Below are 54,749 nucleotides of genomic sequence, written 5' to 3'. Positions count from 1 at the left end.
GTGCGAACGAGGCGGTACGCGTACGGCTTCGAGCCGCGTGGGGCGGGTTTGCGGCCGATGCTCTGCGCGGCGGTGACGAGGGCGGCCACACGGGGGTTGGTGCGCAGTTTCTGTAGACGGTGGCGCGGGATCCCGAGCTGTTCGGCGGCGGCGAAGATGCCTGCCCCGCCCTGTACGGCCCTCAGCAGGAGCCGGAGCGCGAACGGGCTGGTCGGAGCGGCCGAACCGGTCAATCCGTGAGCGTGAGCCAGAGCCTGCGCGGTGGCCATGGCCGCGTTGAAATGCGGATCGGTGCCCTGCCACACGCTGAGCATGCGCTCGGAGATCCCGGCGGCGAGGGCGCAGGCGGCGGGCGGGAGACCCATGGCCGCGGCGCGAACCGCCTCCGCGCGACGTTGGGCGTTCTCCGCGCGGAGGTCGCCGGTGGTGCCGAGTGCTTCGCCGAGCGATCTGTCCGCTTCGTCGCCCGCGTTGAGATCGTCGATGGCGCTCCCGGCCCACGCCAGGTGGTGGCTCGTGTCATCTCCGTGATGGGTGTTCACTCGTGTGACTTTCGATTCGAGGCTGAGGGCTGAGGGTCAGAGCTGCGGGGCTGCGCGGCGGCCGGGCGAGGGCCGTGTGCGCTGATGGTGCCCGGAATAGTGGAATCCGGCAACAGCCGGTGTGTCTTCTTCCGAGCCGGCTGGTGGTGGTCGTGGATGTCCGGTCGCCGTCGAGAGTCTTCTTGCCGTCGAGAGCCTCCCCGAACCGCGCTCTGTGATATCCCGATGACAGTCGGTGCGCGCGACCCTACCGTCATGGGGTATGCCATCCATCGATCCGCTCATCGCGTCGTACTACACGGAGTACGACGAAGCCTCCCGCCTCCATGCGACGGCCGTGGGCGCGGAAGCCGGGAGCGGGTTTCCGCCATGCGGCGCACGGCGGTCGCCGGGGGGAAGGGGAATCGGAACGTCACCGTCCCTCCCCCTTGGGGAGGGGAAACGTTTCTGTTCCGTACTGCTTAGGATGTGTTTCCGGCCGCGCCCCCCACCGCGTGGCGGCGCGACGCGACCCCTCCCGGCTGCCCCGCAGTCGACGCGAAAGCCAAGGGCGAACAGCACATGCGCGTACTTCTGGTCGAGGACGAACCGGACCTCAGGGGCCTCGTGGTGGCCGGTCTCAAGGCCGCCGGGTACGCCGTGGACGCCGCCGGCGACTGGCCGGATGCCGACGTCATGCTCGACCTCGCCGACTACGACTGTGTCGTCCTCGACCGGATGCTGCCCTCAGGGGACTCCTTGTACGACCTGGAGCGGCGCCGCCGCGCGGGGTGGTCCGCGCCCGTGCTGTGCCTCACCGCGCTCAATGCCCTTCCCGACCGGGTGGACGGCTTCCGTTCCGGCGCCGACGACTACCTTCCGAAGCCCTTCGTCATGGAGGAACTCGTGGTGCGGGTCGGCAGCCTCGCCCGCCGGGCGGCCCATCGGCTGCCCGTGCACCTTGCCCCCGCGGACATCGAGATGGACGCGGCCCGCCGCGACGGCGTCCTGCTCACCCTCACCCACAAGGAATACGCCGTCCTGCGCCACCTGCTCGTCCACCGCGAAACCGTGGTCACCCGCACCGCACTGGTCGAGCACTGCTGGGACGAGATGGCCGATCCGGTCTCCCAACGTCGTCGACGCCGTCATGGCGGGGCTGCGGCGCAAACTCGGGCCGCCCTCGCCGATCCGGACCGTACGCGGCCACGGCTTCATCCTCGGATCCGCGGACCCGGACCTGCCGTGACGGCCATCGACCCGAACCGTCCCGCCCGCGGTCGGCGCGCCCCCGAACGAGGCCGCAACGGGGGTCGCAAGGGAGCCGACGCGAGCCACGACACGGGCACCGACAAGGCCACCGTCACGACCCGAGGCGCCGCCCGAGGCGCCGCCCGAGGCGCCGCCCGAGGCGCCGCCCGAGGCGCCGCCCGAGGCGCCGCCCGAGGCGCCGCCCGAGGCGCCGCCCGAGGCGCCGCCCGAGGCGCCGCCCGAGGCGCCGCCAAGGGCACGCGTGTCCGTCGTTCGCCCGCCCGGACGCGGTTGCGGCGCCTGCAGTTCCGGCTGACCCTCGCCTACACCCTGGTCACCCTGGCGGGCGTGAGCGTGCTGTCCTGGATGGTGATCCGTACCGACGAGCGCTCCTGGCGCGCCGCGGAGTACGACGCATCGTCCAGCGTGACCTGGACGTCTCCGCCCCCGGATCGGGCGACTACCGCTACCGGTCCTGCTGACCGACGGGCCCCGCCACCCCTCCACGTGCGGGGCCCGTCACCCGCGCCCGGCCCCGCGCCGGTGCCCGCCCCCCGGCCGGGAAGGGCGTTCGCTCAGACGGGCGGGGGCGTCGAGCGGGCGTAGCGCTCCGCGAGCCGCCGCAGGTGGGTGACCAGCTCCGGGGGCTCGGTGACCTCGAAGTCGAAGTCGAGCAGGCTCAGGTGGACGGCCAGGGTCCCCACCGTGTCGGCGCCGGTGACCAGGGTGCAGCTGTCCGCGTCGATCGCCTCCACCGTGCCCACCGCCGGGTTGATCCGCTCGATCACCGCCGCCGCCGGCGCGTGGACGGTCACGCGCGCGTGGTGGCGCCAGGCGGCGCCCGACACGCGTCCGGAGACGTACGCCGCGAAGTCGCCACCGGGTACCTCGCGCGGGGCGAAACGCGGCCCGGTCGGGGTGCGGGGCCGGATCCGGTCGACCCTGAACGTCCGCCAGTCCTCCCGCTCGACGTCCCACGCCACGAGGTACCAGCGACGCCCCCAGTTCACCGCCCGGTGCGGCTCCACGACACGCCGGGTCGGCGACCCGGCGTGGTCCAGGTAGTCGAAGCGCAGCCGTTCCCGGTCGCGACAGGCGGACACCAGGGTGGTCAGCACGTCCGCGGAGACCGTCGGGGCCGGCCGGTCGGCCGGCACGGCCACGGTGTACGCCTGGAGTGTCCGCACCCGTCGACGCAGCCGCGACGGCAGCACCTGTTCGAGCTTGGCCAGCGCCCGGAGCGAGGTCTCCTCGGTGCCGGGGACGGCGCCCTGCGTGGCGGTGCGCACCGCGATCGTCACCGCGACCGCCTCCTCGTCGTCCAGGAGCAGCGGCGGCATCGCAGCCCCGGCGCCCAGCCGGTACCCGCCGGCGGCCCCGCGCGTGGCGTCCACGGGGTAGCCGAGTTCCCGGAGGCGGTCGATGTCGTTGCGGACGGTACGCCCGCTCACCCCCAGGCGCTCGGCCAGTTCGGAGCCCGGCCAGGCGCGCGGGGTTTGCAGCAGGGAGAGCAGACGCAGCAGACGTGCGGAAGTGTCGAGCATGAAACCCAAGCCTGAGGTCTTTATAGGAACGAAGCGTGCCTATATCGAGAATACTGTCCTACCCATGGAGACCAGCAGCAACACCGACGCCCGGATCCGCCCCTTCCGCATCGACGTCGCGCAGGAGGAACTCGACGACCTGCGCACCCGGTTGGCGCGTACGCGCTGGGGCAGCGAGATCCCCGGCACCGGCTGGAGCCGGGGCGTGCCGACCGCGTACCTCAGGGAACTGGCCGCCTACTGGGCCGACGGCTTCGACTGGCGGAAGGCGGAGGCGGAACTCAACCGGTTCCCGCAGTTCACCACCGAGATCGAGGGCCAGAACATCCACTTCCTGCACGTCCGTTCCCAGAACCCGGCGGCCGTTCCGCTGCTCCTGGTACACGACTGGCCCTGCTCGTTCGTGCAGTTCGTCGACGTCATCGAGCCGCTGACACGGGACTTCCACGTCGTCGTCACCTCCACGCCCGGCACCGGTTTCTCCGGCCCGCTCGGCGAGGCCGGCTGGAACACCGGCCGCATCGCGGGTGCATTCGTCGAGCTGATGGCGCGGCTCGGCTACGACGCCTACGGCACCCAGGGGACGGGCGGGGGCGCCTGGATCGCCCTGGAGATGGGGCGTCAGGCGCCCGATCGGGTCATCGGCGTCCACGTCAACGGCCTGGTCACCTTCCCCTCGGGGGCCCCGGGCGAATGCGACGGGCTGACCGGGCCCGAGCAAGAGCGACTGGCACGACTGGAGAACTTCCAGCAGGACGGCATGGGCTTCAACGCCATCCAGTCCACCCGCCCGCAGACCCTCGCCCACGGACTGCACGACTCACCGGTCGGTCAACTGGCCTGGATCGCCGAGAAGTTCAAGGAGTGGACGGACCCGGACGCCGAGCTTCCCGAGGACGCCGTGGGCCGAGACCGACTGCTGACCAACATCAGCGTCTACTGGTTCACCGGTACGGCGGGCTCCTCCGCGAACCTGTACTACGAGTCGGCCCACGACCCGAGCGCCTGGGCCCCGAAGTCGCGCGGCACCGTCCCGACCGGTGTCGCCGTCGTCCTGGACACCGACATCGCCATCAGGCGCTTCGCCGAGCGGGACCACCGCGTCACCCACTGGACCGAGCTGGAGCAGGGAGGCAACTTCCTCGCGCTGGAGCAGCCGGAGGCCTTCGTGAGCGATGTCCGCGCCTTCTTCGACACGCTCGACGCCTGAGGCCTGAGGCCTGAGGCCTGACGCCTGCCGATTTCCGGCGCCGGGTTCGGGCTGCGGGCCGTCGGCCACTCACCGGTCAGTGCTTGTCGCCGTTCCCGGCGGGCAGCGGGCGCTTGTAGTAGCGCCAGGGGAACCAGCCCTCGCCGACCGCGGTCCATCCCTCGGCCTCCAGCCGCCGGTGGCGTCCGCCGGACACCACCGGCACCCGGCAGTGCTCCCAGGGCCGGCCGGAGGCCTCGACCTCGTGGAAGAAGGCGCCGTAGCCGACCAGGTGCCACCCGTCGCGCCCGGCGTCGGCGAGCGCGGCCATCTCGTTGAACGCGGTCAGGGGGGTGAGGATCCGTCGCTCCGGAGCGTCGGGGCCGCCGGACGATCCGGAAGGGGCGGCGTCCTTCCCCTTGCTCGCGAACCGCTGTTGCGCGGCCTGGCGGCTCACTCCCAGGACCCGGCCGACGGTGTCCCAGCTGTGGCCTGCCGCCCTGGCGCCCTGGACGGCCTCGCGCAGCAGCCGGCCCGCCTCCTCGGCGCCGACGCGCGAGGCGTCGACCAGGCGCAGGTAGCCCGCGGCGTCGTGTTCGAGGGAGTCGGCCAGGTCGTCGGAGACGCCCAGTACGGCCGCGGCGATGCCCTCGCGGATCCTGGCGGCCTCCTGCGGGCCGAGCAGGTGCTCGCCGCTCAACGCTGCTGCCCGGGGCGGTGGTCGAGCGCGTCCAGTACGTCCTCGTCGCGGCGCGCGCGGTCGGCCGCGGCTCGTGCCGCCGCCGCCGACCGGGCGAAGCATCCGGCCGTGACGGCGACCAGGGCGAGGTCCAGCGCGATCAGGGCGATGGTCGCGGGGGTGCTGAGCTTGTCGGCGAACATCGCCGTGAGCGCGGGCACGACCGTGACCAGCGGCAGAAGGACGGTCAGCGCCGAAGTGGCGCCGTTGGGTGCGGTGTTCGTCTTGAGGTTCGGCATGTGTCAAGGAAACCTTGACGCGGGAGCCTTGTCAAGGATTCATTGACGTCGTCACTGATCGCCGGGTTCGGCGAAGGGGCCTTCGTCGACGAATCGGCGCAGGTGGGCGGCGAACGAGCGGGCCTCCTCCGGTGGCCAGGAGTCGAGGGACGCCTCGATGCGTGAGGCCAGGCGCTGCCGCGTGATCTCCACCGCGCGGGCGCCCCGGGGGGTGAGTGTGAGCAGGACGGCCCGCCGGTCGGTCGGATCCTGTTCGCGCCGTACGAGGCCCGCGGCCTCCAGTCGTGAGGCTCGTCGGCTCACGCCGGAACGGTCCAGTCCCACGTCGGCGGCCAGGTCGGCCGCGCTGCGGGGGCCCGTTCTGGCCAGCCCGCTGAGTACCGGGTAGGTGACCTCGTCGACGGCCTCGCCCAGGTCCTCGGTGAGGGCGCGGTGCAGGTTGGCCCGGAGCGTGCGCTTGAGCAGGTCGCCCAGGGCGTCGGCGATCTCGTGTCCCGTCTCGTTGTTCACGCCTCAAGAATAGCGTGCGTCGCGCACGCAGTCTGTGTATGCTCTGAAGCGTGCGCAGCGCACGCATTCTCTGGTTCGCATCACCCTGCACGGAGGGCAACCATGAGCCACACCACCATCGCCGCCGCCCTCGACGACCTCCTGTTCACCCCCGGACTCGACCTCCGGGAAGCCGTCGACCGGCACTTCGCCCCCGACTACCGTCAGCGCACGGACGGCACGTGGGACGAGCGTGACGGGTTCATCGCCCACATCGCCCACCTGCGCACGGTGATAGCGGAGGGCAGCATCGAGGTGCACGAGGAACTGACCGACGGACGGCTGTACGCAGATCGTCACACCGTCGACGTCGTCAAGAAGGATGGTTCCGCCGTCCGCACCGAGGTCTACCTCTTCGGCGAGTTCGCCGCGGACGGCCGATTCCGCCGCATCGAGGAGACCACGCTCATGCTGTCCGGCAGTGAGACGGACCGGAACCTCGGAAGCGCACGCTGACGACGACGGGCCCCCCCCCCCCCCCCCCCCCCCCCCCCCCCCCCCCGCCCCGGCGACGTGCGCGTCGCCGGGCCGCGGGTCCCGTCAGGTCAGCCGGAGAACCGGCCGCAGAGCCAGTTGCCCGGCTCCGCCGGATCGTCGCTGATCCAGAACTGGCGCCACAGCAGCGCGAACTCCTCACGGCTGAGGTGGCCGTCGCCGTTCAGGTCGATCAGTTCGAAGACACCCGTCACGTCCACGGGCTGCCCGTTCCACGTCTCCACGAGCCTGCGATGTTCCTCGGGGGAGATGCGGCCGTCGCCGTTGGCGTCCACGGCGTCGAAGACGGTGTCCGCGGTCGCGGTGACGTCCGCGACCATGGCGGGCAGCCTGTCGACGAGGGCGAGCAGCTCACCCATGTCGATCGCGCCGTCCCCGTTGGCGTCCCCGGTTTTCAGCAGCGCCGCCCACCACCCCATCAGCAGGGCCTCCACCCGTGCGCGGACCTCCGTGCCGGGCCCCACCCCCGGCAGGCGGCTCCACCGGGCCACGAGCGCGGTGAAGTCCTCCTCGCGCAGGAAGCCGTCGCCGTCCGCGTCGAACGCCGCGAACATCCCCTTGAGCTTGAGCTCTTGAAACGCGCTGGCCATGAGCGGTCTCCCTCGACGCCGAACCGAACCACGAACGTCTCCGACCCGTCGGGGCCGGCGGACAGCGCGTAACTCTAGGCCGGGGCGCGCCCCCGGCCCCACGAGCACATGTGCGCGAACGGTCACCCGCCGACGGTCCCTCCGCAGGGCCGGCAGGCCTCCGGCCCGCGGTGGCCACGGGCGCACCGACCCGGCGTTAGGTCCGCGTCACGCCGGCCGTCAGCCGCCTGCGGCAACGTTCCGTCCGGGCGTCGGGCCGGACCCGCGCCTCGATCCGAACGGACCGGACGCTGACAGGGAGACGGCCAGGGACACAAGGGCGGGACGGAACGGCGGACGGTGGACGGTGCGGGGGCGGCCGGGACGGCGCCTGGCGACGGTGCCGGCCGTGATGGTCCTCGCCGGAGTGCGGCTGACGAAGCCGGCCGGGGCCCGCCGGGCGGCGAGCGCGGCCGGGCGCCGCAGCGGCCCGGAACGCAGCAGCGTCAGGTACGCCTCGGAGAGCGCGGCGCCCGGGTCGACGCCCAGTTCCCCGGCCAGCCGGCGCTGCGTACGCCGGTACCCCCAACGAGATGGTCCGCACCTCGTCGAGCCTGTCGCACGGCACGTGGAGCGACAACATGGTCCCGCCGGACCGCGTCTACCCGATGTCCAACGGCACCTGGCAGTCGGAGTCGAACGGCTTCATGACCGGGACGCAGGGGTCGGCGGTCTACAACATGTACGAGGTCGGCAACGTCGCCATCCACTGGAACAACCCCTACTCGGGGAGCAACAAGTACGCCTGTGACGTCCCGTCGGGCTTCACCTGCCGTCAGGACGGCGGCGGTGGCGACAACGCCGCCGTCACCTTCACCGTGAGCAAGGGCTGAGGACGACCGTGAACCGACGCACCGCAGCGCTGGCGTGCGCCGCCGCACTGACCCTGATCGCCGCCGGTTCGGCCTCCGCCGCCCCCCCGCCGCCGCGGCCAACCCCACGCCGGGGCAGACGTACGTGATGGCGCCCCAGGAGCGGCCCGACGAGTGGCTCGGCGACGTCGACTACTTCGGCTCCGTCGTGTGCAAGGCCGGCCGGCTCTGTACGGCAACCGGCACGACGACGCCGTATGGCAGGTCGGCGGCAACAACGACGGCACCCTCTCGCTCCTGAACAGGGACGCGGAGCAGTTCGGACAGAGCCTCCAGGGCGTGGGCAACGGGATCCTCGTCTCACAGGGCCAGGGGGACAGCTTCCACTGGTACACGGTCGCCGGCCCCGGCGGTTCCGTCGCACTGCGCAACAAGGTGACGGGCCGCTACCTGAAGGCCACCGCCGCCGGAGCGGTCGTCTCGGCCACCAACGCCTACTGGTGGTACATGGTCAACACGCGCCCCTGAGGCCCCGGTGCGGGTGGGCCGGCCCGTACGGGTCGACCCACCCGCACCGTGATCAGAAACAGGGGAAGGGACTGTCCGTCCTCACCCGGCCCCGGAACCCGACCCTGATCCCGTCCCGGATCCGGTTCGCCCGATCAGTAGGCGACCCACTCGCTGCGATCCGGCCACCAGCCGAACCTCGGCCGGCCCTCCAGCGCGCTCGTGCGGAAGGGCCGACCGCCGTCGTCCACCCGCACCGTGCCGCGCCGGTCACCGCTGCTCCAACCCACCTCCAGGTACCAGCTCGCCTGATGCCCCTCCGTGTGGATGTCGAGGTTGAACACCTGTGGGTCGTGCGACGAGACCTTGAACGGGAAGCCCTTGGCGGGCACGGTGGATCCGCCGTCCTGACCGTCCTTCGCCCTGGTCACGGGCCGGGCGTCGTCCAGGTCGATGTCGAAGGTCTGCGGGGTGATGCCGCTGCCGCAGCCGTCGCCCATGGAGAAGGCCCGCCACGCGAGGGGCGCGCCGCGCTCGACCACCCGCACGTCGATCCCGGTGATGACCACCGCCTCCTCCGCGCGACCCTTCGCGGTCAGCTGGAGCCGCATCGCTCCGGCGTCCACGGCCCCGAGCGCCCGGGCCCAACCCCGGGTGTCCTGCGGGGCGCTGGGCGGCGGGACCTGACCCTCCGGCTGATCGAGCAGGTAGTTCTCCCCGCAGGGCGCGTCCCAGTTGTACGAGCTGACCCCGACGCTCGGTGGCTGCACGGCCGCGCCGTCGCCGGAGGGCGGTGTCCCCCCGGGCGTGCTCGACCCTTCCCGGCCGGGCGCGGGCGCGCTCGCCCCGGCGCCGGGGGAGGCACCGCCGGCCGCGGTGGCCGAACCGCTCGCCGTGGGACCGGCCGAGGCGGAGGCGCTCGTTCCGGGCCCGGCTCCGGGGGCGGACGGCGAGGCCCGACCCGACGAGGGCGTCACCGGCGCGGAGGGGCCCGAGGGGGTCGGCTCGTCCGCGGCATAGCGGGTCACGGCGTACGCGGCCGGTACGGCGAGCACCGCGACGGTCCCGGCCGCCAGGGCGATCCGCACACCACGGCGCCGGACCGCGGAGCCGACGGCCGCGGACCGCGAGACGTCGCGACCGCGCCGGGACCATCGCGTGGCGCCGGCGCCGGAAGCCCCGGGAGTGGCGGCCGGCGTCGCACCGGACTCCGGATCCGGATCCCCCTCGGATTCCGCTTCCGGTGCCGTCAACGGCAACGCGTCGCCCTTCGGGGCGTCCTCGGGCGCGGGCGTGGGCGTGGGGAAGTGCGGACCGGTTGCGCCGGCCCCCTCATCGGGTGCCGTACTCGGGGTGCCCTCCGCCTTGGGGAGGTCCACCGAACGGGTCCCTTCGATCCCTCCGACCGCTCCAACCTCTGCGGTCCCTGCGCTTCCCCCGGCCGATTCGGCCTCGTCCGAGGTGCCGGTCGTGACCGGTGGCCGCTCGGCCGGTTCGTGGGCCGCCGGCCGCGGACGCCGCCGCGCGTCGTCGGCGATGATCCAGCGCCGGTGCGCCTCCACCAACTCGTCGCGGGTCGCCCCGCACTGCTTGGCGAACCGCTCGATCGTCCCGAACTCGGTGGGAACGGCATCTCCGTTGCAGTACCGGTGCACCGTCGACGTACTCACGTGCAGCCGCCCGGCGAGCGCTCCGTAGCTCAGCCCCGAACGCTTCTTGAGCCCGCTCAACAGTCCGGCCAGGCCATCCGATCCCGTGGTCACTCGGGTCCCCCGCTCCCTCTGTCTTTCCAACCAGGCGTTCCAGGGACAGGTCATCCGCCCAGCTCACAGGCCGTTCCACGTCCCAACGTCCCCCATTGTCCCGTGTATCTGGCACATGATCGGCACAGCCCCGCAACCTTGGGACAGCGCCACCGGAACCGGAGCCGCCATGCCAAGACGTTTCGGCGCGACCGACGTGGTCGCCGTCGCCGTACTGATCGCCTGTATCTCGGTCCTGACCGTGGTCCTGGGCCGTCACTGAGTCCGCCTCACATCCCACACCAAAAGGACGACCGCATCATGCGCACCACCCGTACCCGTCGCACCGCCCTGACCGCCTGCACCGCCGCGCTGCTCGCAGCCACGACCCTGACCGCGTGTCAAGGCAATGACGCACTGACCAAGGAGCCGTCTCCCGCCGGCGCGGCCTCCGTCGTGCAGCCCTCGGGCGGCACCACCGACAGTGGCAAGGCGCAGCCCGCCGCCCACACTCCCACCGGGGGCACCGCCCCGAACGCCAAGGGCGGCGCCGGGGACGGCAACAGCAAGGCGAGCGGCGGCAAGGGCGGCGCCGAGGCCGGTTTCGTGGCCTGCGCGGCCGGTTCCACGAAGATCGTGGCCACCAAGGTGGAACGCCCCGTCAACCACATGCTGCTCACGGTCACCAACACCGGAAAGCGCGCCTGCGACGTCTACATGGCGCCACTGCTGCGTTTCGACGAGGAACAGGCCGCGACGCAGATCGTCGAGGACAGCAAGCCGCAGGCCGTCGCGACCCTCGCCCCGGGCGAGTCCGCGTACGCGGGGGTGACCCTCAGCAGCGCGACCGGTGAGGCGGCCCACGGCTACAAGCCCAAGAAGCTCACCCTCCACTTCGCTGCCCGCAGCGGGTCCGGTTCGGTCGGTGCCCCGGTCAAGGTGACGCTCCCGGCGGGCACGTACAAGGACGACAGCGCTGCCGTCACCTATTGGCTCTCCTCGATGCAGGACGCGCTGACGTACTGAACAACCGGCTCGCCCCGCCGGCCCGAAGCGCCCCGCTCCGAAGCGACGACACCGCCCCGGGGCGGGCCCGGGGCGGTGCGGGGGTGGGCGAGGAGATCAGATGCCGATGTTGGCCAGATTGACACCGAGGGTGCGCAGGGTCGCCGCCAGTGAGGGGTGCTTCACCTCGAACCGTTCGGCGGCCAGGTGCAGGGACTCGGCCATGCCCGGGTCCTCGGCCGCCTCATCCGCCTCCAGGCGGTCCAGCAGCGCCTCCAGGTGCGCGCGCTCGTGCGTCGGGAGCGCGGCTCCCGTCGTCCGGAGCTCCGCACGCAGTGCCTCCAGGTGTTCCCTCGTCGCGTGGTTGGGCACCGTGTCTCCTCCGTCGCTCGCCGCCTCACCCGGGGTCCGTCCCCCGAAGGCGGATACCGACCGCCTGCCCGCCCCCGCGTTCCGCACGCCTCCCCGCGCCGTCGGATGATCCGTTCGGTCGTACCCGACGTGGGCCGCCGCGGGGCCGGCGCCTCTGTCCCGCCGACTCAGCGGAGCTCGACGGTCACGCCGAAGGCCCGTAGCCGGTCGACGACCTCCTCGGCGTACGACACGTCGGCCGCCGGCCCGGCGCCCGCCAAGGCGCGGCGGGCCGCGGGGAAGTGGTGCCACACCAGGGTGAAGGGCGGGACGGCTCCGTACCCGCCGGACAGACAGTCGAACAGCGAGTTCCAGCACCGACCGTAGTAGCCTCCGGGGCCGTTGACGGCCTCCCCGAGCGCGCAGTGCAGGGCGTACCGGCCGGTCACGAGCCGGCCGTCGAGGTGGTGACGGCCGCCCTTCCGGTCCGGGCCCGCGTGCTTCTCCGTGAGCCACAGCCATTCGGCGAGCAACTCGTCCGGGAAGCGCGTCCAATGGTGGGGCTCGGTGGGTCGCCCCTCACGCCAGAACGCCCACACGGCCTCCAGCGCCGGCAGGGGCTTGTCCTCGACCCGTCCGGCGACCTCGACGTCCAGGAGACCGGAGCCGAAGGCGGAAGGCTTCGCCCCGATGACCCGCAGGTGGGCGTCGCGGCCGGTCATCACCCGGCCCGTCCGGTCGACGGCGAGGATGTCCGTCGGAGTGGAGCGGTCGCCCCCGGCCAGGAGCGGTGCGTCGGGGTCGACGCCGAGGAGCCGGAGCACGGCCTGTTCCGGAGCCTTGCGGGTGGCGAAGAGCCGCGGCGCCGCCGCGCAGGAGCCGTAGGGGTCCTCGCCTTCGGCGTCGGACAGTTCGAATCCGAACTGCCGGCGCAGTTCGTCCGGCGGTCGGCCGAAAGACCAGTCGGGCGTCCGGACCGTGGCCTCCACGGTGATGTCGACGCGTGAGGGGTCCTCCGAGCCGGGCCGATGGGCCACGACCACGGCGTCGGACAGTCCGTAGGTCCAACCGTCCACGGGCAGGCCCCTGAGGGTCACCTCGATCCGCAGATCGCCGACTCGGCCGCGGTCCGCGCCGGCGACGGCGGCGCGCAGCCGCCCCGACGGTGCGCACGAGAAGAGCGTCAACTCCTCCCGGGGCGCGGTGGGCGGCGGCAGTTCGGCGAACAACCCTTCCACCTCGGCGCACTTCGCCAACAACGCGTACCCGAGGCTGTAGGGGGCGTCCCACCCGTCCTCCCCGTGGTCCCGCTCCTCCACCAGGACATAGCGCAGCGGTACGTCGCGTCGCTGGTTCCACCGCTCGTGCCAGGGGTTGTTCATCGCGACCATCCAACAGCAACCGGCCCGGCGCCTCACCCGGGTTTCTCCCCGCGCCCCGCCGGCGCCCGCCCCGCGCGCGGGGCGCGGGGGCGCAGCTCCGGAACTACCATGGACGGATACAGCCGAAACAACCCGGTTGGCCCGGATCTCGTCTCTCGGCCGCGTGCAGAACCGTACGCATACCCAGGGTGATCGATGACAATGAAGCGAACCGCCCGGATGAAGCGAACCGCTGAAGGGCGCGTCGGCGCCAGGGTCCCCGCGATCGCCGCCGCTGCCGCCTGCGCCGTGTGCCTGCTGCCCGGGGGCGTGGCCGCCGGCGAGGCCGACCAGGCAGGGTCTCCCACGAAAGCGGTGTGTCCGACCTCGCTGCCGGACAGTTTCTGGCGCGCCCCCGTGGACAAGCTCCCCGTGCACCCGAACTCCGCCCGATACGTCTCCTCGATCGGCTCCTCGGTACCGCTTCACCCGGACTTCGGGTCGGGCCTCAGCGACGGCGAACCCTTCGGCATCCCCATCACCGTCTCGGACGAGAAGCTGCCGGAAACGAAGGTCACCCTGGACTACGCCGACGAGAGCGACAAGACCGGGTACCGCATCCCGCAGGACGCCAGGATCGAGAACGGTCCGGCGAGCGAGGGGGACCGCCACGTCGTCGTGTGGGACCGCGACCTGTGCAAGTCCTACGAGCTGTGGAACGCGAAGCAGGAGGGCGACAACGCCTGGCACGCCGGAGGGGGCGCCGTCTTCGACCTGACGACCAACGAACTCCGGCCCGACGGCTGGACGTCCGCCGATGCCGCCGGCCTCGCCATCCTTCCCGGACTGGCGCGCCACGAGGAGGCGGCGTCCGGGCACATCGACCACGCGATCCGTGTCACCGTGCCGCGCTCGGACCAGAGTCACGTCTGGCCCGCGAGGCACCAGGCGGGCTCCGCGGCTGACGCGTCGCTGCCACCCATGGGGTTGCGGCTGCGGCTGAAGGACTCGGTGGACACCTCGGCGATGGGCCCGCAGGCCAAGGCCGTGGCCGAGGCGCTCAAGAAGTACGGCGCCATCGTCGCGGACAACGGCTCGGCCTGGTTCATCACCGGTGAGGAGAACCCCGGTTGGGACAATGCCCAACTCGACGCGCTCAAGGCCATCAAGGGGTCGGACTTCGAGGCGGTCGACGCATCGGGACTGCAACAGTCGCCGGACTCGGGAGCCGTGGAGACCAAGTGACCCCCCGGCCGGGTGGGGGCCGGCGCGGGCCGGACCCGGCCGGGAACCCGCAGGGGCGGGCCCCCGGGCGGGTGACTCACGTCTACGTCCGGGCGACGGCCTCCAACGGGCTCAGCGCGGCCGCCCGGCGGGCCGGACCGGCGGCCGCGACCGTGCCGATCGCGAGGGAGACCAGGCACACGAGGAGCAGCGTCCCCCACGGCAGGGCCATGGAGTAGTCCGCGATCGCGCCGTTCGCCAGCGCGCCGACCGCCCGGGCTCCGAAGAGCCCGCCCGCCAGGCCCAGGAGGGTGCCGAACGCGGCGACCGTCACGGACTCCAGGCGGATCATGCGGCGGATCCCGCCGCGATCCATGCCGAGGGCGCGCAACACGCCGATCTCGCGGGTGCGTTCCGCGACCGACACGGCCAGGGTGTTCACGATGCCGAGCGAGGAGATCACGGCGCCGAGTGCGAGCAGCCCGTACATGAGGGTCAGCAGGTCGCCCATGGCCCCGGCGGCCTCGTGGACGAGTTCGTCGCGGTCCTGGACCTTCACGAGCGGGCTGTTGCCGGTGGCGGTGCGCAGCCCGTCGGCGGTGGCCGGGGCAGCGCCGCCCGCGCCGGCACGCACGAGGATCCGCTGGACGGAGTCCGGCAGGTGGCTGTGCCGACCCACTTCGACGCGCGCGCCCAGCACGTCGTGGGCGACGGGGTTGTCCCGGTAGACACCGACGACGGTGTACTGCCCGGGATCCTGGTCGCGACCGATGCGCGCGGTCAGCGCGCTGCCCGCGCTCAAGCCCTGTTCGCGGGCGACGGAGGCGGACACGGCGAGCCGGCCGGGACCGAGGTCCTTCAGGGATCCGCTGACGAAGTCGAGTTCCATGACGTCGTGCACGGTCTCGGGGTCGACGCCGGCGATCTCGCGTACCTGGCCGCCCGTGAACAGCGTGGAGTCCGTGACGGCGCTCGCCGTCTCGACGCCGGAGGTGCCGGCCACCCGCTGCACGGCGGCCGGATCGATGCCGCTCATGGTGGACCGGGCACTGATGACGTAGTCGGCGCCGAGACCGGCCGCGGCCTGCCGGTCGAGGGCCTGCGACGTGGAGTCGCCGATGACGGCGAGCCCGGCGACCAGGGCCGTGCTGACCATCAGCGCGGAAGCGGTGGCCGCGGTGCGGCGCGGGTCGCGCAGAGCGTTCTCCCGGGCGAGCCGGCCGGCGATCCCGAGGCGGTCGGTCAGGCGTCCGCTCAGCCGGATCACGGGACCCGCGAGGAGCGGCGCCAGGACGATCAGGGCGACCACGACGACGGCGCAACCGAACATGGCGTTCCGCAGGTTCTCCTCGGAGGCGTCCTTCGCCCCGGTGAGCGACACCAGCAGCCCCGCGCCGAGCGCCAGCAGGAGCACTCCCGCCACCCCGCGGACCCTGGACGCCGTCGCGGTGGGCGGTTGGTCCGCCGAACGCAGCGCCTCGATGGGCGCGATCCTCGCGGCCCTGCGGGACGGCAGCCACGCGGCGAGGACGGTGACGCCCACGCCGACGCCGAGCGCGGCGACGATCGGGCGCGGTCCGATGACCAGGGGCCCCCGGGGCAGGGCGATCCCGGTGCTCAGCAGGTCGGGCAGTACGGCGGCGATGCCGAGGCCGAGGAGGAACCCGAGCGCCGACGCGGCGAGGCCGACCAGCGCGGCCTCCCAGAGGACGGAGCGGACCACCTGCCGGCGCGAGGCGCCGATCGCACGCAGCAGCGCGATCTCCCGGCCGCGCCGGGACACGAGCATGGTGAAGGTGTTGACGATGAGGAACGAACCGATGAACAGGGAGACCCCGGCGAAGACCAGCGGCAGTTTGGTGTAGCCACGGGTCAGCGTGTTGACGAGGATGCCCTGTTGGTCGGCCTGGGCAGTACCGGTGGTGGCTTCGGCGCGGTCGGCCGGCAGCATCGCGCGGACGCGCTCGGCGAGCTCGAACTGGCCGGTGCCGGGGGCGGCGGTCAGGTCGATCGAGGTGTAGTGGCCCGGTGACGCGAACAGTGCCTGGGCGGTCTCCTTGTGGAACAGGGCGAGGGTGCCGCCGGCGGTCACCCGGGGCTCCTTGGTGGTCACGACCCCCACGAGCCGCTTCCTCAGTACCGGGCCGTCCGTGGCCAGCGTGATGGTGTCGCCCAGGGTGAACCCGCCGGCGGCGGCGGTGCCGTCGTCCACGGCGATCTCGGCGTCGTTCCGGGGCGCGTGCCCCTTGACCAGCGGAAAGCGACCGTCCTTGCCGTCCGCCCCCGGTACGTAGGCGGCGCCCAGGTTCGCCCAGATCCGTCCGGCCCGCAGGGGGGCGCCGTCGGAGCCGTTCAGGGTGGCCAGGCCGTCGGCCGACGGCCGTACCGCGGCGACACCCGGTACGTCGGCCAGTTTCCGGGCGAGCACGTCATCGACCACGGTGGTGTCATCGCCGGTGCCTGCCGGGGCTGCCCCGGGCGGGGGCTGCCTCGGGGCCACGGTGACCGCGATGTCCGCGAAGCTCTTCGACACGGCGGCGCGGTGAGCGGCGGCGGAGGAGTCCGCGAAGACGAGTGCGCCGCTGACGAACGCGACACCCAGGCAGACCGCGAGGACGGTCAGGAGCAGACGGGCCTTGTACGCCAGGGCGTTGCGCAGGGCTGTTTTCAGCATGGGCAGCTTTCAGGGCGGGGGAGGGGAGGGAGGAACGGGCGCGGCGCAAGCGGCGCCGGGCCGGTCAGCTGGTACGGGAGCGGGTGTCGAACGCCTTCATCCGGTCCAGGACCCGCTCCGGCGTGGGATGCGCCATCTCGTCGACCAGGCGACCGTCCGCGAGGAAGACCACACGGTCGGCGAACCCGGCGGCCACGGGGTCGTGGGTCACCATGACCACGGTCTGGCCGAGTTCGCGCACCGAGTCGCGCAGGAACCCGAGGACCTCGGCCCCGGCGCGGGAGTCGAGGTTGCCGGTGGGCTCGTCCGCGAAGACGATCGCGGGACGGGAGGCCAGCGCACGGGCCACCGCGACGCGTTGCTGCTGCCCGCCGGACAACTGCCCGGGGCGGTGGTCGAGCCGCTGCGACAGGCCGACCATGGACACCACCCGGTCCAGCCACTGCCCGTCGGGGCGGCGCCCGGCGATGCTCAGCGGCAGCGTGATGTTCTCCAGCGCGGTCAGCGTCGGCAGCAGGTTGAACGCCTGGAAGACGAAGCCGATCCGGTCCCGGCGCAGGGCGGTGAGCTGCCGGTCGTTCAGCGTGCCCAGGTCGGTGGTGCCGATGCGGACCGAGCCCGAGGTGACCGAGTCGAGGCCGGCGGCGCAGTGCATCAGCGTGGACTTGCCACAGCCGGACGGGCCCATGATCGCGGTGAACTCGCCCTCCCGGAAGGCGAGGCTGACATCGTCCAGGGCGACGACACGCGTGTCGCCGCTGCCGTGGACCTTGGAGAGGCCGACGGTGGCGGCCGCGATCCCCGCCGTCGGGTTCGGCGCGTACGGGGAAAGGGGCTCGGCGGTCACGATGGACTCCTCTTCGGGTACCGATGGGGGCACTTCGAAGGGTGTCCGGGGAAAGTATCGGGATTTCATCCGTCGTGTGTCGGTGGCCGCGCCGCTTCGCAGCAGTTGCGCGTGACGGATGGTCAGGCGGGTCGGGCCGGCAGGCGCAGGGTGGCGACGGCGCCGCCTTCCGGGGCGTTGCCCAGGTGCAACTCGGCGCCCAGTACCCGGGCCTGGCCCTGGGCGATGGTCAGGCCCAGTCCGTGCCCCGAGCCCCGCTCCGCCGCGCCCGTGTGGAAGCGTCGCGGACCGTCGCGCAGCAGGTCGGCGGGGAAACCGGGGCCGCGGTCGCGCACGACGACGGTACGACCCTCGACGGTGACCTCGACGGGGCCGCCCCCGTGCCGGTGGGCGTTGACGACGAGGTTGCCGACGATTCGTTCGAGACGGCGCGGATCGGTTTCCACGGTCGCCGCTCCCTCGGTGGTCGCCGTTCCCTCCGTGCCGGGCGTGTCCCCGACGGTGACCGTCGCGACGCATCCGGTACGCGCCACGGCCTCCCGCACGACCGCGCCGAGCGGCACGTGGGAGCGGACCGGCTGTTCGGCGCCCGCGTCCAGCCGGGAGATCTCCAGCAGGTCCTCGATCAGGCCGCGCAGATCGCGTACGCGCGCCCGCAGCAGATCCTCCGTCTCGCCGCTCGGCAGCAGGTCGGCGGCGACCAACAGACCGCCGACGGGCGTGCGCAGCTCGTGGGCCACGTCCGCGGTGAACTGCCGCTCGTTGCGCAGGCGTCGGGCGAGGCTGTCGGCCATCAGGTCGACGGTGGCGGCGATGTCGGCCACCTCGTCGCCGCCCTTGACGTGCCCGGTCCGGGCGTCGAGGTCCCCGGCGGAGATCCGGCCCGCGGTCTCGGAGACCCGCCGCAGCCTGCGGCCGAGCAACCCGGCCCCGTACACCGCCAGGGGCACGGCCGCGGCGAGCGCGACGAGCGAGGCCACCGCCATGCTCACGTCGAGGCGGCGCAGCTCGTGGAGCTCACCGTTCATGTTGACGCGCATGGCGAGCACCGGACTGTCCGGGCCGCCGATCCGCTGGGCGGCCCAGACGGTCGGCCCGACGTTGGCGTCCACGCGGCCGTCGTAGGCCGTGTGCCGATTTCCGTCGGCCGGGTGGCGCAGGGGGGCGGGCAGCTCGGCGGGGTCGAGTTCGGCGCCGTCCGCGAGCGTTCCGGTGCGCCGGTAGACCTCCATGGCCGAGTACACGCCGTTGAACGCCCGTGCCTCGGCCCGACTGCGGATGTCCTGCGCCGTCCACAGGTGGACCAGTACGCCCACGGCCGCGGCGACGAGGCACGCCGTGGCCGCGGCCAACGCCGCGATCTTCCGACGCAGGGACGCGCGGACCGGCCGCGGCCGGGGGAACGGGCGCACCGCGCTCAGCGCCTGAGCTTGTAGCCGAAGCCGCGGACCGTCTCGATCCGGTCCCGCCCCAGCTTCTTGCGCAGCCGCTGCACGCACAGGTCGACGACCCGGCTGTCGCCGTCCCAGCCGTAGTCCCAGACGTCGCGCAGCAGGGTGTGCCGCTCCAGCACGATGCCCGGGTGGGCGGCGAACTCCAGCAGGAGTTTCAGCTCGGTCGGGGTGAGCGCCACCGGACGTCCGGAGACGAACACCTCCAGGCCGCCGGTGTCGATGGAGAGGTCCCCGAAGAGCAGCCGGTCCCGGTCTCCCCCGGACGCGGGCGGCTCCTCGCCGGTCGTGCGCGCGGGCCCGGGGGCGGGGGCGTAGGTCGCCCGCCGCAGCAGCGAGCGGATGCGCGCCACGAGCACGGAGGTCTCCACCGGCTTGACGACGTAGTCGTCCGCCCCGGCCTCCAGGCCGGCGATCACGTCGAGGCCTTCGCCGCGGGCGGACATCATCAGGATCGGCACCAGGCTGGTCTCCCGGACCCTGCGGCACAGTCCGATCCCGTCGAGACCGGGCAGCAGCACGTCCAGGATCAGCAGGTCGAATCTCTCCTCGCGCAGGAGCTCCAGCGCGGCGAGGCCGTCCGCCGCGGCCTTCATCCGGTAGCCGTAGCGTTCGAGGGCGACGGTGAAGGACCGGCGCATCAGGTCGTCGTCCTCCACCAGCAAGACGCGGGCGAGGCGCGCGGAGGCGGGAGCCGGGGCGGACGAGGACACGGGGACGACTCCTGTTCGAACGGTCCGGGCGGGGCGGGGGACCCGGGCGCGCTCACGCACCGCCGACGATCCGAAAGGAACGATACGCCGGCGAAGCGGGGCGTCGTCCGTGCCGAACCCCGCGCCCGCACCCACCCGAAGGAGCGTCCGAGACCAGAGAAAGCGCAGCTCAGGCAGGGTGGGGGTGCCTTGGCTCCCTGGTACGGGCCGACCCTGCGAGGCCACGGCCGCCGGGGACGACGCACCGGTTTGATGGACGACCAAGCGCTCCCTGATACCCGCCCGATACACAGGCGAGGCCGGCGCTCCCGCACATGCGGGTCGGCTCGCCCCCTCCGGCGTCAGCGGACCCGGAGCAACCCGCGCAGCGTGTGCCCCAGCAGGCGGGCGTAGGCGCGTTGCAGGACGGGTACCGCCGGGCCCGCGAGGCGGGTGTACCAGCAGCCGGGCCGGCTGAAGGCGGTCACCGTGAACCACACACCGCCGTCGGCGTCCATGTCCACGACGAAGGACTCCTCGCCGCACTCGGGGTGGCCCTTCAGCGTCCCGTACGCGAAACCGACGCGGTCGGGTTCGTACGCCGTCCAGATCACCTGGCACGGAGCGGTGACGCGCAGCGGCCCGATGCCGATGCCGACCTCCACCCGCCGACCGGGGAGGAGGGGGCCCTCCTGGTCCGTGGCGACGCGCATCCCCGAGGCGCGGTGCGCCCGGAGGGTGGTGACGGCGGCGCCGGCCGCTTCCAGGTCGGGCCGGCCGTGCCCGATCCGGACGCGGTACTCCAGGTGGTTGTATCCGGCCGGCAGCGGGCGCCGGGCCGTGGCGCCCTCCTCGGGGTAGTTGACGGTGTCGCGGGCGGCGCTGAAGAGGCGGGTCATGGGGTCTTCTCCGTCAGGTCGGGGCCCAGCCGCTGCCAGGCGAGCATCGAGCAGAGGGCGAATCCGAGGGCGTTCCCGAGGCCGTGGGTGGCGGCCATCCAGGTCAGGGTGGGGTGAGTGATGCCGGTGGCCTCGCCGAGGGCCCACCACAGGGCGAGCAGCATGGTGGCCACCAGGACCGCGGCCGAGGTCGACAACAGGGCGCCCGTGACGCGTCGGCGGGCCCGCGGCCGGATCTCCCGCCAGGTCAGCATGGCCACCGCCCACATCCCCCCGGTCAGGACCACGGCGCCCACCAGCTCGGCCCAGTCGTCGACGAAGTAGCCGAGGAGCACGAGGAGGGTGCCGGCCGGGACGCTGTACGCCGCCGCGTGCGCGAGGCCGCCGGCCGAGGACGGGGCGGCCCGGCACACCAGCCCGGCGACCAGGGCGGCGACGAAACCGGCGAAGTGGAAGTGCGGCACGGTCAGCGCCAGGATGTCGAGGTCGAAGCCGAAGAGACGGTGTCCGCCGCGTTCGGCGACCAGGGCCGTCGCGGCCACCGAGGGTGCGACGAGCGCGGTCAGCACGGCGATCTCGGCCGGGGCGAGCGAGCGCGTCCGCAGCAGCCGGGCCGGGGCCCGTGCCGCGAGGGCGAGGGTGGCGGCCGCGTAGAGTCCGGCGAGCACGGTGGCGAGGGAGCCGCGCGGAAGCCACAGGCACAGCGCGCCGGGAACGGCGAGGAGCGGCCACAGCCGGGCGATCCGGTGCAGCCCGACCGGGTCGATCAGACGCAGGCCTGCCGGAACGATCCCCAGCATGCCCAGGGTGACGATCAGATTCACCAGTACCGTCATCGCGGACCCCCTCCGGCTGCGCCGTACGCGCGGAGCAATGAACGCTTGAACGCGTTCAACTCATGGTCGTGACCCTACGGGGTTCGTTGAACATGTTCAAGACCGGTGGCAGGCGGGCGCCCCATCACCTCACCCGCCGGCTCCGAGGACCTCCCGGATCACGTGCCGGGCGTTGGCCGAGATGATCGGGTTGGTCCTCCGGTAGTACGGCAGCTGGATGACCGCCATGGACAGCGCCCAGCCCCGGCCCCGCGCCCAGGTCGCGTCGTCCACGTCCACCGCGTCGCGGTACACCCGTCGAGCCGAGGCGGGCAGCAGGTTCCAGGCGGGAATGAGGTCGGTGGCCGGTTCTCCCATGCCCACGGTCCCGAAGTCGATGACGGCCGCGACGCGGTCACCGTCCAGCAGCAGATTGCTCGGCATCAGGTCGGAGTGCGTCCAACGGGCCGGGCCCGCCCACGGCGCCGCCGCGAGCGCCTCCTCCCAGGCCACGGTGATCTCCTCGGCGTCGAAGGGTTCGTCGGTGCGGCGCAGCGCCTCGATCGCCTCCCGCACCTCCCGGTCCTCGCCGACCAGTGGCGCGCCCCGGTGCGCGGGCGGACCGCCGGGGAGTTCGATCCGGCGGAACGCGACCGCGAACCGTGCCAGTTCCCGCGCCACGGACTCCGGCTCCGCAAGCTCCCCCTCGACCGGGCTGCGTCCCTCGATCCACCGGTGCACCGCCCAGCTCAGCGGGTAGCCCTCACCCGGGGCGCCGGTCGCCACCACCTCCGGGATCGGCAAGGGCAGCAGCGGCGCCAGCCGGGGGAGCAGCCGCGCCTCCGTCGCGATGGCCTCGGCGCCGCCGGGGCGCAGCGGCAGCCGGACGGAGAGGTCGTCGCCGAGCCGGTAGATCGCGTTGACCGTGCCGCCCGACGCGAGCCTGGTGATCGGCAGGTCCGCCCACCGGGGGAACTGGGTGCGCAGCAGCCCTCGCACCAGGTCGGTGTCGATCTCCGCTTCGTCCGCGTGCATCCTGCCCATGTCCCACCCCGTTCTCTCGGTTCCCGCCCGGATCGTCGCACGGCCCGACCACGCCACACAGCCGATTCGGCAGCCCTCCGACCAGGCCGAACCGACGGACCGCACCCCCGCGACCGCGCCCGGACCGCAGCCCTCGCGTGCTCGACGTTCCAGGTCGGGACGGCGCCGTGGACAGGGCGAGGAACGCCCCGTGCCGCGGCCCCCGGGCAACCCGCGCATTTCCCGGCGGGGGAGTGCTCCGCGCCGCTAACGTGGCGGAACTCACTGCCGTCGGGGGGCAGGCGGTCGGTCGCGATCGCCAGGGCGTGTTCTCTCCCGGCCGAGCTCTGTCTCGCGGCGGTGTCCGCAGGACGCCAGGCGATGCCGCCTGTCGCCTCGACGCGCAGAGGAGCAGTGTGCAACGGCCGCTTCCGCAGGGGATCGAGTACCTGATCGAGCAGTTCGACACGTTCGCGGCCAACCGGGGCGAAAGCCGCCGGTTACCCGTGGTGCTGTTGAAACGGGACCCGGGCGCACCCGGCTCCGTGCAGGAATCCACCGCGCGCACGGTGATCACGGGATACCGGGACCGACTGTACGAACGGGACCTCGACCGCACCGTCGACCTCGTCCCCCACGCACTCCTCGAAGACACCGACGCCACCGCTCCCGAGACACCGCCCGGCGAGATCCCCGGTGCCGAGATCGACCCACACGTCGCCCTGCTGGACGCCTTCGTCGACCAGTTGGAGAACTCGATGCCCTCCGACGCGGGGGAACTGCGGCTCCCGCGCTTCCACACCTGCCGCGCCGTCCTGGAGGTGTCCGTCGGCGCCGGTTCGGCCGCCGGCAAACGACGCCGGCTGCGCGACGAGCTCTACACCGAACTCCTCGCCCGCAGACCGCTCCTGGGGACCCTGGCCAGGGTCGCCGGCGCCACCGGCGGCAGCTTCCTGGTGAACATCTGGCTCTCCCTCTTCCAACTCCTCGTCGTCGGACTGCCCCGACGCCTCTACGGCCTGTGGCTCAGCAGACGCCGCTCAGTGCGCTGGGTCGGCTCCCGCAGACCCAAGGGCGCGAACTTCCTGCGCATGGCGTTGACCATCACCCGGGCCGGCACCTCGCGGCACAACCACGCACTGATCCAGCGCATGCTGCTCATGGCCCTGCTCAACGACCTGTCCCGGGCCGCGAAGCCCTCCCGGCTCTGGATCCACCGCCGCCGCCGCCGCTGGCCCTTCGTCCTGCTCCTCCCGGAGGTCGGCGAGGAAGGCACACCCGTACGCGAACTGCTCGACACCTACGCGGACATCGTCCGCACCGAACCGCCCGCGCCGCTCATGGTGCTGGGAGCCCTGGCCGGGGCAGCGCCCTCCTACGCCCAATCGGTACCCGCCGACCCCCGCAGCGTCACCGGTCTCGCCGACCGCGTCCACGCCCTCTACACCCGGCGCTCCGCGTCGGCGGTCCACCTGGTCCCCCTGTCCGCGAGCGACGACGACGGACCGGCCGACCGCTGGCTGGAGACGAACCCGAAGGTCGAGGTCCGCGCGAACGGCCGCGGCGACTACGTACGCGCCGTCGCCGCCCCCGTCCTGGTGCTCGCCCTCGTGGCCGCGGGACTGATCGTCTTCACGAACAGGACCGGAACGAAACCCTCCTGCCACCAGGTCGCCTCCGGGGAGATCGTCGGCGTCACCGACGGAAGCGAATGCCACCTGGGCATCGCCGGACGCGACGACGAACTCCTGTCCCTGGAAGCCGTCGCCGCGCGGCAGAACGGCGACGCGCTGCGCAGCGGACGCCCGTACCGGACCGTGGTGTTCTTCGCCCCGCTCACGGCGGAGCCCGGGGACTCCACCCCGGTGAGCATCCAGAGCCTTCGGGGCGCCCTCACCGCCCAGAACCAGGTCAACAGCCGCGAGGGCGACGTGGTCCAGATCCGTCTGCTCATCGCGAACTCCGGAAAGTACTTCGCCTACGGATCACAGAACACCCAGGGCCCGGACATCGCGCAGGAGATCGTCCAGAGGAAGGACCGGGACAAGATCGCGGCCGTGGTCGGCATCACACAGAGCCGGCCCGCCTCGTTCGCGGCGGTCGCGGAACTCTCCGCGGCCAGCATCCCCGTCATCGGCAACTCGGTGACCGGCAGCAAGATGGTGGACGAGCGGGCCTCCGCCTACTACTTCCAGGTGTCGCCCTCGGACGACCGCATCGCCGAGGTGATGGCCGAGTTCGCGTCGCACTCCGAGCAGATCGGCGAGCTGACGACGGTCAAGGACGACAACCGGACGGCCGTGGTGGTCTACGACCCGGAAGACGAGTTCTTCAGCTCCGACCTCCAGACGAAGTTCACCCGGTACTACACCGGCGGCAAGGTGGTGACCGTCCCCTACTACGAGCACCGCAACGGGCAGATCGTCTCGGAAGTGGCGCGCGACATCTGCGCGGAGGTCCGGGCCACGGGCGGATTCATCGTCTACGCGGGCCGCTCGGGCGAGATGCCGGGACTCTTCGACGCACTCCAGGGCACCGCCGACTGCCGGAAGGCGGACGGCAAGCAGGTCGCCGTCCTCTCCGAGAGCACGGCCGCCAAGTACCTCCAGGACCCGGAGGACATGCTCAGGAAGCACTCCGTCCTGAGGCCCTACTACGTGATGTTCAACAACTCCAACGGCAAGGAGAGCGCCGACAGCCCCTACTCGGAGTTCACCTCACGCTTCCGGAACGTCTTCAAGGACGGATCGGTACCGGAGGGAAACGCGGCCGGTGCCTACGACGCCCTCCGCGTCGCCTCCGAGGTCATCAATTCGGTCTACGCCCAGTACAAGACGGCCGAGAACAGCAGCGCGCCGTTCCAACCGACGGACGTGTACGCCCGCCTCTCCAACCCGGGGGTACAGAACTTCTCGGGTGCCTCCGGCCTCCTCTCCCTGGACAGCCGCCACAAGTACCCGCCGAACAAGGCCGTCTACGTGCTCGAATCCCACCTCGACAAGAGCGTGACCACCTGGATGGCGTGCGGCCTGCTGCCCGACCAGCCGCCGGGACTGAACAATCCCGCGACCTGGGGGAGGCCCGGGAAGACGCGCCCCTGCCCGTGACCCTCCCACCGTCCGCGAGGCACCCGGCAGACCCCCAGGTCAGGAGGGCGGTCCGGGCTGCGGGATAGTGATCGCCGGGGCGAGCCCTCCCGCTCGCCCCGCACCAGCGACACGACACCCCAGGACGACCGAGATGGAGCCCCCGATGGACGTACGTTACTTCGAGCGGATCACCGCATTCATCGAGGCGCGGCTGACCCCGCTCTTCGCCGAGGAGACGGGCAGCGACAACGGTTTCGCCATGGACGACACCTCCCGCGCCCTGCGCGCGCTGCGCAACGCGGCACTGGAGGCATCCGTGGCCAAGACGCTCATCGGGCAGCGGGACGCGGCGGACCCCGCGGTCCGCCGCGTCATCGACCAGGCGGTCGAGCACCACTGGGACGTGCTGCGCGGCATCGCCCGCCAGTGGGAGGACCACACCGACTTCGCGCGCGAGTTCAAGCGCCACGCCTGGGAACTCGACGAGGCCCCCGCGGCGGCCACCGCCCCGTAGCCGCCCACCGGACCGCCGGCGGCCCCGTCGCGGTCCTCACGGGCACCCGTCCCGGTGAGGGCCGCGACCGCGGAGCGGAGCGGGTCGACGGTGGTTCAGAGAGCGAGGACCGGTCGGGTGGAGAAGTCCTCGAAGAGGCCCTCGCCCTCCGGTCCGTGCACGAACTCGGCCATGAAGGGGTTCCGGTTCGCCGTGGCCAGGGGGAGCCAGGCCTGCATGCTTCCGTAGCCGCCGCAGACCGACTCGCCCCCGTCGCCGCCGTGGACCGCCGTGACGTCGCTGCTCAGTTCCGTGCGGTAGGTGTCGTAGGCGATGCGCAGCCCGAAGGCGTTCGGTTGGTTCTGGGGGCCGGTGTCGTCACCGTAGGGGATGCGGTCGAGAGGGACCTCGTCACCCCACCGGAAGAGGGTGTCGGCCCCGGCGCCACAGGCGTGTTCCCACTCGTCGGGGCTCGGCATGCGCAGGCCGCGATCCGCGAGGACGGCCGGCATGTCTGCTGGGGGCTCGGTGAGGTCCTCGTCCTCCACGGCCATGAGCAGCGTGGCCACCCGAACCGTCCGTCGTGGACTGAGTACCCGCGCGAGGTGGCTCCGCAGATCGGCTCCGTGACCGTAGCCCTGCTCCAGGCTCCGGGCGTAGTCGGCGGCCTGGGCCGGTGTCGGCCGCCAGGTGTCGAGGTCGAAGCCCAGGGACACCGATCCGCCGGGTATCAGGGCGAACTCCTGCCCGCTCCACTTGATCCGGACCCGGTGGTGCGGGGCGCCGAGGTGCGTCGTCGTCTCGACGAGCGTCACCCGGCCGTTCACCAGTGCGGCGGCCTCGTGGGCCACACGGCGAGCGGTGGGCAGGTCGAAGGACCGCCATGCGGGGAGAGTGAGATCAGCGAGCGACATGGCCGGAGTGTGCCACGCGCGGCTGACAACGCGGCGCGAGCGACCGTCGCGGTGGAAGAAACGGGGAGGGACTTCGGTGGAAGCGACTCGGAAGCACCTCAGACGAGCCGCAGCACCGCGGTGATCGTCTTGCCGTGCGGGTGCGTGCGGACGTCGACCTGCGCGGACAGGCGACGAACGAGCGGCCATCCGTACCCGCCCGCCCGGCCCGGCTCGCCGGTACGGGGCCGAGTGACGGGCGGGCGGGGGCTCGGGTCGCCGACGGCGAGCCGCAGTCCGTGATCGGTGAGCTCGGTGTGGAAGGCGGTGAGTCCGCCACCGTGGCGGATCGCGTTGGTGACGAGTTCGGAGGCCACCAGGAGTGCGTCCGCGGCCGTGACGCTGTCCAGGCCGATGCCCGCGTACCCCCAACAGTTCGCGGACGACGGCGCGGGCGGCCGCTGCGGTGGCGTTCACCACGTGATCGCCGCCTCCAGGCTGTCGGCCATGCGCAATGCCGGCCCCGTTCCGGTGACTTCGAACAGGCGGCGGACCGACACGTGCAGGGGGCCGGCCAGGACGAGCACCGTCCCCGCCCTCTCATGGGCCGTGTGGGCGTCGAGCAAGGCGTGCAGAACGGCGGAACGGAGGCGTTCCCTCGAACGGGGGACGTCCGGGCGCGGGTTGCTGTGGGACACGCGGCTGCGGGATGGTTGCCTGAAGGCAAGCATTTTTCGTCGAGCGGGAAGGTGGTGAGGGTCGCCGTAGGCGGGCCCCCCTTCATGGCCTCTACCGAGGGAATCTCCGTCACGAGGACCCGACGGCGCCCCCCATCCGACCTCTGGGCCCTGGCCCCCTATCCCGTGATCGTGGCCGACGAGGCCGGCACCGTCGTGGAGGCCAACTCCGCGGCCACCCTCCTGCTGGAGGGTGCATTGCCCGGGGCGAGCATGCCGACGTGGTCCCCGCCTGGCTGGCCAGGGGCCACGAGGAGTTGATCGCCCACACCCGACTCCCGACCCGAGGCTCCTCGGAGGTCTCGGTCCTCCCGTCCGTCTCGGGGCGGATCTCGGCGCAGAGCTACGAGGCCCACGCGACCCGGGGTCACGACGAACTCGTGGTGTGGTGGCTCGTCGACGACACGGACCGGCGGCTCGCCGAAGAGGCCCTCGCCACGGAACGGGAACGCACCAGGTTCCTCGCGGAGGCGTCCAACATCCTGCTGGCCTCGCTCAATTCCGACAGGTGCATGGACGCGACGGCGCAGTTGGCCGCCGAGTACCTCGCGGACGTGGCGATCGTGGTCACCCCGACGTCCGGTCGCAGACTGCCCATCGCCCACGCCGTCGCCGGCCAGGACGTCACCCGCACCCTGGTCGTGGCGGATCCCAAGCAGGTCCCGGGTCTCAGCGAGGCGCTGCAGGGCTTCCCGCCCGTACCCTCGCGCTGGATCGATCCCGCGACCCTGCCCGACTGGATCCTGCCGTCCGGATTCACCGGGCCGATCCGATCGGCCGTCGTCACCCCCCTGCCCGGCCACGGCGTGTCCGCCGGGGCCATGGTCCTGCTCCGCGGCACGGACCGCGCCGAGTTCAGCGAGAACGAAGAGGTGTTCGCCCGGCTGTTCGCGGCCCGGGCCGGCGCCGCCCTGTCCGCCTCCCGGCTCTACAGCGAGCAGAGCGCCATAACCCGGACCCTGATGCGCGACCTGCTGCCTCCCCGGCTGCGGCAGCTCCACGGGGTGGAGTTCGCCGGCGGCTACCGGCCCGCCGGCGCCAGTGAGCGGGTGGGAGGCGACTTCTACGACATCCACCCCGGCAGCAGCGAGGGCGAAGCCTCACTGGTGGTCCTCGGAGACGTGTGCGATCGAGGCACACACCGTCGAGGTCGTTCTGAACCCCGGCGAGACCTGCCTGCTGTACACCGACGGATTCACCGAGGCCCGCGGAGGGCCGCCGGGCGACGAACTGTTCGGTGACGAGCGCCTGAAGCGAGCCCTGTCGGAATGCGCCGGCATGCCCGCCGAAGCCGTCGTCGAACGCGTCCAGATGCTCGCCTCCCAGTGGCTGCGCGACGGCGCCCACGACGACATGGCCGTCGTCGCGATCACCGCACCCCGGACCACCCATCTGAGCGCGGTGAACGGCCACACCCGGGGCAGGTACACCGCGTGATCGAACTTCCCGACCGCATCCAACCGACCGATGGAACGGGTGCGCCCGGCCCCGCACGGCGCACCACCTCTTCCCGGAGCACCACTCACCGCAGCAGGCCGAGCAGCCGTAGGGATGTCACCCGCACGGCGCAGTCCCGCGCGGGCCGGTGCAGCGTATGGGTGGCTCTTCGAGTGGGGCGGGGGGAGCCGGGGCCGGGGGTGGGGCAGGGTGGAGCCGTCCACGACGCCGTGACGTCCCGGGGGTGTCCCATGGCCGATTCCGACCCTTCCTCGACGAGCCGTCGCGCGGTCCTGCGGGCCGCCGGTTCGGCCGGCGTCGCGGCCCTCGCGTCGGGCTGTGCCGGCGGCACGCCGAAGGCCGGGTCGCCCGACCGGGTCACGGCCGTACCGGTCACCGCCTCGGTGGGCACGGCCACCGCGCCCGCGGCCGTTCCCGCCTGCGTCCTGTCGCCGGAGTCCGGCGAAGGCCCCTACTACGTGGCCGACGCGCGGGTCCGCTCGGACATCGTGGAGGACCGCGGGGGCGTGCCGCTGCACCTGGACCTGACCGTGGTGCACGCGGCGCGGGGATGCAGGCCCCTAACCGGCATCGCCGTGGACGTCTGGCAGGCCGACGCCCTCGGGAAGTACTCGGCCGACGGGGCCACGTTCCTGCGCGGCACCCAGCGCACTGACGCCTCCGGCAAGGTGTCCTTCCGGACGATCGTGCCCGGCTGGTACGCGCACATCGCCCCGCACGTCCACGTCAAGGTGCACCCCGACGCGCGCACGGAGGCCGCCACTCAACTGTTCCTGCCCGAGGACCTGTTGCGGCAGGTGTACCGGCGCGACCCGTACTCCCGCCGCAAGGCCCCGGGCCACCCCAACACCCGTGACGACCGCTTCGCGGCCAAGGGAAAGCTCCTGACGCTCGGCCCGGTCGCCGACGGGGCCGGCTACCGCGCCTCGTTCACCATCGGTCTGCGCTGAACCGCGGACCGGGGTGAAGGGGGAAATCGCGCCAAACGCTCCGTTCCGCTCCCGTCGCCGCGAACGATCACTAGCGTGGTGAGCGCAAACGGCCCGGATCCGCGGTGGGCGACCACGGGGGTGCCGGGCGTCGACGCATCGGCGAAGAGCAGTGAGGGAGTGGGCGACGATGGCGAATGTGGAAGTCTCCTTGAAGGAGACGATGGCCTCGATCGAGGGTGCGCTGGGTGTCGCGCTGGTCGACTACACCAGCGGCATGGCTCTGGGAACACTGGGCGGCGGGAAGGACCTTGACCTGTTGGTCGCCGCCGCCGGCAACACGGACGTCATCCGTGCGAAGAACCGCACCATGGAGATGCTGGGTTTACAGGACGACATCGAGGACCTGCTCATCACCCTCGGCAGCCAGTACCACCTGATCCGGCTGCTGAAGGGCCGCGGGACCACCGGTCTGTTCCTGTACGTCGTCCTCGACAAGCGCAACTCCAACCTGGCCATGGCCCGCCACCAGCTCAAGCGCATCGAGGAAGCGCTGGAGCTCTAGACCGCGATGTTCAAGGGCCCACGCATGCCGACGAGTTGAAGAAGTCTTCAACTCGGCACATCCGAAACCGTTCATACGTGGCGCGCGTGGGCCCGCCGGGCGGAAGGCTGGAGACCGGCGGGTCGCACCGCCGGCCGCCCTCATGTCCCCTCGACAGCAGGAGCATTCGTGGGAATGCAGGTCCCTCTGTACCAGGCGAAGGCCGAGTTCTTCCGGATGCTCGGGCACCCCGTCCGTATCCGCGTCCTCGAACTCCTGCAGAGCGGACCGATGCCCGTACGCGAACTCCTGGCCGAGATCGACATAGAGGCCTCCAACCTCTCCCAACAACTCGGCGTCCTGCGTCGCTCGGGCATCGTCGTCTCCATTCGCGACGGGTCCACCGTCAGCTACGCCCTGGCCGGCGGTGACGTCGCCGAACTCCTCCGCGCGGCGCGCCGCATCCTGACCGAGCTGCTGGTGGGCCAGAGCGAACTCCTCGCCGAACTGAGGCAGTCGACACCGGAGCCAAGCCGGGCGGGAGCGGTCGCGGACACCGGCCGCCCCTGACCGGCCGGGCGAGGGCGAGGAAGGGGTACCGCCCGTGCTCCGTCCGCCGCACCGTGGCGGCTCGGAACACGGGCGGCGTCAGGCTCCCGCCTCGCGGACCCCGGAGCGAGACCTCACGATGTCAGCGGTCCAGGGAGAGCGCGTACAACTCGTTGAACCGGCCCCCTTCCAGGTTCGCGAGCTCGTCGAAGGAACCCTGTTCCACGATCCGGCCGCCGTCCAGGACGACGATGCGGTCCGCCAGCCGGCAGTTCTCCAACCGGTGGGTGACGATCACCGTGATCCGGTCCTGCTTCATCTCCCGCAGGCCCGAGAACACCATGTGCTCCCCGCGCGGATCCATCGCGCTCGTCGGCTCGTCCATGACCAGCAGGCCCGGCCTCCTGTGGAACGCCCGCCCACACGCCAGACGTTGCCACTGACCGCCGGAGGGCTCGTGGCCGCCCCAGAACGAGCGGGCCAAAAGGGTGTCCAGACCGTTCGGGAACTCCTCGACGGCCGTCCGCATGCCCACGGCGTCCAGGGCGTCCCAGACGGCCCGCTCGCCGCGCGGGTCGGGCCGGCCGAGCGTGATGTTCTCCCGCGCGGAGAACGGCCAGTGCCCGTACGACTGGGTGACGAGGCCGACGTGTTGCCAGGCGGTGCGCTGGTCGGCGTCGGAGGTCGGCACGCCGTCCCAGGCGACGGTGCCGGAGGTCGGGGCCGTCAGTGAGGTCAGCAGCCGGATCAGCGTGGACTTGCCCGCACCGTTCTCCCCGATCACGGCGACCACCTCGCCCCGCGACAGGGTGAGGGAGATCGGCCCGAGCGCCGGGCTGTCCTTGCCGGGGTAGGTGTAACCGGCCTCCTCCAGCCGGATCTTCTCCGGCGCGGCCTCCATCACCTGTGGCCCGCGCGGCCCGGACTTCTCGGCGGCCTCCTCGACGAAGGCGGTGTAGTCACCGAGGTAGAGCGCGTGCTGGAACATGGCCGCCCCGTAGACGACGAGCTGCGAGAGGGCCGCGGTGGACGTCCGCATGGCCACGATCGCCGTGCCGGCGGCCGCGAGGGCCATGTACCCGCCGACGACGAGCCCGGCCAGCGCCCCGTAGGTCGCCACGACGAAGACACCGGAAGCCGTGGCGGCGATCAGGTGGACCACGAGGTAGCGGGGCGCCGAACCGACCATCCTGGAGTCGATCCGCTCACAGACGGCCGCGTACCAGTGGTGGGCGTACGGCCGCATGCCGTTGCCGCGCAGCTCGTCGGCGAGCTTCGGGGTGGTGAGGTGCCAGCGCATCATGTGCTTGATGTTGCGGGAGGCGATCGTCTGGTTGTGGAGGCGGTAGTCGAGGCGGGCGGCGTACACCGATCCGAGCCCGCGGGGCACCACCGACAGCAGGAGCAGCGGCAGCAGGACGGGATGGACCACGGCGAGCACCGACGCCACGGCGACCATGTCGATCAGGCCACCGGTGAACCCGAGGGCATCCTGGAGGAGCATGGCGGAGCGGGCGGATCCGGTCTCGGCGGCCTCCGAGCGCTCGGTGAAGTCCGGAGCGTCGTAGGCGGCGAGCTCGACGTCCATGTGCGCGTCGACCATCGCGAGGTCGGCGAGGGTGGCCATGCCGGGGTTGAGACGACGGGCCGCGCTGCCGGAGGCGAGCGAGGCCAGCGCGCCGAGCGCGGTCATCGCCGCGGCGACGACCAGGGGCCAGAACGCCTCCGTGATCCGATCCCGGACGCCGTCGCCCGCCAGGAGCGGCACCATCGCGCGGGAGACCGCCGCGAGGGCGGCCGCCGTGCAGATCCCGCCCAGGACCTGGGCGGCGATCAGCACGTGGAAGGCGGCGCGGTTGACGGCGAGGGCGAGTCGTGCGGTCTGCCGGAGGGCGGAGGGAACGCGGTGCGCCATCTGCCCGAGCGACAGCGCCTCCATGGTCTCGTTGTGCCGACCCCAGGTGTACGTGAACTCCGGAGGAGCCGGTGGCGCGGCGGTTTTCTCTGTCTCGACCTGCTGCTCGGACATCTCGATTCCCCTTCAACCAGGTTGACTTGGAGGCCGGTTCGTCCGCGTCCGCGCACGGAAAGCCGACCCGTCGCCGCGGTGTGCGGCGGGGCGGTCGCGTGGTCGCGGGGAACTGGAGGGAGTGAGTACAGCGCAGGCCGGCGGCCGGAGCAGCGGGATCTGGCCGACCTCGCGGGGACGGTCCCCTTGGTGTGGCAGCTGATCGTGTTCGGGTGCCGTCGGGCTGCCGGGCGGCGGCGGGGGAGAGGTTGGCCGGAATCGGCGGGTACGGGGGTCGCGTCCCCGGAAAGGGCTTGCGGCCCCGAAGAGCCCGCGTGGTACGGGACGCCCCGGCCCCCGAAGCGCACCGGCTCCCGCAGGTCAGGGGCGCTGGCCCGGCAGGGGCGTCAGCGCATCCCGCCGGAAGCGAGCATGACGTCCCCGGTGATCCGGCGCGCGTCGTCGGAAACCAGGAAGGCCACCAGCGGGCCGTTGCTCAGAAGCACCAGAACAGCCACCAGACGGGCACCGGCTGCGTACGCGGCGGCCGGAAGGCGGGACCATCGCGGCGGCCCCTGCTCGTCGCACTGCGATGACCGCCGGGGCGTGCGCGGTTCTCTGCCGACATCCACGGCTGACCGTCCGGACATCGCCCGGATTCGGGCGGATCGCACATGTGCGGACCATGTCGAGTGCCTTGAACGCGACGGTACCCACCTCTGTCGGCGAGTCGCTGACACAACCTCAAATCCTGCTCTGGGCATGCTGGTTGAAGGATTCGAGTGCCCCGCGGACGGTCATCACCCCTGTGCGCCGCTCAGGGCGCCGGGCCGCATCGTGGGCCGCTTGCGACGGGGGAGAGTCATGAGTCGAGCAACAGGTCGGACGAGCGGCCCGCGCCGATCACGGAGCGTGTCGGGGGATCGGCGGAACGGCGTCGACCGATGAACACGACCGTGTTCCTCCTGGCGATCCACGTGGCCGTCATCGTCTCGTCCGTGCTGCTGATCGTCCGGTCGGCCAAGCTGCCCGGCCCGAGTCCGGTGGCGGGCGCGGACGGCGGTGTCCGGGACGCCTTGGAGGCGGCCTACCTGCGCGGGGGCCCCGGCCGGGCCGTGAACGCGGCGCTGGCGGGAATGTACGAGGACGGTCGGCTGCTCGTCGCCGGTCAGCGCGACGACCGCGTCACGGTGGGCCGTGCGGCGGTCGCCCGCAACGCGATCGAGCGGGACGTACTGCGGGTGTCGGCCCGCACGAGCCGCGGGCCCGCCCTGCATCGCGCGATCGCACGCGGGCCGGCCGTACGGGAGCTCGGCAACTCGCTTGCCGAGCGCGGGCTGTCGGTGTCGCCGCGCACCCTCCGGGTCCTCACGGCGTGGGCCGGCGGCCAGGTGGTGGGATGCCTGCCGGCGCTGCTCTCCGTGCTGATCGTGCCCGCGACCCTGCTGGGGGCGGATCCGGATGCCTTTGCACGGCCCGGGAGTCTCTTGACCGTGCTCGTTGCGTTCGTGGGCATCGTCGTGGGCTTTCAGCGGCGCCCCACCCGGTGGGATCGAGTGACGGACGCCGGGCGGCGAGCGGTGGGGGAGTTCGAGAGGGAGCACCCCCACACGACCTCGATGGTGCACCTCGTCGCCGCGTACGGGGCGGCGGGCGTCACGGAGGAGATGCTGCGGCGGCAGTCGCGGAGCGCCGGCCGGGACGAAGGGCGATCCACGGCTGACGGCGGGACGTGATCGACCGCTGCCGCGCACTTCCTGGACGGAGACGACCTAGCGTGCGCCCCATTCCGCGGGGCCGCCCCCTTGCCATTCGATGAGGCCCGCCCCGTAGGGGGCGACCTCGTCGGGGTCGAGTCCGGCCCGGCGCAGGAATTCGAGCACATCGGCGGGTCCCAGGGCGGTACCGAGGATCTTTCCGTCGATGAGGACCCGGCGTCCGCCGTGTTCGTCGGGCGGGTCCACGATCACGCGCAGTCCGTCTGTTGCCATGTCTCCAGGGTGCGGGGGAGCGCTCCCGCCGGCACGCCGGGAGGTCACCCCGCCCGCTGCCGGTGGCGGTGGTTCGCGCGGAACAGGGGACCGGTGTGCTTCACGGTGACCGCGTCGTCACTCATGGTGAGCTGGCCTTCGGTGCGCCCGGGACGCGCGGGCAAGATCGGTGTGCGGGTGTACAAGTCGAGGGCCCCGCCGTCGGCAGGGCCCCCGGAATGCTCGTGGGTCAGTGACCGAAGCCGGTGAAGTGGCCGAACTCGGCGTGCTCGCGCTCGGCCTCGACCGCACACGCCTGGGTGAAGACCGGTCCGACACGCGCCGGAATCGCCGCGGCCGAGGAGCAGTCGGACTGGAACCGCGACGCGCCTCCGGAGAAGTACTCTCCCTCGCCGCCCCCGCCGTTCGCCAGCGCGGCCCCGGCACCACCCAGCAGAATGCCGGCGGCGAGAACGGTCGCGGTCAGAGCGGAACGCATACGCATGATGACTCCCATGGATCTCGGAACGACGCGGTCACGAAGGGTGCCGCGTCCGACCCGAGAACGCTCCAAGCGTCCTACAGGCAATGGCGGATCACCCCAATGGCCCGACGTCCGACCTGAAGTATCGGTACTCCTCTACTCCGGACGGGCACATTCGCGGCACGGTCGGGCGTGTACCGGGGGGCCGGGGGCGCCCTCGTTCGGTCAGGCTCAGGCCCCTTGCTCGGCCATCCGCTGGAACTCGCCCAAGTCGTAGTTGGCCAGGGTCGAGTCGAGGTTGGTGAGCGCGCCCAGACGCTCCACGAAACCCTTGGGGTCGTACTCGATCTGGAGCGTGACCCGGCTCTCCGTGTCGCTGAGGCGGTGGAAGGTGACCACACCCGCGTGGTGGACGCCCTCGGTCGTACGCCAGGCGATGCGTTCCTGCGGAATGACCTCGGTGAGTTCTGCCACGAAGCTCTTGTCCGCGCCCGGCAGGGACACCTGCCAGGCGAACGTGCGCGAGTCGATGCGCTCGACGTGCTTGACATGGCTGAGGAACGACGGCCAACGCTCGACGTCCTTCCAGAGCGCCCAACTCACCGCGACAGGTGCCTTGATGTCGACCGCTTCGAGCAATGAAGACGCCATGGTTCTCTTCTCCTCCGTGCGTTGCGGCTGGTCTCCCCTCCGTTACCCGGAAGATCCGGTTTCACCGCGGAGCGCGCGGGGCGCACGGGGCGTGGAGTGCGGCGGCAGGGTGCAACAGCGTTCAGGCGCGCACCAGTTCGGCTGCTCCGAAGGAGACGTCGAAGCGGTCGCACCAGATGGTGACGCTGCTGTAGTCGGAGAGGTTCAGCCCTTCGGGGATCGCGTAGTTCTGGTCGCCCTTGTTGCCCTTGAGCTTGCCCAGGCTGACGTGCTTGCCGTCATCGAACACGCGCCAGCCGCCCACTCCCTCCTTGACCGGGGCATCGGTCAGCCAGACCCGCAGGTCCGGACCGTTGCTGGTGTCGAGGTTCTCCAGGCGGAGCGTGCGGGATCCATCGGGGAGGCGGATGAGCCTCGCCGTACCCGTGGTGGTGTGCTCGTGGCTGATCAGCGAGCCCTGGGCGAGGGTGCGTGGAACGGGGGCGGGACCGGAACCGGCGGCGGGGGCCGCGGAGTCCGCGGGGCCCGCCGTCGGGAGCGCCTCGCTGACGGTCTCGTTCTGCCACAGCTTCCACGGCTGGAGCCAGTACAACCCGATCCCCAGCACCGCCCCGGCCACGATCACTGCCCCGGCGATCAGCCGTCCGCGCCGCTTCCTGTCTCCCACTGCCGCTCCCTCGTCGTGATCACTGTTGATCGGTACCACCGCATTCAATGCGATGGAGGGCCCGCCCGGCGCGTCCGCGGTGATGACGAAATCCTTACGTGAGGACCTCGGGCCGCGGCCTTGACCCCTCGGTCGACGGGCCGTGGGGCCGTCCGGCAGGCATGACCGGCGTGTCCGTCGAGGCGCGGCGGGATGGGCCCGGTCGCACTGCCTACCGTGGCCCCATGAACGTACGTACAGTGCTGCCGTCCGCCGGGTACGGGATCCGGTGCGCGCGCCCCGCCGAATCGGGCGCGGTTGCCGCGCTCCTGGCCCGGTCCTTCGCCGACGACCCGGTCATGGTCTGGATGTTCCCCGAACCGTCCCATCGGGCGCGCAGGACCGCCCGCTTCTTCAAGCTGATCTCGCGGCAGCAACGTCCGCGCGCCGGCGCCGTCCGCGTGGCGGCCACCCGCGACGGCGAACTGCTGGCCGCCGCGCTCTGGTCGGGCCCGGGCCGCTGGCAGCCCTCCGCGGCGCGGGAACTGGCGGCCCTTCCCGGCTACGCGCGCACGTTCGGCGCACGAGGATTGCGACGAGCGGCCGAGGTGGAGAACACCCTGCACGAAAGCCACCCCGAAGGACCCCACTGGTACCTGCCCACCCTGGGAACCGACCCGGCGTTCCAGGGCACGGGAGTCGGTTCGGCCCTCGTACGCGAGCAGTTGGCCCACTGCGACCGACTCGGCGAACCGGCCTACCTGGAGTCCAGCAAGCCCTCGAACGTCCCCTTCTACGAGAAGTTCGGGTTCCGCGTCACCGGCGAGATCCACCTGCCGGGCGGCGGACCGACCCTCTGGCCGATGTGGCGCGTTCCCGGCTCCGAACCCGATCACGAGCTCGCCCGACCCGCCTCCGTTCCGACCGAGGGCTGAACCCGCCCCGTTGCACGACGCACTTCGTCACCACCGCAGGTGGGACACCCCTCCCTGAGGCCACGCGACACGGACGGACGGTCGGGCCGGCAGGGCGTCGGGCTTTCCACCCGTGTGGATCGGATCTTTGCGGGCAGGCGTCCTTTCGGCGGATCCGCGCCTCCCCGGTTCCCATCGTTCGCGGGCTTCGAGAGCCTCGACGACCTTGTGGGTTCCGGGAGGGAAGCGGCCGTCGCCACCGACGAGTGTGAAGGAGTTGTTCTCATGTCCGACAACGTGTGGGGTTACCGCGAGACGTCCGGCCGAACGGCCGGTGCCGACCTGACGGGTTACAAGGTCGAGGCCGCGGACGGTTCCATCGGCAAGGTGGACAAGCACTCCGACGAGGTCGGTTCCTCGTACCTCGTGGTCGACACCGGTCCCTGGATCTTCGGCAAGGAGGTCCTCCTGCCGGCCGGGACGATCAGCCGGATCGACGTGGAGGAGCGGAAGATCCATGTCGACCGGACCAAGGAGCAGATCAAGAACGCTCCCGAGTTCCACAGCGACAAGCACCTCGGCGACGCCGGCTACAACGAACAGCTGGGTACGTACTACGGCACCGGCGCCCCCTTCGGCGGCCGACCCGCCTGAAGCCGGCCCGGCCCGCGAACGCACGTGTGGGGGGCGTCCACCCCGTGGAGGGTGGACGCCCCCACACGTGCGCCGGGAGCCGGCCTCAGTCCCGTGGATCGAGCGCTGACAGGACGCGGTCCGGCGTCAAGGGAAGCTCGCGCAGACGCCGACCCGTGGCGTGACTCACGGCGTTCCCGATGGCGGCCGCCGTCCCGACGATTCCGATCTCGCCGATGCCCTTGCTGCCCATCGGATTGAGGTGCTTGTCGTGTTCGTCGATCCAGTGCGCCTCCAGGACCGGCACGTCGGCGTGCGCCGGCACGTGGTAACCGGCCAGGTCCCGCTCGGCGAAATCGCCGAACGCCGCGTCCACGGTGCTGTGTTCGGTCAACGCCATGCCGATCCCCATGACCATGCCGCCCTTGAACTGGGAACGCGCCGTACGCGGGTTGAGGATGTGCCCCGCCGCGAAGACACCCAGCAGACGGCGCACCCGAACCTCCCCGGTGACCGTGTCGACCCGTACCTCGGCGAAGTGCGCGCCGAAAGCGTGCCGGGCGTACGGGGACTTCTGCTTGGCCGACTGCGTGGTGTCCGCCGACGCGGACAACCCCTCGTCCGGCAGCGCACCCCGGTGCCGCTCCAGCCGCGCGGTCAGGGCCGCGCAGGCGTCGTGCACGGCCCACCCCCACGAGGCGGTGCCCGAGGAACCGCCGGCGAGCGGGGCGGCGGGCAGCCCCGTGTGCCCGATGGCGATCGACACGGAGTCGAGCGGCACCCCCAGGGCATCGGCGGCCACCTGGGCCAGCACCGTACGGGCTCCCGTTCCGATGTCGGTGGCGTTGACCTCGACGAGGTACCCACCGTCGGGGCGGGCGTGCGCGCGGGCGGTCGAGGGCGCGACGAGTACGGGATAGGTGGCCGCGGCGACGCCCGTCCCGACAAGGAACGGCCCGTCCCGGTACGGAGCGCCGCGCCCGGCCCAGCCGAACCGCTCGGCGCCCTCGCGCAGACACTCCACCAGGTGACGGCTGCTGAAGGGACGACCGCTGTCGGGCTCCGTCGGGGGCTCGTTGCGCAGACGCAGCTCCACCGGGTCCATGCCGAGCGCGTCGGCCAGCTCGTCCATCGCCGACTCCAGCGCGTACATGCCCGGCGCCTCCCCGGGCGCCCGCATCCAGGACGGAGTGGGCACGTCCAGGGCGACGGCGCGGTGAGTGGTGCGCACATCCGGTACCGCATACATGACACGGGCCGGCACGGCCGCCTGTTCCACGAACTCGCGGACGCGGGAGGTGTGGGTGGTGACCTCGTGCGTCAGCGCGGTGAGGGTGCCGTCCGCGCGGGCGCCCAGCCGGATCCGGTGCAGGGTCGGCGCGCGGTGACCGACCGTCGCGGGCAGGTGCCCGCGCGGAAGGGAGAGCTTGACGGGCCGGTCGCAGTGGCGCGCGGCCATCGCGGCCAGGACCACGTGCGGGCGCGGCGTGCCCTTGGAGCCGAACCCGCCGCCCACGTGCTCGGAGACGACGGTGACGTCCTCCTCGGGCAGCGCGAACAAGCCGGCCAGCGCCGACCGCACCGCACCGCCCCCCTGACAGGAATCGTGGACGGTCAGGTGTCCGCGGCCGGCGTCCCAGTCGGCGGTCGCCGCGTGCGGTTCCATGGGGTGGTTGTGCAGCGGCGCCACCGCGTAGGCGCAATCGACCTGTACGGGCGCCGCTGACAGCGCCGCGTCCGGATCGCCCTGCTCCCGGTGGGCAGGGTGGCCGCCGTTCGCCTCCTCGGGGGTGTAGGCGTCCGGGTGGTCGGCGGTCAGGGTGACGTCGTGCGGATCGCTCTCGTAGGTGATCCGGAGCGCGGACGCGGCCGCCCGCGCGCCCTCCAGCGTCTCGGCGACCGCGACGGCCACGTACCAGCCGCGGTGGGGGACCCGGGCGTCCTGGAGCAGTTGCAGGGTCGGGTCGTCCGACGGGCCCAGGCGGGGCGCGTTGTACGGGGACAGCACACCGATCACGCCCGGTACGGCCAGGGCGGCCTTGTCGTCGACGGCCGTGACGCGGCCGCGCACGATGGTGGCCGGCACGGGCCAGGCGTAGGCACAGCGGGGCGGCGTGTGCTCGGCGGCGTAGCGGGCGGTTCCCGTGACCTTCTCGCGCCCCTCCCGCCGGGGAGCGGGGCTGCCGAGGGCGGTGGTGGGGCACATGGCGGTTGCCTCTCCTGATCGGTGCGGGCGGTGCGGGCGGGTCAAGACGTTCGGGGGACGGGAGGCGGCTCGCCGGCCGAACGGACCAGGCCGCCGAGTACGTCGCAGGCCAGACGCCGGGCGAGGCCCACCTTGAACGCGTTGTCACGCAGCGGCCGGGCCCGGGTCAGCTCGGCCTCGACGGCCCCGCGTACGGCGTCGTCGGTGGGCTCGGCGCCGATCAGTCGCTCCTCGGCGGTCGTCGCACGCCAGGGCCGGTGGGCGAGACCGCCGAAGGCGAGCGCGACGTGTCGGACGCGGCCGTCGTCGAGTTCGAGGACGGCGGCCACCGAGGCCAGGGCGAAGGCGTACGAGGCCCGGTCGCGGGCCTTGCGGTAGCGGGAGACGGCCCCGGTGGACGCGGGAGGAAGCACCACGGCGGTGATGATCTCTCCGGGCCGGATGACGGTGTCCCGCTCGGGCTCCTCGCCGGGCAGCCGGTGGAACTCCGTCGCCGCCACGCGCCGGGTGCCCTGCTCGCCCCCGTACAGCTCGATCTCGGCGTCGAGAGCGGCGAGGGCCACCGCCATGTCGGAGGGGTGCGTGGCGATGCACTGCTCCGAGTGGCCGAGCACGGCGTGATCGCGGTGCACGCCGTCGCGGGCACCGCAGCCGGTACCGGGCTCGCGCTTGTTGCAGGGCTTGGACACGTCCTGGAAGTACGGACACCGGGTGCGCTGGAGCAGGTTGCCGCCGGTGGTGGCGACATTGCGCAACTGCCCCGACGCACCGGCCAGCAGGGCCTGGGACAGCGCGGGGTACCGGGAGCGGACGAGGGGATGCGCGGCCAGGTCGCTGTTGGGCACGAGGGCTCCGACACGGAGCGCCCCAGCGGGCTGTTCCTCGACCTCGTGGAGGGGCAACCGGGTGAGGTCGATGAGGGTGCCCGGCGTCTCGACGTCGTGCTTCATGAGGTCGACGAGGTTGGTGCCGCCGCCGAGGTAGCGGGAGCCGGGGTGCCGCGCGTAGGCCGCCGCGGCTTCCTGGAGGCTGGTGGCCCGTACGTACCCGAACGGCTTCACACGATCACGTCCGGGCGCGGGACGGGACTCGGGGCGGGACCCGCAGTGGTGCTCGGGGCGGTGGTCTTCGCCGAGGCGGATCGGGCGCAGACGTCCGAGACGGCGTCGACGATCCCGTTGTAGGCCCCGCAGCGGCAGAGGTTGCCACTGAGCCGTTCCCTGATCTCCTCGGCGCTGAGCGCGACAGGGCCCGTCGACGCCGCCACCGCCGGGTCGGTGACGTGCGAGGGATGGCCGGCGGCGGCTTCCCGCAGCACCCCGAGCGCGGAGCAGAGCTGGCCGGGGGTGCAGTAGCCGCACTGGAAGGCGTCGTGCTCCAGGAAGGCCGCCTGGAGCGGGTGCAGCGAGCCGTCGTCGTCGGCGAGTCCCTCGACGGTGGTGACCTCGGCTCCGTCCTGCGCCACGGCGAGCAACAGGCAGCTGTTGGCACGCCGACCGTCCACGAGGACGGTGCAGGCACCGCACTGGCCGTGGTCGCAGCCCTTCTTGGACCCGGTGAGGTCGAGCCGCTCGCGCAGGGCGTCGAGGAGGGTGGCCCGGTGGTCCACGTCGAGGACGTGATCCGAACCGTTGACGCGCAGCGCGATACGCGAGTGATGGGCATCGGCCGGATGGGTACCGGTCGGTGGGATGCCGGAAGCGACCTGGTCCGGGGGGTTTGTTCCGTGCGCAGCCACGACTGCCCTCCATGTCCGTTTACGGGCGGTACATCCCGTCGACTTCCCAGCCTCGGTCATCCCACACGCCCCGGCATCCGCGACAGTCACGACGGCCCCGGCCCGCGACCGTCACGCATCCACGGCAGTCACGACAGCCGGGGCGTCGCGTGTCCGGCGCCCGCCACGCACGCGACCCGCTCAGTCGGTCCCCGCGCTCTTCGGTCCCGGGGTGTGGGCCGGATGCCCCGTCGTGCGGCGCCGCGCCTTCAACTCGGCCTCGAAGAGGTGGTCCCGGCCCTGCGCGAGATCGCGCACGATCTGCTGTTCGAGCTCGACGAAGGGGCGGTGGTACGTCGCGTTGTACGCCTCGATGATCTGGAACGTCCAGTGTCCGGGGATGACGTTGCGCCCGAGGATCTCGCGCCGGACCGCTTCCGCCTCGCGGTGGTGCCCCGCGAGGTGCAGGAGGCGGACGGCGTCGTCGAGTTCGAAGTCGGCCGTTCCGGTGAGCTGGTGGAAGCCGTAGAGGTGGCCGCGGGCCCGTTCCGTCGTCTCCAGCGCCTTGGACAGGGCTCCCAGAGCCTCCACCGTCTCGTCGCTCACTCCGCTCGGGCGATCGTGGCCCGAGTCGGGGGCGGTGCGGTCGTCATCGTGTTCGCTCATCCCAGGCGGCCCTTCGCATCGGCGGCGTTGCGCGCGGAGACGTACCCACACCTCCGCCTCTCTCCTTCCCGCCGACAGTAGGCACACCCGACGCTCCTCGCCGTTCACGACATGCGAGGGCGCCGGGTCCGACGGTCGACGGGACGTCGCCCACCAGGGGCGGTCGGGCTCAGCCCTCCGGGTGATCACCCCTGCGGCCACCCGGACGGGACAGCGGCGTCGGCGAGAGGTCGGTGTCCTCCTCCCCAGGCTCCAGCAGGGTCCCCGCCGCCCCCACGATGAGCGGATCGGGCTCCCCTATCGCGTCCGGATCACGGCTGTCGTAGTCGAACCGCGAGAGCAGGCTCCGCATGGCCTCAAGCCTGCCGCGCCGCTTGTCATTGCTCTTCACCACGGTCCACGGCGCGTGCGTGGTGTCGGTGGCCCGGAACATGTCGACCTTCGCGGTCGTGTAGTCGTGCCACCGGTCCAGTGACTGGAGGTCGACGGGGGAGAGCTTCCACTGGCGCACCGGATCGACCTGGCGGATCGCGAAACGTGTGCGCTGCTCGGCCCGGGAGACCGAGAACCAGAACTTGACCAACAGGAGCCCGTCCTCCACCAGCATCCGCTCGAAGTCGGGGCACTGGCGGAGGAACAGTCGGTACTGGTCCTTCTCGCAGAAACCCATGACCCTCTCGACGCCGGCCCGGTTGTACCAGGACCGGTCGAAGAAGACGATCTCCCCGGCAGCGGGAAGGTGCGCGACATAGCGTTGGAAGTACCACTGGCCCGACTCGGTCTCGGTGGGCGTGCCCAGAGCGACCACCCGGGCACCTCGGGGGTTGAGCCGCTCGGTGAACCGCTTGATCGTGCCGCCCTTGCCCGCCGCGTCCCTGCCCTCGCAGACCACCACCAGCCGCCGGCCGCTCTCGCGGACCCAACGCTGCAACTTCAGCATCTCGATCTGCAGCACCCGCTTGCGCCGCTCGTACTCAGCCCGGCCGATCCTTTGGTCGTACGGGTAGTTCTCACGCCACGTCTCGATGGGCTTCCCGGCACCGTCGAGCAGCACGGGCTGCTCCGGCCGGGTCGCGTCCACGGTCAGACCCCGCAGCAGTCGCGGCGTCCCCTCGGTCCCGCTCTCCGTATCGTCCACACCCAGCCCGTGCCCACTTCTCGCCCGTCCACCCGCCGGCGTCGACGCGTCGGTCTCAGACGCGGTCGGCCGCGATCAGGAGGTACGGGGAGCATTCGCAGCAGCCACCGGGAGGTGATCAGCATCTCCAGGCCCGTCCCGGGGCGACCCCGGACGATCGAACATACGATGGGCGGGAACCGGCGCGGGCGGCTTGCCGTGCCCCTGGGACTCGGGGGGGGGGGGGGAAGAGGACGTATGGCAGAGGTGGCCGAGACAGCGCGGACCGTCATCCTGACCGTGGACGACGACCCGGGGGTGTCCCGTGCCATCGCTCGTGACCTGCGGCGCCGCTACGGCGCCTCCTACCGGATCGTGCGCGCCGAATCCGGCGAGTCCGCGCTGGAGGCGCTGCGCGAGCTGAAGCTGCGCGGCGACCTGGTGGCCGTGATCCTGGCCGACTACCGCATGCCGCAGATGAACGGCATCGAGTTCCTCGAACAGGCCCTGAGCGTGTACCCGGGCGCGCGGCGCGTGCTGCTGACCGCGTACGCCGACACCAACGCGGCGATCGACGCGATCAACGTCGTCGACCTCGACCACTACCTGCTCAAGCCGTGGGACCCACCGGAGGAAAAGCTCTACCCGGTCATCGACGACCTGCTGGTGGCCTGGCGCTCCAGCGACCACAAGCCGGTGCCCGCCACCAAGGTGATCGGGCACCGCTGGTCGGCGCGCTCCTCCGACGTACGGGAGTTCCTGGCCCGCAACCAGGTGCCCTACCGCTGGTACTCCTCCGACGAGCCCGAAGGCCGGCGGCTGCTGGAGGCGGCCGGGGCCGACGGGCAGCGCCTCCCGCTGGTGGTGACCCCGGACGGTGGCGTGCTGATCGAGCCGGAGGCGACCGAGCTGGCGGCCCGGGTGGGGCTCGCGACGACGCCGGCCGCCGACTTCTACGACCTCGTCGTGATCGGGGGCGGCCCGGCCGGGCTGGGCTCGGCCGTGTACGGGGCCTCCGAGGGACTGCGCACGGTACTGGTCGAGCGATCCGCGACCGGCGGCCAGGCCGGGCAGAGCTCCCGCATCGAGAACTACCTCGGCTTCCCGGACGGCGTGTCGGGCGCGCAGCTCACGGATCGCGCCCGTCGCCAGGCCGGCCGGTTCGGGGCCGAGATCCTCACCGCGCGCGAGGTCACGGGGCTGGAGGCCAACGGTTCGGCGCGCGTCGTGCGGTTCTCCGACGGTTCGACGATCGCCGCGCACAGCGTCATCCTGGCGACCGGGGTGTCGTACCGGCAGCTCAGGGCTCCCGGCTGCGATGACCTGACCGGCTGCGGCGTGTACTACGGCTCCTCGCTCACCGAGGCCGCTTCCTGCCTGGAGCAGGACGTGTACATCGTCGGCGGCGCCAACTCCGCCGGGCAGGCGGCGATGTACCTGGCGCGGGGTGCGAAGTCGGTGACACTGCTGGTGCGCGGCGAGTCCCTGACCGCGTCGATGTCCCACTACCTGATCCAGCAGATCGAAGAGGCGCCGAACATCACCGTGCGCACCCGGACCGTCGTCGAGGCCGCGCACGGCGACGGACACCTGGAGCAGTTGACGCTCCGGGACGTGGACAGCGGCGTGACCGAACTCGTCGACGCGCAGTGGATGTTCGTCTTCATCGGCGCGGCACCGCTGACCGACTGGCTGGACGGCACGGTGCTGCGCGACGAACACGGCTTCATCCTGGCCGGGCCGGACCTCACGCCGGACGGGCGACCGCCGGCCGAGTGGGAACTCGACCGGTCGCCCTACCACCTGGAGACCAACGTTCCCGGCGTCTTCGTGGCGGGCGACGCGCGCGCCCGGTCCGCGAAGCGCGTCGCGTCCGCCGTCGGAGAGGGAGCCATGGCCGTGATGCTCGTCCACCGCTACCTGGAGCAGTCATGAGCGGGCAGATGCTGCCTTGCAGCCCGCAGGAGATCGCGTCCCTGTTCCTCTTCGAGAAGCTCTCACCGGAACAGCTCGGGCGGCTGTGCGGCGAGGGGCGGGTGGAGCGGTTCGAGCCCGGCCCGGTGTACACCGAGGGCGACCCGGCCACCTGCTTCTACGTGATGATCGAAGGCACCGTCGTGCTGTCCCGCCGGGTCGGCGGTGACGACGTCGAGGTGAGCCGCACCTCCCAGCGCGGTGTGTACTCGGGAGCCATGCAGGCCTACCTGGGTGACCGGGTACCGCAGACGTACAACAACTCGATGCGCGTGACGGAGCCGACCCGCTTCTTCGTGCTGCCCGCGCAGTCGTTCGCGGACGTCATGCAGGAATGGTTCCCGATGGCCGCCCACCTGCTGGAGGGGCTCTTCTTCGGTTCGAAGAACACCCAGCGGGCCATCGGGCAGCGCGAACGGCTGCTGGCGCTCGGCTCGTTGTCCGCCGGACTCACCCACGAGCTCAACAACCCGGCCGCCGCCGCCGTCCGGGCCACCGCGACGCTGCGCGAACGGGTGGGCAAGATGCGGCACAAGCTGGCGGTCATCGCCCAGGGCCCCTACTCCCGCGAGGCACTGGCGGACCTCATCGAGATCCAGGACCGCACCGCCGAACGGGTGGCCAAAGCACCGGTGTTGAGCCCCCTGGAGGCATCCGACCGTGAGGATGAACTCGCCGACTGGCTCGACGACCACGGCATCCCGGAGGGGTGGCGCATCGCACCGACCTTCGTGCAGGCCGGCCTCGACATCGACTGGCTGGAGCAGGTCGCGGCGACCGTCGCCGAGGACGTCCTGCCCGGGGCGATCGGCTGGCTCAACTACACCGTCGAGACCGAGCTGTTGATGGACGAGATCGACGACTCCACCACCCGCATCTCCCACCTGGTGGACGCCGCCAAGCAGTACTCCCAGCTCGACCGGGCACCGCACCGCGTCGTCGACGTACACGAACTCCTCGACAGCACCCTGCTGATGCTGTCCGGCAAGATCGGTCCCCGGGTCCGCGTCGTCAAGGAGTACGACCGCTCCGTGCCGGACGTGCCCGCCTATCCCGCGGAACTCAACCAGGTGTGGACCAACCTCATCGACAACGCCGTCTTCGCCATCGACAGCACCGGCAGTGACGGCACACTGACGGTGCGCACGGCACGGGAGGGGGACCGGCTGCTGGTGGAGTTCCGCGATACCGGCCCCGGCATCCCCGCGGACATCCGCAGCCGCATCTTCGACCCCTTCTTCACGACCAAACCGGTCGGTGAAGGCACGGGGCTCGGCCTGGACATCTCCTGGCGGATCGTCGTGAGCAAGCACCACGGAAGCCTCCACGTCGAGTCCGAACCGGGCGACACCCGCTTCCAGGTGCTGCTGCCCCTGTCCGCCCCGGAAACCGGGACGGAAGCCAAGACCGGGACCGACACCAAGACCGACACCGAGCCCGACACCGAGACCGACACCGAGATCACCGAGGAGACGGCATGAGCGGAACCGGCGGAATCGACGGAATCGACCCGAGTGTCGCGCCCTCGGGCACGGGCTGTGTCGACTGCGACGCGGCCGGCGGCTGGTGGGTCCACCTGCGACGCTGCGCCCAGTGCGGCCACATCGGCTGCTGCGACTCCTCACCCGCCCAGCACGCCACCGCCCACTGGAAGTCCACCGGTCACCCCGTGGTGCAGAGCTTCGAGCCGGGCGAGGAGTGGTTCTGGGACTACGCCAAGAACGCCCTGTACGAGTCCGGGCCCGAGCTGGCGCCGCCCGGCGACCACCCGGCGGACCAGCCGGCGCCGGGCCCGGCCGATCGGGTCCCGCAGGACTGGCAGCAGCGGCTGCACGACTGAACGGCTCCTCCTGCCCTTCCCGAGCGGCTTCACCGAAGACAGCGAGCGGCCCCGCACACACCCTCGTGCGCGGGGCCGCCCGCCGGTTCTCGCCGATTCGTACAGGGAGTCGCCGAGCCCTACTTGGGGGCCACCCGGCAGGCGGAGACCGCGGTCCCGTTGGTCACGCCGCCCGCGGTCAGGCCGGAGACGCACTGTGCGTGGTCGCCGGTCAGGCCGACGTAACACGCCATCCGGATCGAGTCCGGGGCTTCGCCGCCCTGGAGTTCCCGCTCGACCTGGTTGATGCAGGCCGTGACGTCCGCGTGGGCGGCGGGGGCGATGAAGCCCGCTCCGCCGAGCGCGAGGGTCAGGCCGGCGAGGACACCTGCGAATCGGGTCGACGCACGCATGGGACGCACCTGCTCTCCGGGATGATCGCGCGGCCCGGAACCTGGAAGTCCGGGATCCGCGGTGGGAACGGTGCCGAGCGGATGCGGCCGACGTGCGGCCACCGGGCCCGGGCTCCCGCACCGGACCGGCCCGGCAGGGCCTTCCCCTCCCCTTTCGACGCTAGAGCAGCCCCCTGGGAGGCGCATCCGCTGGCATGCGGCGGCCCACGGCGACCAGGCCGGAGCGCGTGGGTCACAGGCTCTTCAGGAGGTCGTCGAGCGGGGCCGGTACCTGCCCCGGGCCGAGGGCCTCGACGAGGAGGCGGCCGTAGCGGATCTTGCGGCCCTTCTTCGTGCCGAGGAAGCGCCGCAACTGCCGGTGCCGAGGTCGATCGTGCTGGGCGGGCTGGCGCAGGAAGGTCTGCCAAGCACGGAGGTCGTCCTCGCCCCGCACGATCTCCTCGACCCCGGCCGTGCCCAGCGCGCGGATGAGCTCCTCCTCCAGGTCCGCCACGCACACGAAGACGTCCCGGTGCGCCGCCCCCGCCCGCTCCCATCCGCGCTCGTAGAAGGGCTGTTCGCGCTCGTCACACAATCCCGTGAGGCGCAGGCCCAGGCCGGGTGGTCCGAGGAGGCCGGCATAGCGGCCGACGCTCATCGCCCCGCCCATCGACACGACGCACACTCCCTCGGCGGCAAGGTCCCGGCCACGTCGCACGGCCAGCGCCTCGACGGCCGCGAGGTCGCTCGGACCTTCCAGGAGCACCGCGGTCCGCAACCCCAGGAGCGTCGCCAGTTCGCGCGCCGGCCCGCCGGGCCCGCCGTTCGCCCAGTCGTCCACCGCGTTCCGGAATGCATGTATGTCCGCCATGGGGCGAGTCTGCTCTGTTCCCGACGACGCGGCACGCGATATTCCGCGCCCTCGACGAACGGCCCCCCGCCGCGTCAGCCGGTCGCCGCCCGCGCGGTGAAGGTGGCCTCGGCGAACTCGGTGACGTCGGAGAAGCCGAGCCTGCGGTAGAGCCCGACGGCCGTGGCGTTGTCCGCCCGGACGTTGAGCCCGATGTGGTCCACGGTCGTCCCCAGCTGCCGGCACAGCGCGGCGACGCACGCCCCGCCCGCGCCCTGCCCGCGCACGTCGGGATGCGTGGTCACGTTCCCGATCGCCGCGACCCGGTAGGTGGCCGAGTGGACGTGGACGCCCGCGACGGCCACCAACCGCCCGTCCTGTCGGGCGCCCAGGTACTGACCGGTGTCGAGCATCCGGTGGTCGAACCAGTTGCCCGGGTAGGCCTGCTCGAACAGCGCGAGCAACTCCGGCAGGTCGCCGCGGTCCAACGGAGCGGGCCGCCACGGGCCGTCCGGGTGCCGAGCGGCGCGGTCGGGGTCCGTGAGCGCCATGCGCAGCAGGGTGCCGTGGGGCCGTACCTCGTACGCCGCCTCCAGCACCTTGCCGGCGGCTCCCGTGAGGTGCCCGAAGAAGCGCCGGGGGAGGACCGGCAGCAGCGCCTCGGCCAGTTCCTCCAGCCGGGCGTCCTCCTCCGGGCGGGCGAGGGCCAGTACGGTCGGGATGTCGCCGACCGAGTACACCAACGCGACCGGGCCGTCCTGCGACACCGTGTACCAACTGGTGTGCGGCCACAGCAGGTCGTCGAGGTCGCCGAGTTCCATCAGGTGCATCGCCGGGTCGCGCCGGAAGCGCTCGGCCAGGGCGGGTCGGGCGTGAAGACTGTGCAAGGTCACCCGCCCAGCCTACGGCGAGGTTCCGCCCTGGCCGCCGCCAGGGCCCTGCCCGGCCTGGCCCGGACCCTGGCACTGAGCGTCCGGGGCCGGCGCCGACGGGACACCGACGTCGCGGACCTCTTCGCGGCGCTTCCCTTGTCACGTGCGCCTCGGGGCACGCACAACTGCTCCATGACGGTGAACGTCGTGGGCGGCGGACGGGACATCCGGGTGGGTGTCCGCGCACCGCGCCGCGCGCCGGCGAGACAACACCGGGTCGCGGTGCTTTCGTGTCCCGGACCAGGAACGGCTCGGCCGCCCCTGCTCGGCCGGTTCCCGGCCCTCTTCCCCTGTGGGCCCGGCGGGCTCCGCAGCACCGTTCGGGGCGGTCCGCATGGCCGGGGGCGGTCTGGGGAAGACGGGGCGCATCTGATCGGCGATGTGATGGGTGAAGGCATGCGAAGTGTGGGCGTGGAAGAGGAACTGCTCCTGGTGGACGCCACCAGTGGTGTTCCACTGGCCCTGTCGGGGCACGTCCTGGAGGCGGCGGACCGGTCCGTCGGGCAACGCCCGAAGGACGACTGGGAGCAGGGCCACACCTTCGAGAGGGAGCTCGCCAAGGAGCAGGTCGAGTTCGCCACCAAGCCGGTCACGGACATGGGCGAGCTGGCGCGCGAGATCGGTCGGTGGCGCAGGGAGGCCGCGCGACACGCGCAGGGCGTCGGCGCGGTCGTGGCCGCCCTGGGCACCTCGCCGCTGCCGGTGGAGCCCTCGTTGAACACCGGCCGCCGCTACCAGTGGGTGGCCGAGCAGTTCGGGCTGACGGCGCAGGAGCAGCTGACCTGCGGCTGCCACATCCACGTGTCGGTGGAGTCGGACGAAGAGGGCGTCGCGGTTCTGGACCGGATGCGGCCCTGGCTCGCGGTCCTGACCGCGCTCAGCGCGAACTCGCCGTTCTGGCAGGGCCAGGACACCGGGTACGGGAGCTACCGGAGCCGCGTGTGGAACCGGCTGCCGTCCGCCGGTCCCGTGGACCTCTTCGGTTCGGCCGACGGCTACCGCAGCCAGGTCCGGGCCATGGTCGACAGCGGCGTGCTCCACGACGAGGGGATGATCTGGTTCGACGCCCGACTGTCGGCCGCCTATCCCACCGTCGAGGTGAGGGCCGCGGACGTCTGCCTCGACGGGTCGACCCCGGTCGTGCTGGCCGCCCTCGTACGAGGGCTCGTCGAGACGGCGTCCCGGTCCTGGCGCGCCGGGGAACCGCCGGCCCCGGTCAGTACGAGCCTGCTGCGGCTGGCGGCCTGGCAGGCGGGACGCTCGGGTCTGGAAGGCGCCCTGCTGCATCCCGCGACCCTGCGCAAGACCTCTCCCGAGGAGGCCGTCGACGCCCTCTACCGGCACGTGCGCGACGCGCTGCGCGACCACGGGGACGACGCGCTGGTCAGCGAGGGTCTCGGGGTCCTGCTCCGGGAAGGCAACGGCGCGCGCGTGCAGCGCGAGCTGCTGCGCGCCGGAGGGGACCTGGCTGCGGTCGTCACCCGCTGTGCGGAGATCACCGTGGAGACCGCCGCCACGGTCTGAGCGGTCCCTGCCCCGGCGCCGGTGTGGTCGGCCCCCCTCCGCACGTGCGCCACACGGGTGCGTGCGTGAGGTCGCGCCGCGTGTTCATGAGATCAGCGTGCTAGAGATATGGAGGAATCAGCAGAAAACAGGAGGTATGTGATGATGCGTGCACGTCTTCTCCGCATGGCGGCTGTCGCGGGTACCGCTGCGGTCCTGACCCTCGGTGGAGCCACCATGGCCGCCGCCGACGGAGGTGTCGGCAACGCGGGCATCGGCAACTCGGGTGTGGGCAACGCCGGTATCGGCAACTGGGGCGTGGGCAACGCCGGCATTGTCAACTCGGGCATCGGCAGCGCCGGTATCGACAACTCGGGCATCGGCAGCGCCGGCATTGGCAACTCGGGTCTCGGCAGCGCCGGCATCGGCAACTAGAACCACCTGTACCCCCGGAGCCCCGGGCCGCCGTCTCGACGGTCGGGCCGGAGTACGGGGGCGCCGCGCCGACCTGGCGGCGATGCCGGGTCGGCAGCCGCAGGCCCCCGCACCGGCTCAGCCAACGGGCCGGTGCGGGAACCTTGTGTGCCGGGGCTGACTGACCTGGGCGGCCGATGACGGAGAGCGTGGCTCCTCGAACCGGCGGACCGGGTCTGTCAAGCCTGGTCAGCAGTCGTCGCCATAACCTCCGCCCCAACCGCCCCAGTCGTCATCGTCGTCGTACCAACCGTGGTTGTACCCGTGGTCGTCGTCGTCATCCCAGCCGCCGCCGTGGCTCACGGAAGTGACGGAGTGGGTGGGGGCTGCCGCCGAGGCCGTGCCGGCCGCCCCGAGGGCGGCGCCGCCGGCCATCAGAACGCCGGCTGCCGAAATGGCGAAGAGCCGCTTCACTCTCAGTCCTTGCATGGTTGTTCCCCTTCTCTTGTGTGCCACTCGTGGGCGACACGGGAGCCGATGCCGTCGCGCGCGGGGGATGCGCGCGGCTCGCGCAGATGGCCACATCAATGCGATGGCGTCCCCGCTGTCAACGCGTCCTCGTCGGGTCGCGGATCTTTTGGACCGGGGCGCACTCGATCAAGCCTCGCGCTGTGGCGCATCACTGTGGGTCGAGAATGCTCCCCGCAGTTGCGGCTCTCATCAACAAAGGCTAGTCACACACCGGCGGCTCGGCATCTTGTCGGCGACCGGGGCCGCGTTTGCGCAGCTCGACGCGTTCTGGACGGTGCCGGACGCGTTCTGCGCGCTCTAGGAGACGAAGCCCACGATCGCGGAACCGGGGCGCGCCTGGGCGGGGCGCAGCCGGGTCGACTCCGCCCGACGCAGCCAGCCGACGACTTCCGTGACGGCGCCGAGGACGGCGGGGTCCAGGGGCGGGGCATGGCCCTCCCGCCGGGTCTCCTCGAACTGCGCCAAGGCCTCCACGCACTGGTCGTGCGTCCACTCGCCGCAGCGCGGAAGGTCGTACGACGGGACGATGGAGGGGAACCCGCGGTACCGCCCGAACTCCGTGAGCGATATCGCAGTGATCCGCAGAGCCCGCAGTCCCTCGTCGACGACCTCCAGCCAGTCGCCCCGGAACGGGCAGAACCAGGAGTTGTCGAGACGCGAGCCAGTGAGGGTGCACAGACGCTTGTACGCGTAGCCGTACTGGAAGGCGTGCTGCGTGCTCTCGCTGAACGGCCCGCCGTACACCAGCGCGTGCAACGCCTCGGCGGACGTCGGGGCGCCGCTCGCGATGGCGGAGGAGAACCAATCGTCGTCCCTGGCCATCTCGTCACCGAACTCGCCGTGGATGGCCTGGATCACCTCGTCGTCACGGGAGCCGACGAAGGCGCGGGTGAACTCGGGGTCGAGCTGGAAGACAGTCAGGGAGGAACTCATGAGGTCACGCTAGCGACCGGCACTGACAGCGGTTCGTTGCCGGGTCTCGTCGCGCCCCCGGGGACCGGGGGGCGCGCGGCGGCACGGTCGGGGACCGATCCGTCAGTAGACCAGGCCCACGTGTGCGAGCGCCTGCTTCAGCAACACCTCGTGGCCGCCCGGCATTTCGCTCTGCACGGCCTGCGAGGCTGCCTCCTGCGGGCTGAACCAGACCAGGTCCAGCGCGTCCTGCCGGGGCCGGCAGTCGCCGGCCACCGGCACGATGTAGGCGAGGGACACCGCGTGCTGGCGCGGGTCGTGGTACGAGGTGACGCCGGCCGTGGGGAAGTACTCGGCGACGGTGAAGGGCTGGGGCGAGGCGGGAACGCGAGGCAGGGCCACCGGGCCGAGGTCCTTCTCCAGATGGCGCAGCAACGCGTCACGGACCCGCTCGTGGTGCAGGACGCGACCGGACACCAGGGTGCGGCTCACCGTTCCGTCCGGACCGATGCGCAGCAGCAGTCCGATGCTGGTGACTTCGCCGCTGTCGTCCACGCGCACGGGCACCGCGTCCACGTAGAGGATCGGCATGCGCGCGCGAGCCGTCTCCAGTTCGTCCGCGGTCAGCCAGCCGGGCGTGGTCTCGGTCGTGTCAGACATTGCTCGATCATACTTTGCGGGTGGGGCGTACAGGGCAAGTGGCCGGACCCGGTTCGTCGAGCCCACCGCCGCCGACCGGGAAGACCGGTCACGGCTACGGCTCACGCCGATCGGGGCGGCGAGATCACGGCGACGGATCGGGGCCTGCCCTTCGCCCACCGCGGCAGCCCCGCCGCGAGGCCGAGGGCCCGGTGCCGGGCCGCCCGGGGGCGCGGGATCACGTGATGAGTTTTTGGCATCAGAGGCCAAGTATTGGCACCGCTGTTGCTCGAACGACTACAAAGGACCGGACCGAACCAGGCCCGGCGGCGCGGATGATTCCACCCGTCGACGATCGGGATTACGTCGAAGGCGGTGGATGTGTCGTGCGTGAGCCTGGATCCACCGCGTAGTGGTCGGGCTGTGGATGGAGAAATCAGAAGAGGTGCCCGCTGACCTGGGATGATGGGAGTTTCTACGCTTCCATCAGACCCGAGCAAGAGGGCACCTCGTAAGTGAA

The 54,749-nt window shown here is 72.1% G+C and carries 55 protein-coding genes and 2 pseudogenes (1 of these 57 running past the window's edge); 22 read left to right on the top strand and 35 right to left on the bottom strand.

Translation table 11 applies throughout. The annotated features are described in order from the left end of the window. Positions 1-542: the 5' portion of a hypothetical protein gene (locus OTB19_RS10460; protein WP_267797776.1), read on the bottom strand. Its footprint begins 43 nt before the window's first position; only the first 542 of its 585 coding nucleotides appear in the window; it begins with the start codon at positions 540-542; its stop codon lies beyond the left edge, outside the window. Positions 543-1,103: 561 nt separating this feature from the next. Here OTB19_RS10460 and OTB19_RS10455 point away from each other — a divergent pair. After that, positions 1,104-1,770: pseudogene (locus OTB19_RS10455) on the top strand (response regulator transcription factor). Further along, positions 1,767-2,378 carry a hypothetical protein gene (locus OTB19_RS10450; protein WP_267797775.1) on the top strand — a complete coding sequence of 204 codons (612 nt, stop codon included), beginning with the start codon at positions 1,767-1,769 and terminating at the stop codon, positions 2,376-2,378. The pseudogene OTB19_RS10455 and the gene OTB19_RS10450 overlap by 4 nt, the downstream one beginning before the upstream one ends. Here OTB19_RS10450 and OTB19_RS10445 read toward each other — a convergent pair. Next, positions 2,348-3,316 (bottom strand): helix-turn-helix transcriptional regulator, encoded by a 969-nt coding sequence (locus OTB19_RS10445; protein ID WP_267797774.1) that lies wholly within the window; start codon positions 3,314-3,316, stop codon positions 2,348-2,350. The genes OTB19_RS10450 and OTB19_RS10445 overlap by 31 nt on opposite strands. A gap of 64 nt (positions 3,317-3,380) precedes the next feature. On the opposite strand from OTB19_RS10445, the gene OTB19_RS10440 reads away from it, so the two are divergent. Next, a complete protein-coding gene (locus OTB19_RS10440) occupies positions 3,381-4,526 on the top strand; it encodes an epoxide hydrolase family protein (RefSeq protein ID WP_267797773.1) in 1,146 nt (381 codons plus the stop codon). A gap of 76 nt (positions 4,527-4,602) precedes the next feature. On the opposite strand, the gene OTB19_RS10435 is transcribed toward OTB19_RS10440, so the two are convergent. From OTB19_RS10435 to OTB19_RS10425, 3 genes are read right to left on the bottom strand one after another with little or no spacing between them, the layout of a single operon-like run. Next, on the bottom strand, positions 4,603-5,205 hold the full coding sequence (locus tag OTB19_RS10435) for a hypothetical protein (RefSeq protein ID WP_267797772.1): 603 nt from the start codon (positions 5,203-5,205) through the stop codon (positions 4,603-4,605). Next, complete coding sequence (locus OTB19_RS10430; protein WP_267797771.1) at positions 5,202-5,483, bottom strand: hypothetical protein; 282 nt, start codon at positions 5,481-5,483, stop codon at positions 5,202-5,204. Before OTB19_RS10430 ends, OTB19_RS10435 begins: the two co-directional genes overlap by 4 nt. Positions 5,484-5,534: 51 nt before the next feature. Continuing rightward, a complete protein-coding gene (locus tag OTB19_RS10425) occupies positions 5,535-5,993 on the bottom strand; it encodes a MarR family winged helix-turn-helix transcriptional regulator (RefSeq protein ID WP_267797770.1) in 459 nt (152 codons plus the stop codon). A gap of 102 nt (positions 5,994-6,095) precedes the next feature. Here OTB19_RS10425 and OTB19_RS10420 point away from each other — a divergent pair, with 102 nt between their 5' ends. After that, on the top strand, positions 6,096-6,488 hold the full coding sequence (locus OTB19_RS10420; RefSeq protein ID WP_267797769.1) for a nuclear transport factor 2 family protein: 393 nt from the start codon (positions 6,096-6,098) through the stop codon (positions 6,486-6,488). Between the two features lie 89 nt (positions 6,489-6,577). On the opposite strand, the gene OTB19_RS10415 is transcribed toward OTB19_RS10420, so the two are convergent. Then, the gene (locus OTB19_RS10415; RefSeq protein WP_267797768.1) at positions 6,578-7,117 is read right to left on the bottom strand and encodes an EF-hand domain-containing protein; all 540 of its coding nucleotides are present in this window, start codon (positions 7,115-7,117) and stop codon (positions 6,578-6,580) included. A 572-nt stretch (positions 7,118-7,689) separates the two neighbouring features. Here OTB19_RS10415 and OTB19_RS10410 point away from each other — a divergent pair. Together OTB19_RS10410 and OTB19_RS10405 are read left to right on the top strand one after the other, a co-directional pair. Further along, a complete protein-coding gene (locus tag OTB19_RS10410) occupies positions 7,690-7,989 on the top strand; it encodes an aegerolysin family protein (protein WP_267797767.1) in 300 nt (99 codons plus the stop codon). Positions 7,990-8,178: 189 nt separating this feature from the next. After that, on the top strand, positions 8,179-8,496 hold the full coding sequence (locus OTB19_RS10405) for a hypothetical protein (protein ID WP_267797766.1): 318 nt from the start codon (positions 8,179-8,181) through the stop codon (positions 8,494-8,496). 134 nt (positions 8,497-8,630) lie between these two features. Here OTB19_RS10405 and OTB19_RS10400 read toward each other — a convergent pair whose 3' ends face one another. Beyond that, entirely contained in the window at positions 8,631-10,292 is a 1,662-nt protein-coding gene (locus OTB19_RS10400; RefSeq protein WP_420716822.1) for a helix-turn-helix domain-containing protein, read from the bottom strand. Positions 10,293-10,538: 246 nt separating this feature from the next. Between OTB19_RS10400 and OTB19_RS10395 the strand changes: the two genes are divergently transcribed. Continuing rightward, a complete protein-coding gene (locus tag OTB19_RS10395; protein WP_267797764.1) occupies positions 10,539-11,243 on the top strand; it encodes a DUF4232 domain-containing protein in 705 nt (234 codons plus the stop codon). Positions 11,244-11,339: 96 nt separating this feature from the next. On the opposite strand, the gene OTB19_RS10390 is transcribed toward OTB19_RS10395, so the two are convergent. Together OTB19_RS10390 and OTB19_RS10385 are read right to left on the bottom strand one after the other, a co-directional pair. Then, complete coding sequence (locus OTB19_RS10390; protein WP_267797763.1) at positions 11,340-11,594, bottom strand: DUF4404 family protein; 255 nt, start codon at positions 11,592-11,594, stop codon at positions 11,340-11,342. Between the two features lie 167 nt (positions 11,595-11,761). Beyond that, complete coding sequence (locus OTB19_RS10385; RefSeq protein ID WP_267797762.1) at positions 11,762-12,955, bottom strand: barstar family protein; 1,194 nt, start codon at positions 12,953-12,955, stop codon at positions 11,762-11,764. Between the two features lie 219 nt (positions 12,956-13,174). Here OTB19_RS10385 and OTB19_RS10380 point away from each other — a divergent pair, with 219 nt between their 5' ends. After that, positions 13,175-14,179, top strand: a complete 1,005-nt coding sequence (locus OTB19_RS10380) for a hypothetical protein (protein ID WP_267797761.1) — start codon at positions 13,175-13,177, stop codon at positions 14,177-14,179. An 82-nt stretch (positions 14,180-14,261) separates the two neighbouring features. On the opposite strand, the gene OTB19_RS10375 is transcribed toward OTB19_RS10380, so the two are convergent. The 7 genes from OTB19_RS10375 to OTB19_RS10345 form a co-directional block, all read right to left on the bottom strand. Continuing rightward, on the bottom strand, positions 14,262-16,832 hold the full coding sequence (locus OTB19_RS10375; RefSeq protein WP_267797760.1) for an ABC transporter permease: 2,571 nt from the start codon (positions 16,830-16,832) through the stop codon (positions 14,262-14,264). Positions 16,833-16,896: 64 nt separating this feature from the next. Then, complete coding sequence (locus OTB19_RS10370) at positions 16,897-17,748, bottom strand: ABC transporter ATP-binding protein (protein ID WP_420716821.1); 852 nt, start codon at positions 17,746-17,748, stop codon at positions 16,897-16,899. A gap of 53 nt (positions 17,749-17,801) precedes the next feature. Further along, on the bottom strand, positions 17,802-19,031 hold the full coding sequence (locus OTB19_RS10365) for a sensor histidine kinase (protein WP_267797759.1): 1,230 nt from the start codon (positions 19,029-19,031) through the stop codon (positions 17,802-17,804). A gap of 65 nt (positions 19,032-19,096) precedes the next feature. After that, entirely contained in the window at positions 19,097-19,843 is a 747-nt protein-coding gene (gene cseB, locus OTB19_RS10360; protein WP_267797758.1) for a two-component system response regulator CseB, read from the bottom strand. A gap of 341 nt (positions 19,844-20,184) precedes the next feature. Further along, positions 20,185-20,721 carry a DUF1990 family protein gene (locus tag OTB19_RS10355; protein ID WP_267797757.1) on the bottom strand — a complete coding sequence of 179 codons (537 nt, stop codon included), beginning with the start codon at positions 20,719-20,721 and terminating at the stop codon, positions 20,185-20,187. After that, on the bottom strand, positions 20,718-21,557 hold the full coding sequence (locus OTB19_RS10350) for a YndJ family protein (protein ID WP_267797756.1): 840 nt from the start codon (positions 21,555-21,557) through the stop codon (positions 20,718-20,720). The genes OTB19_RS10355 and OTB19_RS10350 overlap by 4 nt, the downstream gene beginning before the upstream one ends. Before the next feature lie 129 nt (positions 21,558-21,686). Next, positions 21,687-22,571: an aminoglycoside phosphotransferase family protein gene (locus OTB19_RS10345; RefSeq protein WP_267797829.1), complete on the bottom strand. Its 885-nt coding sequence runs from the start codon at positions 22,569-22,571 to the stop codon at positions 21,687-21,689. Between the two features lie 404 nt (positions 22,572-22,975). Here OTB19_RS10345 and OTB19_RS10340 point away from each other — a divergent pair, with 404 nt between their 5' ends. Both OTB19_RS10340 and OTB19_RS10335 read left to right on the top strand, forming a co-directional pair. After that, positions 22,976-25,666, top strand: a complete 2,691-nt coding sequence (locus OTB19_RS10340; protein ID WP_267797755.1) for an ABC transporter substrate-binding protein — start codon at positions 22,976-22,978, stop codon at positions 25,664-25,666. Positions 25,667-25,811: 145 nt separating this feature from the next. Beyond that, positions 25,812-26,162, top strand: coding sequence for a hypothetical protein (locus OTB19_RS10335; RefSeq protein WP_267797754.1), 351 nt, complete (start codon positions 25,812-25,814; stop codon positions 26,160-26,162). A 95-nt stretch (positions 26,163-26,257) separates the two neighbouring features. On the opposite strand, the gene OTB19_RS10330 is transcribed toward OTB19_RS10335, so the two are convergent. The 3 genes from OTB19_RS10330 to OTB19_RS10320 form a co-directional block, all read right to left on the bottom strand. Beyond that, positions 26,258-27,055 carry a hypothetical protein gene (locus tag OTB19_RS10330; protein ID WP_267797753.1) on the bottom strand — a complete coding sequence of 266 codons (798 nt, stop codon included), beginning with the start codon at positions 27,053-27,055 and terminating at the stop codon, positions 26,258-26,260. Between the two features lie 98 nt (positions 27,056-27,153). Next, a complete protein-coding gene (locus tag OTB19_RS10325; RefSeq protein ID WP_420716825.1) occupies positions 27,154-27,444 on the bottom strand; it encodes an ATP-binding protein in 291 nt (96 codons plus the stop codon). A gap of 63 nt (positions 27,445-27,507) precedes the next feature. Further along, positions 27,508-27,732, bottom strand: coding sequence for a hypothetical protein (locus OTB19_RS10320; protein WP_324289628.1), 225 nt, complete (start codon positions 27,730-27,732; stop codon positions 27,508-27,510). An 84-nt stretch (positions 27,733-27,816) separates the two neighbouring features. Here OTB19_RS10320 and OTB19_RS10315 point away from each other — a divergent pair. The 4 genes and pseudogenes from OTB19_RS10315 (at position 27,817) to OTB19_RS10300 (ending at position 31,272) form a co-directional block, all read left to right on the top strand. Further along, positions 27,817-29,208: pseudogene (locus tag OTB19_RS10315) on the top strand (SpoIIE family protein phosphatase). Positions 29,209-29,459: 251 nt separating this feature from the next. Next, positions 29,460-30,179: an intradiol ring-cleavage dioxygenase gene (locus tag OTB19_RS10310; protein ID WP_267797752.1), complete on the top strand. Its 720-nt coding sequence runs from the start codon at positions 29,460-29,462 to the stop codon at positions 30,177-30,179. 169 nt (positions 30,180-30,348) lie between these two features. Then, complete coding sequence (locus OTB19_RS10305; RefSeq protein ID WP_267797751.1) at positions 30,349-30,723, top strand: hypothetical protein; 375 nt, start codon at positions 30,349-30,351, stop codon at positions 30,721-30,723. A gap of 174 nt (positions 30,724-30,897) precedes the next feature. Further along, positions 30,898-31,272, top strand: coding sequence for an ArsR/SmtB family transcription factor (locus OTB19_RS10300; RefSeq protein WP_267797750.1), 375 nt, complete (start codon positions 30,898-30,900; stop codon positions 31,270-31,272). 121 nt (positions 31,273-31,393) lie between these two features. Here the strand turns inward: OTB19_RS10300 and OTB19_RS10295 are convergent, their stop codons facing one another. Then, the gene (locus OTB19_RS10295) at positions 31,394-33,280 is read right to left on the bottom strand and encodes an ATP-binding cassette domain-containing protein (RefSeq protein WP_267797749.1); all 1,887 of its coding nucleotides are present in this window, start codon (positions 33,278-33,280) and stop codon (positions 31,394-31,396) included. Between the two features lie 923 nt (positions 33,281-34,203). Between OTB19_RS10295 and OTB19_RS10290 the strand changes: the two genes are divergently transcribed. After that, complete coding sequence (locus OTB19_RS10290; RefSeq protein WP_267797748.1) at positions 34,204-34,995, top strand: TIGR04222 domain-containing membrane protein; 792 nt, start codon at positions 34,204-34,206, stop codon at positions 34,993-34,995. Between the two features lie 36 nt (positions 34,996-35,031). On the opposite strand, the gene OTB19_RS10285 is transcribed toward OTB19_RS10290, so the two are convergent. The 4 genes from OTB19_RS10285 to OTB19_RS10270 form a co-directional block, all read right to left on the bottom strand. Continuing rightward, positions 35,032-35,250 carry a hypothetical protein gene (locus OTB19_RS10285; protein ID WP_267797747.1) on the bottom strand — a complete coding sequence of 73 codons (219 nt, stop codon included), beginning with the start codon at positions 35,248-35,250 and terminating at the stop codon, positions 35,032-35,034. A gap of 229 nt (positions 35,251-35,479) precedes the next feature. Then, entirely contained in the window at positions 35,480-35,734 is a 255-nt protein-coding gene (locus OTB19_RS10280) for a hypothetical protein (protein ID WP_267797746.1), read from the bottom strand. 210 nt (positions 35,735-35,944) lie between these two features. Beyond that, on the bottom strand, positions 35,945-36,364 hold the full coding sequence (locus OTB19_RS10275) for an SRPBCC family protein (RefSeq protein WP_053682992.1): 420 nt from the start codon (positions 36,362-36,364) through the stop codon (positions 35,945-35,947). Between the two features lie 121 nt (positions 36,365-36,485). After that, positions 36,486-37,031, bottom strand: coding sequence for a DM13 domain-containing protein (locus OTB19_RS10270; RefSeq protein WP_267797745.1), 546 nt, complete (start codon positions 37,029-37,031; stop codon positions 36,486-36,488). Positions 37,032-37,255: 224 nt separating this feature from the next. Between OTB19_RS10270 and OTB19_RS10265 the strand changes: the two genes are divergently transcribed. Further along, entirely contained in the window at positions 37,256-37,945 is a 690-nt protein-coding gene (locus tag OTB19_RS10265; protein ID WP_267797744.1) for a GNAT family N-acetyltransferase, read from the top strand. Positions 37,946-38,209: 264 nt separating this feature from the next. After that, a complete protein-coding gene (locus OTB19_RS10260) occupies positions 38,210-38,578 on the top strand; it encodes a PRC-barrel domain-containing protein (protein ID WP_267797743.1) in 369 nt (122 codons plus the stop codon). Positions 38,579-38,663: 85 nt separating this feature from the next. On the opposite strand, the gene OTB19_RS10255 is transcribed toward OTB19_RS10260, so the two are convergent. From OTB19_RS10255 to ppk2, 5 genes are all read right to left on the bottom strand, one after another. Beyond that, positions 38,664-40,763 carry a xanthine dehydrogenase family protein molybdopterin-binding subunit gene (locus tag OTB19_RS10255; protein ID WP_267797742.1) on the bottom strand — a complete coding sequence of 700 codons (2,100 nt, stop codon included), beginning with the start codon at positions 40,761-40,763 and terminating at the stop codon, positions 38,664-38,666. A 41-nt stretch (positions 40,764-40,804) separates the two neighbouring features. Further along, positions 40,805-41,824 (bottom strand): FAD binding domain-containing protein, encoded by a 1,020-nt coding sequence (locus tag OTB19_RS10250; protein WP_267797741.1) that lies wholly within the window; start codon positions 41,822-41,824, stop codon positions 40,805-40,807. Next, the gene (locus OTB19_RS10245; RefSeq protein WP_420716820.1) at positions 41,821-42,561 is read right to left on the bottom strand and encodes a 2Fe-2S iron-sulfur cluster-binding protein; all 741 of its coding nucleotides are present in this window, start codon (positions 42,559-42,561) and stop codon (positions 41,821-41,823) included. The genes OTB19_RS10250 and OTB19_RS10245 overlap by 4 nt, the downstream gene beginning before the upstream one ends. A 120-nt stretch (positions 42,562-42,681) precedes the next feature. Further along, positions 42,682-43,146 carry a hypothetical protein gene (locus tag OTB19_RS10240; RefSeq protein WP_267797739.1) on the bottom strand — a complete coding sequence of 155 codons (465 nt, stop codon included), beginning with the start codon at positions 43,144-43,146 and terminating at the stop codon, positions 42,682-42,684. Positions 43,147-43,315: 169 nt separating this feature from the next. After that, positions 43,316-44,290 carry a polyphosphate kinase 2 gene (gene ppk2 / locus OTB19_RS10235; RefSeq protein WP_385642776.1) on the bottom strand — a complete coding sequence of 325 codons (975 nt, stop codon included), beginning with the start codon at positions 44,288-44,290 and terminating at the stop codon, positions 43,316-43,318. Positions 44,291-44,521: 231 nt separating this feature from the next. On the opposite strand from ppk2, the gene OTB19_RS10230 reads away from it, so the two are divergent. From OTB19_RS10230 to OTB19_RS10220, 3 genes are read left to right on the top strand one after another with little or no spacing between them, the layout of a single operon-like run. Further along, positions 44,522-46,198 carry an FAD-dependent oxidoreductase gene (locus OTB19_RS10230; protein ID WP_267797737.1) on the top strand — a complete coding sequence of 559 codons (1,677 nt, stop codon included), beginning with the start codon at positions 44,522-44,524 and terminating at the stop codon, positions 46,196-46,198. Beyond that, entirely contained in the window at positions 46,195-47,718 is a 1,524-nt protein-coding gene (locus OTB19_RS10225) for an ATP-binding protein (protein WP_267797736.1), read from the top strand. Before OTB19_RS10230 ends, OTB19_RS10225 begins: the two co-directional genes overlap by 4 nt. Further along, complete coding sequence (locus tag OTB19_RS10220; protein ID WP_267797735.1) at positions 47,715-48,077, top strand: UBP-type zinc finger domain-containing protein; 363 nt, start codon at positions 47,715-47,717, stop codon at positions 48,075-48,077. The genes OTB19_RS10225 and OTB19_RS10220 overlap by 4 nt, the downstream gene beginning before the upstream one ends. Positions 48,078-48,196: 119 nt before the next feature. On the opposite strand, the gene OTB19_RS10215 is transcribed toward OTB19_RS10220, so the two are convergent. The 3 genes from OTB19_RS10215 to OTB19_RS10205 all read right to left on the bottom strand — a co-directional run bounded on the left by OTB19_RS10215 (position 48,197) and on the right by OTB19_RS10205 (position 50,191). Beyond that, complete coding sequence (locus OTB19_RS10215; RefSeq protein WP_267797734.1) at positions 48,197-48,469, bottom strand: hypothetical protein; 273 nt, start codon at positions 48,467-48,469, stop codon at positions 48,197-48,199. A gap of 232 nt (positions 48,470-48,701) precedes the next feature. After that, a complete protein-coding gene (locus OTB19_RS10210) occupies positions 48,702-49,319 on the bottom strand; it encodes a TOPRIM nucleotidyl transferase/hydrolase domain-containing protein (protein ID WP_267797733.1) in 618 nt (205 codons plus the stop codon). A gap of 74 nt (positions 49,320-49,393) precedes the next feature. Then, positions 49,394-50,191 (bottom strand): GNAT family N-acetyltransferase, encoded by a 798-nt coding sequence (locus OTB19_RS10205; RefSeq protein ID WP_267797732.1) that lies wholly within the window; start codon positions 50,189-50,191, stop codon positions 49,394-49,396. Between the two features lie 435 nt (positions 50,192-50,626). Here OTB19_RS10205 and OTB19_RS10200 point away from each other — a divergent pair, with 435 nt between their 5' ends. After that, positions 50,627-51,754 (top strand): glutamate--cysteine ligase, encoded by a 1,128-nt coding sequence (locus tag OTB19_RS10200; protein WP_267797731.1) that lies wholly within the window; start codon positions 50,627-50,629, stop codon positions 51,752-51,754. A 144-nt stretch (positions 51,755-51,898) separates the two neighbouring features. Then, a complete protein-coding gene (locus OTB19_RS10195) occupies positions 51,899-52,168 on the top strand; it encodes a hypothetical protein (protein WP_267797730.1) in 270 nt (89 codons plus the stop codon). Between the two features lie 228 nt (positions 52,169-52,396). On the opposite strand, the gene OTB19_RS10190 is transcribed toward OTB19_RS10195, so the two are convergent. The 3 genes from OTB19_RS10190 to OTB19_RS10180 form a co-directional block, all read right to left on the bottom strand. Continuing rightward, positions 52,397-52,621 carry a hypothetical protein gene (locus OTB19_RS10190; protein WP_267797729.1) on the bottom strand — a complete coding sequence of 75 codons (225 nt, stop codon included), beginning with the start codon at positions 52,619-52,621 and terminating at the stop codon, positions 52,397-52,399. Between the two features lie 354 nt (positions 52,622-52,975). Beyond that, a complete protein-coding gene (locus tag OTB19_RS10185) occupies positions 52,976-53,611 on the bottom strand; it encodes a DUF7691 family protein (protein WP_267797728.1) in 636 nt (211 codons plus the stop codon). 102 nt (positions 53,612-53,713) lie between these two features. Beyond that, on the bottom strand, positions 53,714-54,250 hold the full coding sequence (locus tag OTB19_RS10180) for an NUDIX hydrolase family protein (protein WP_053683494.1): 537 nt from the start codon (positions 54,248-54,250) through the stop codon (positions 53,714-53,716). Positions 54,251-54,749: the final 499 nt, after the last annotated feature.

Source organism: Streptomyces sp. H27-H5 (assembly GCF_026627505.1).
Lineage (GTDB): Bacteria > Actinomycetota > Actinomycetes > Streptomycetales > Streptomycetaceae > Streptomyces.
This window is presented reverse-complemented; position numbering and strand designations above follow the sequence as displayed.

What these genes read in the sequence shown, in the direction of transcription:
- OTB19_RS10445 (WP_267797774.1), bottom strand. Translation starts at nt 3,316, where the DNA reads ATGCTCGACACTTCCGCACGTCTGCTGCGTCTGCTCTCCCTGCTGCAA.
- OTB19_RS10440 (WP_267797773.1), top strand. Translation starts at nt 3,381, where the DNA reads ATGGAGACCAGCAGCAACACCGACGCCCGGATCCGCCCCTTCCGCATC.
- OTB19_RS10430 (WP_267797771.1), bottom strand. Translation starts at nt 5,483, where the DNA reads ATGCCGAACCTCAAGACGAACACCGCACCCAACGGCGCCACTTCGGCG.
- OTB19_RS10420 (WP_267797769.1), top strand. Translation starts at nt 6,096, where the DNA reads ATGAGCCACACCACCATCGCCGCCGCCCTCGACGACCTCCTGTTCACC.
- OTB19_RS10415 (WP_267797768.1), bottom strand. Translation starts at nt 7,117, where the DNA reads ATGGCCAGCGCGTTTCAAGAGCTCAAGCTCAAGGGGATGTTCGCGGCG.
- OTB19_RS10410 (WP_267797767.1), top strand. Translation starts at nt 7,690, where the DNA reads ATGGTCCGCACCTCGTCGAGCCTGTCGCACGGCACGTGGAGCGACAAC.
- OTB19_RS10400 (WP_420716822.1), bottom strand. Translation starts at nt 10,292, where the DNA reads ATGACCTGTCCCTGGAACGCCTGGTTGGAAAGACAGAGGGAGCGGGGG.
- OTB19_RS10395 (WP_267797764.1), top strand. Translation starts at nt 10,539, where the DNA reads ATGCGCACCACCCGTACCCGTCGCACCGCCCTGACCGCCTGCACCGCC.
- OTB19_RS10385 (WP_267797762.1), bottom strand. Translation starts at nt 12,955, where the DNA reads ATGAACAACCCCTGGCACGAGCGGTGGAACCAGCGACGCGACGTACCG.
- OTB19_RS10380 (WP_267797761.1), top strand. Translation starts at nt 13,175, where the DNA reads ATGAAGCGAACCGCTGAAGGGCGCGTCGGCGCCAGGGTCCCCGCGATC.
- OTB19_RS10375 (WP_267797760.1), bottom strand. Translation starts at nt 16,832, where the DNA reads ATGCTGAAAACAGCCCTGCGCAACGCCCTGGCGTACAAGGCCCGTCTG.
- OTB19_RS10370 (WP_420716821.1), bottom strand. Translation starts at nt 17,748, where the DNA reads ATGAAATCCCGATACTTTCCCCGGACACCCTTCGAAGTGCCCCCATCG.
- OTB19_RS10355 (WP_267797757.1), bottom strand. Translation starts at nt 20,721, where the DNA reads ATGACCCGCCTCTTCAGCGCCGCCCGCGACACCGTCAACTACCCCGAG.
- OTB19_RS10350 (WP_267797756.1), bottom strand. Translation starts at nt 21,557, where the DNA reads ATGACGGTACTGGTGAATCTGATCGTCACCCTGGGCATGCTGGGGATC.
- OTB19_RS10345 (WP_267797829.1), bottom strand. Translation starts at nt 22,571, where the DNA reads ATGCACGCGGACGAAGCGGAGATCGACACCGACCTGGTGCGAGGGCTG.
- OTB19_RS10335 (WP_267797754.1), top strand. Translation starts at nt 25,812, where the DNA reads ATGGACGTACGTTACTTCGAGCGGATCACCGCATTCATCGAGGCGCGG.
- OTB19_RS10330 (WP_267797753.1), bottom strand. Translation starts at nt 27,055, where the DNA reads ATGTCGCTCGCTGATCTCACTCTCCCCGCATGGCGGTCCTTCGACCTG.
- OTB19_RS10310 (WP_267797752.1), top strand. Translation starts at nt 29,460, where the DNA reads ATGGCCGATTCCGACCCTTCCTCGACGAGCCGTCGCGCGGTCCTGCGG.
- OTB19_RS10305 (WP_267797751.1), top strand. Translation starts at nt 30,349, where the DNA reads ATGGCGAATGTGGAAGTCTCCTTGAAGGAGACGATGGCCTCGATCGAG.
- OTB19_RS10300 (WP_267797750.1), top strand. Translation starts at nt 30,898, where the DNA reads ATGCAGGTCCCTCTGTACCAGGCGAAGGCCGAGTTCTTCCGGATGCTC.
- OTB19_RS10295 (WP_267797749.1), bottom strand. Translation starts at nt 33,280, where the DNA reads ATGTCCGAGCAGCAGGTCGAGACAGAGAAAACCGCCGCGCCACCGGCT.
- OTB19_RS10290 (WP_267797748.1), top strand. Translation starts at nt 34,204, where the DNA reads ATGAACACGACCGTGTTCCTCCTGGCGATCCACGTGGCCGTCATCGTC.
- OTB19_RS10285 (WP_267797747.1), bottom strand. Translation starts at nt 35,250, where the DNA reads ATGGCAACAGACGGACTGCGCGTGATCGTGGACCCGCCCGACGAACAC.
- OTB19_RS10280 (WP_267797746.1), bottom strand. Translation starts at nt 35,734, where the DNA reads ATGCGTATGCGTTCCGCTCTGACCGCGACCGTTCTCGCCGCCGGCATT.
- OTB19_RS10275 (WP_053682992.1), bottom strand. Translation starts at nt 36,364, where the DNA reads ATGGCGTCTTCATTGCTCGAAGCGGTCGACATCAAGGCACCTGTCGCG.
- OTB19_RS10265 (WP_267797744.1), top strand. Translation starts at nt 37,256, where the DNA reads ATGAACGTACGTACAGTGCTGCCGTCCGCCGGGTACGGGATCCGGTGC.
- OTB19_RS10260 (WP_267797743.1), top strand. Translation starts at nt 38,210, where the DNA reads ATGTCCGACAACGTGTGGGGTTACCGCGAGACGTCCGGCCGAACGGCC.
- OTB19_RS10255 (WP_267797742.1), bottom strand. Translation starts at nt 40,763, where the DNA reads ATGTGCCCCACCACCGCCCTCGGCAGCCCCGCTCCCCGGCGGGAGGGG.
- OTB19_RS10245 (WP_420716820.1), bottom strand. Translation starts at nt 42,561, where the DNA reads ATGACCGAGGCTGGGAAGTCGACGGGATGTACCGCCCGTAAACGGACA.
- OTB19_RS10240 (WP_267797739.1), bottom strand. Translation starts at nt 43,146, where the DNA reads ATGAGCGAACACGATGACGACCGCACCGCCCCCGACTCGGGCCACGAT.
- OTB19_RS10230 (WP_267797737.1), top strand. Translation starts at nt 44,522, where the DNA reads ATGGCAGAGGTGGCCGAGACAGCGCGGACCGTCATCCTGACCGTGGAC.
- OTB19_RS10225 (WP_267797736.1), top strand. Translation starts at nt 46,195, where the DNA reads ATGAGCGGGCAGATGCTGCCTTGCAGCCCGCAGGAGATCGCGTCCCTG.
- OTB19_RS10220 (WP_267797735.1), top strand. Translation starts at nt 47,715, where the DNA reads ATGAGCGGAACCGGCGGAATCGACGGAATCGACCCGAGTGTCGCGCCC.
- OTB19_RS10215 (WP_267797734.1), bottom strand. Translation starts at nt 48,469, where the DNA reads ATGCGTGCGTCGACCCGATTCGCAGGTGTCCTCGCCGGCCTGACCCTC.
- OTB19_RS10210 (WP_267797733.1), bottom strand. Translation starts at nt 49,319, where the DNA reads ATGGCGGACATACATGCATTCCGGAACGCGGTGGACGACTGGGCGAAC.
- OTB19_RS10200 (WP_267797731.1), top strand. Translation starts at nt 50,627, where the DNA reads ATGCGAAGTGTGGGCGTGGAAGAGGAACTGCTCCTGGTGGACGCCACC.
- OTB19_RS10195 (WP_267797730.1), top strand. Translation starts at nt 51,899, where the DNA reads ATGCGTGCACGTCTTCTCCGCATGGCGGCTGTCGCGGGTACCGCTGCG.
- OTB19_RS10185 (WP_267797728.1), bottom strand. Translation starts at nt 53,611, where the DNA reads ATGAGTTCCTCCCTGACTGTCTTCCAGCTCGACCCCGAGTTCACCCGC.
- OTB19_RS10180 (WP_053683494.1), bottom strand. Translation starts at nt 54,250, where the DNA reads ATGTCTGACACGACCGAGACCACGCCCGGCTGGCTGACCGCGGACGAA.